We start from the raw sequence: 56,359 nt of genomic DNA on the forward strand, positions 1-56,359 counted from the left end.
GAGACCTCGACGAGCCGGGCCATGCCGTAGGCCGGGCCGGTGCCGGCCGGCTGGTCCTCCCGGGTGAGGATCCACTCGGTCTCGAAGCCCATGCGCAGCTCGATACCGTGCTCGGCGAGGGCGCGGTCGGCCTGGCGGCGGGCGAACTGCCGCTGGCAGGCCGGGTAGGCGGCGCGGCTCTGCTCGTACCGGTCGGCCGGCGCCCAGGCCCAGCCGGGCTGGGCGGCCAGCACGGTGAGCCGGTCCAGGTCGGGCACCAGCCGCAGGTCGCCGGCGGGGCCGCCGATGTGGGGGCTGGTGGTCATGGAGTCGTCGACGAGGTAGACGTCGAAGACGGGTGACATGCCGACGCCGCGCCGCACGGCCTCGCCGAGCCGGCCGGTGGGCACGGTCTTGACCCGGGTGATGCCCGCGTTGTCCACCCAGGTGAGCGCGATGCCGTGCACGCCGGCCGCGGTGAGCCGCGCCATGGCCTGCTGAGTCGGTTCCATGCGCGCCCAGCCTGCCCCCGGCCCGACCCCCGCGCAACCGCGCGGGAGAGCTCGCGCCGGCGCACGGTCACCCGTTCCGACCTGCGCACCGACGGTTCGCGCCCCTTCGGTTCAGCCGCCGACGGGCACGGCCGGCTCGTCGCTCTCGCGCGGCTGCGCCGCGGCCGGGCCGCCGCGCAGCGGGACCTCCTTGACGAAGAAGGCGGCGGCGAGGGCGATCACCGCGATGGCCGCGGCGACGAGGAACGCCACATGGGTGCCGGAGGCCACCGCGATCCGGTAGGTCTCCGCGATCGGGTCGGGCAGCGCGGCCAGGCCGTCCGCGTCGAGCTGGGCCGTCTGGTCGATGGCGCCGACACCGGCCGCCCCCTGGCGTTCGGCCATGACCTCCCGGACGCGGTCGGTGAAGAGGGCGCCCATGATCGCCACGCCGAAGGAACTGCCCAGAGTGCGGAAGAGGGTGGTGGTGGAGGAGGCGACGCCCATGTCCTTGAGCTCCACGCTGTTCTGCGCGACCAGCATGGTGATCTGCATCAGGAAGCCCATGCCCGCGCCGAGGATCGCCATGAAGATCCCGGAGGTCAGCCGGTCGGTGCCGGTGTCCATCCGCGACAGCAGATAGAGGCCGACCACCATCAGCGCGCCGCCCAGCAGCGGGTAGAGCTTGTAGCGGCCGGTGCGGGTGGTGGCCCGGCCCGCGATGAACGAGACCAGCATCATGGCCAGCAGCATCGGCAGCAGGAGCAGGCCCGAGTTGGTGGCGGAGGCGGACTGCACGGACTGCTGGAACAGCGGCAGGTAGAGGGTGCCGCCGAACATCACGAAGCCGGTGATGAAGCCGATCACCGACATCAGCGTGAAGTTGCGGCTGCGGAAGATGTGCAGGGGCATAAGCGGCTCGGCGGCCCGGGTCTGGGACCAGATGAACGCGGCCAGCGCGGCGGCGCCCAGCGCGCTCAGCCCGAGGATCCGCGCGGAGCCCCAGGCGTACTCGGTGCCGCCCCAGGTGGTGACGAGCACGATCGAGGTGATGCCGACGGTCAGCAGGGCGGCGCCCGGGTAGTCGATGCGCCCCGTCGCCTCCTTCTTCGGCAGATGCAGCACGGCGGTGACCATGGCGAGCGCGACGATGCCGAGCGGCAGGTTGATGTAGAAGGTCCAGCGCCAGCCGAGGTGGTCGGTGATGACGCCGCCGACCGCCGGGCCGCCGATCATGGCCAGCGCCATGACGGCGGCCATCATGCCCTGGTAGCGGCCGCGTTCCCGCGGCGGTATGAGGTCGCCGATGATGGCCATCACGCCGACCATCAGGCCGCCCGCGCCCAGGCCCTGGATCACGCGGAAGCCGATGAGCTGGCCCATGTCCTGGGCCACCCCGGACAGCGCGGAGCCGATCAGGAAGATGACGATGGAGGTCAGGAACGAGCCCTTCCTGCCATACATGTCGCCGACCTTGCCCCAGATGGGCGTGCTCGCGGCGGTGGCCAGCGTATAGGCGGTGACCACCCAGGACAGGTGCTCGACGCCGCCCAGCTCGCCGACGATCGTGGGCATCGCGGTGCCGATGATCATGTTGTCCAGCATCGCCAGCATGATGGCGATCAGCAGTGCCATCAGCACCACGCGGACACTGCGGGGACGCGGCCCCTCGGTGGTGGTGTGGGACACGTCCCCACTCTCCTGTCTTACTTGCCGCCCGGCTAGTTGAGTACCCTGGTGACAGTAGGAGAGTCACTAGCCGGTCGTCAAGTAAGTAAAGGGCAAAGAGCACGTGAGGAGCCCGATGAACAGCACGCGCAGGCCGCGCCGGTCGGACACCCGCCAGCGCATCCAGGACGTCGCCCTGGAGCTGTTCGCCGAGCAGGGCTACGACAAGACGTCGCTGCGCGAGATCGCCGAGCGGCTGGGCGTCACCAAGGCCGCGCTCTACTACCACTTCCGGACCAAGGAGGACATCCTCATCGGCCTCTACGAGGATCTGACGCGGCCGATGGACGAGTTGATCGCCTGGGCCCGCGAGCAGCCCGCGACGCTGGAGACGAAGAAGGAGATCCTGCGCCGGTACGGCGATCAACTGCGGGACTCCGCGCCGATGTTCCGCTTCTTCCAGGAGAACCAGGCCGCGCTGCGCGAGCTCACGATCGGCGTGGACGTCAAGGCCCGGATGGTGACCATGGGCGAGCTCATGCAGGGCGAGAACCCGAGCCTCGCCGACCGGATGCGCTGCCTGAGCGCACTGTTCATCATGCACGCGGGCGTGTTCTCGCTGCGGCACGTGGAGGCCGACCCGGAGGACAAGCGCCGGGCCGCCCTGGAGGTCGCCATCGAGCTGGTGGCCGCCGCCCACACGGAGCCGCCGCACTGACGGACATATTCCGCCCCGGACCGCTCACTTCCGATCACCCGGCATCCCCGTCGCATTGAGAGTCTTGACGAGTGAGCTATCAAGTTTGATGATCTCCTCAGCATCGATTGCCGCAGTTCTCAGCGACATTGCGCCGCCCGACGTGGCGCACCTCAGGGGGAGCGCCCGTGACGACCGACGTCGATGTCCCCGTTCTCATCGCCGGCGGCGGCGCCGCCGGGCTGACCGCCGCCCTGCTGCTCGGCCGCATGGGCATCAAGTCCCTGCTGGTCAGCGCCCTGCCGACCACCTCACAACTGCCCAAGGCCCATGTCCTCAACCAGCGCACGATGGAGATCCTGCGCGATGTCGGCCTGGCCGACGCCGTGTACGCCGCCTCCACCCCCGCCGAGCAGATGGCGTACTCGGGCTGGTACGTCGGGCTGGCGGGCGACGGGCCCGACCACGGGCGCCGCGTCGCCCTGCTGGAGTCCTGGGGCGCGGGCGGCCGTTCCCCGGAGTGGCAGGCGGCCAGCCCCGAACGGCAGGCGAACCTCCCGCAGTTGCGCCTGGAGCCCCTCCTGGTGGCCCGCGCCGAGGAGTTGGCGCCCGGCACGATCCGTTTCCACCACGAGCTGACCGGCTTCGACCAGGACTCCGACGGCGTCACCGCCGAGGTCACCGACCACGGCACCGGCGGCTCCTACCGGGTCCGGGCCCGTTATCTGCTGGGCTGCGACGGGGGGCGCACGATCGGGCCCGCGCTGGGCATCGCGCGCGAGGGCGTGCGGGACATGGCGCGCATGGTGTCGTTCCATCTCGCCGGCGATCTCTCGCGCTGGGCGCGTGACCCCGAGGTGCTGATCCGCTGGCTGTGGCTGCCGGACCTGGGCGCCGCCGGTGTCCTGGTGCCGCTGGGCCCGGACCACTGGGGGCCCCGGTCCGAGGAGTGGGTCTTCCATCTGCACTACGCCGCAGACGACGACCGCGCGCTGGACGACGCCGCCACGCTCGCCGATCTGCGCACCGGGCTGGGCCCGGCCGCCGACGCCCTCACGGTGCGCGGGATGTCGCGCTGGTCGCTGGAGGGCCTGGTCGCCGACCGGTTCCGGGCCGGCCGCGTCCTCCTGGCCGGTGACGCGGTCCACCGCCACCCGCCCACCGGCGGCCTCGGCCTCACCTCCGCGATCCACGACGCGCAGAACCTAGCCTGGAAGCTGGCCGCCGTGCTGCGCGGCCACGCCGGGGAGGCGCTGCTCGACAGCTACGAGACGGAACGCCGCCCGGTCGCCGCCGCGGGCGTCGAGCGGGCGCTGGCCAGCGCCCGCAACCAACTGGCGATCACCGCCCACTTCCGCGGCGGCCCCGGCGCGACCCCGGCGGACCACTGGCGGCGCGCCCGCCGGCTGTGGAGCGACGACCCGGCCGACCGCGAGGCGCGCCGGGCGTTCCTGCGGACCGTGGCCGCGCAGTCCATGGAATTCAACGAGCTGGGCGTGGAGTTCGGCTACATCTACGCCGCCGGCGCCCTCGTGGCCGACGCGACGCCCGAGCCGCCCAACCCCGACCCGGTGCGCATACATCAGCCGGCCGCGCGCCCCGGCCACCCGCTGCCGCACGCCTGGCTGACCGACCCGGACGGCGAACGGCTGCCCGTCGCGCGGCTGGTCGAGCCAGGCGGCTTCCTGCTGATCGCGGGCGAGGACGGCGCGGCGTGGTGCGAGGCGGCGGAGAAGATCGCCGCGCGCACCGGGCTGCCGCTGCGCGCGGTCCGCATCGGCCATCTGTCCGGGGACTATCTCGACTCCCGTTCCACCTGGACCCGTTGGCGCGGCCACGAGCCCTCCGGCGCGGTGCTGGTCCGCCCCGACCGTTTCATCGCCTGGCGCGCCCCGGCCGCCGGCCGCGATCCGGAGACCCTGCTGGCCGCGGTGATGGACACGCTGCTCGCCCGCTGAGCGCCGGGAACCGGTGCGGGATGATGGTGTGCATGCCAGAACAGACCACCCAGCCGGCCCTCAACCGATTCGCCCGGCGCCGGGCGGTCACCCGGCAGGCGCTGATCGGCGCGGCCCGGCGGATCCTGGCCGAACGCGGCACCGGGGACGTCAGCATCCAGGAGATCGCGGACCGGGCGGACGTCGGCTTCGGCTCGTTCTACAACCACTTCTCCTCCAAGGCCGAGCTGTTCTCCGCGGCGGTGGGCGAGGCGCTGGAGGACTACGGGCACGAGCTGGACGCGGTCGCCGGCGGCCTCGGCGACCCGGCGGAGAAGTTCGCCGCGAGCGTCCGGCTGACCATGGCCATGGTCCAGTCGCGGCCGGAGCTGATGCGGGTGCTGCGCAACAGCGGCCTGGATCACGTGCATTCGGGCCGGGGGCTGGGACCGCGCGCGCTGCGCGACATCGAGGAGGGGGTGGCCGCCGGGCGGTTCACCGTGGACGACCCGGTGGTCGCGCTGTCCGCCGCGAGCGGCGCGCTGCTGGGCCTGGTGGATCTGCGGCTGCGCGAACCGGCCGGCGCGGCGCCGGGCGACGGCGAGCGGATGGCGGAGCTGGTGCTGCGGATGCTGGGCGTGCCGGTGGCCGAGGCCCGGGAGATCGCCACCCGGCCGCTGGCGTCGCCCGCGCGCGGCTAGTCCGGCCCGCGGCTATCCCCGGTCCCGGGCGACAGGGACAGGGTCAGACCGTATTTGACCGTTTCGTAGGCGGGCAGCGTTTCGTAACGGGCCACCTTGCCGACCGTGACGAACAGGCGGCGGGACATCTCCCGGTTCGCCGCGAGGTCCGCGGTGACCAGGTGGACCACGTAGTCCCACTGGCCGGCGATGGCGTAGCACTGCTGCACGGCCGGCTCCGCGCGCAGCAGCGCCCGGAACGCCTCGTGCGTGTCCGGGTCGTCGTCCCCGAGCGCCACCAGTACGACGGCCGTCAACCCGATGCCCACGGCGGCCGGTTCGACCACGGCGACCTCGCCGCGGATCACCCCGGCGGCGCGCAGCCGGGCGAGCCGCCGCTGCACGGCGGACGGCGACAGCCCGACCGCGTCGCCGAGCTCGTGCAGCGGCCGGGCGGCGTCGGCCTGCACGAGGCCGAGCAGCAGGTGATCGATCTCGTCGAGGGTGACGGGTCTCTTCGGCACGCAAAAATCTTGCGCCAGGGCGGGAAAATCCTCAATCGCGGCCACCGGCCTCCCCTCTAGCGTGGAGCCGCGGACGTCCCCGCGAACACCCCAGCGACATCCGGCACTTCGGGAGCACCCCCATGACCGACCTCGACCTCGACCTGGACCTCGACCGCATCGCGCGGGCGGCGGAGGTCATCGACCCCGTCTTCCTCAACAGCCCCCAGTACGCCGACGAGCGGCTCTGTGCGCGGCTCGGCCGGCGGGTGCTGGTCAAGCCGGAGACGCTGAACCCGCTGCGCAGCTTCAAGGGGCGCGGCGCCGACTTCCTCGTCGGCGGCCTGCCGCCCGGCAGCACGGTGGTGTGCGGCTCCTCCGGCGGGAACTTCGGCCAGGCCGTCGCCTACGCCGCGCGGCGGCACGGCCTGGCCGCCGATGTCTTCGTCCCGGCCGACGCCTCGCCGGTCAAGACCGACCGGATGACGGCCCTGGGCGCGCGCGTCCACCGGGTCGCCGAGCCGCCGAAGGAGCGGGCGGCGGCCCACGCCGCCGCGGACCCCGGCCGCGTCTTCGTGGTGGACGGCCGGGACGCGGCGATCGCCGAGGGCGCGGGCACGATCGGCATCGAACTGCTGCGCGGCGAGCCATTCGACACGGTGGTGCTGCCGCTCGGCGACGGCGCGCTGATCACGGGCGTGGCCCGGTGGCTCAAGGCGCACGCGCCAGGGGTGCGGGTCGTGGGCGCGGCCTCCGCGGCGGCCCCCGCGCTGGCGGAGAGCTGGCGGTCCGGGGAGGTGCGGACGGTCGAGCGGCGCAGCGCGTTCGCCGCGGGCATCTCCATCACCCGCCCCGAACCGGAGGCCGTGTGCCGCACCCGCGCCCTGGTGGACGACGTCGTGCTGGTCGAGGACGCCGAGCTGGTGGCCGCGATGCACCTGGCGGCCGACACCCTCGGGCTGCTGCCCGAGCCGGCGGGCGCCGCGGGCCTGGCGGCGATCGCCGCCCGGGACATCCCCGGCGCCACCGTGGCCACCGTGCTGACCGGTGCGAACGCCGACCTCGCCCTGTTCGGCGGCGTCTGGTCCACCGGTCCGGCCGCCGCCACGGCATAACCGGGGGCCGGGCGGGGCCGGTTCAGCCGCCGAACGCCGCCGCGTTCTCCCGCGCCCACTGGGCGAACGTCCGGGCCGGCCGGCCGGTGACCCGTTCCACCGTGGGCAGCACGGTGGCACCGGCGGCCGGCGGGTCGGTGCGCATGGCGAGGAAGAACTCGATGTCCGGCTCCGACCAGCCCTCCGCGCGCCACCGCGCCACGATCTCGTCCCTGGTCAGTTCGACATAGCGCACCTCGCGGCCCAGCGCCTCGCCGATGGCGCGCACCTTCTCGGGGTGTGTCAGCGCCTCGGGCCCGGTCAGCCAGTACTCCGCCCCGGCGTGGCCGTCCGTGGTCAGCGCGGTCGCCGCGACCGCCGCGATGTCGGCCTCGTGGACCAGGGCGCTGCGCGCCTCGGGGAACGCGTCGCGCACCACGCCCTCGGTCCTGACCGACTCCGCCCACTCCAGGACGTTCGACATGAACTCCACCGGCGCCAGCTCGGTCCACTCAAGACCGCTGGCCACCACCGCCTCCTCCAGTGGGCCTCGGGTCACATCGCCGCGGAGCACGGTCACCTTCCGCACCCCGGCGCCGACGGCCAGGTCGACGATCTCCGCGCCGTTGGCCAGCGGTGCGAAGTCGGCCGCGTCGAAGCCGATCAGATGCGCGGCCCCGACGCCCTCGAAGGCCGCCGCCAGGCTCGCCGTGTCGGCCAGGTCGCCCGCCACCGCCTCGGCACCCGCGGGCAGGTTCGCCTTCGCCGGATCGCGGGTGAGAGCCCGGACCCGGTGCCCGGCGGCCAGAAGCTGTTCGACCAGAGGGCGGCCCACGTTTCCGGTGGCTCCGGTGACAAGAATGGTCGTCTGAGGTGCTGTTTCGCTCATGCCGGGGAACGTTAGGAGTGATCGCGGTCAGGTCCTGTCCGCGAGGGGCGCGAGGATGGGCGCATGCTGGAAACGTCCGCCCGACTGCTGCGCCTCCTGGCGCTGCTGCGCACGCCCCGGGAGTGGGCCGGCCGGGAGCTGGCCGACCGCCTCGGCGTCAGCCCCCGGACGGTGCGCCGCGACATCGACAAGCTGCGGCTCCTCGGCTATCCGGTGTCCGCGATGGGCGGCGTCGGCGGCGGCTACCGGCTGGCCTCGGGCGGCTCGCTGCCGCCGCTGCCGCTGGACGACGACGAGGCGGTCGCGGTGGCCGTCGGGCTGCGCACGGCCGCCGCGGGCGCGGTCGCCGGGATCGCCGAGACCGCGCAACGGGCGCTGGCCAAGCTGGACGAGGCGCTGCCCGCGCGGCTGCGCCACCAGGTCGAGACGCTGGGCTCGGCGCTGGTCGCCCTGCCCGCGCCCGGCCCGACGGTCGAGCCCGCGACGCTGACCGCGATCGCCTCGGCCGTGCGCCGCGCCGAACGGCTCCGGTTCGACTACCCGGGCCGCGACGGCGCCCCGGCGGTCCGGGACGTCGAGCCCTACCGGCTGGTCAGCGACGGGCGCCGGTGGTACCTCTTCGCCTGGGACACCGGGCGGGCCGGCTGGCGGACGTTCCGCGTCGACAGGCTCGTGCCGCGCGTCCCGACCGGCCCGCGGTTCGCGCCCCGGCCGCTGCCCGCCGAAGACCTGGCCGCCCACCTGACACGGGAGATGACCACCGGCCGGCACCGCCACCGGGCGGTGCTCACGATGCACGCCCCGGCGCGGGAGGTGGCGGACGAGGTGCCGCCCACGCTCGGCGTGGTGGAGCCACGGGACGAGCACACCTGCACCCTGCGGATCGGCTCCGACAGCCTGGACCATCTGGCCGTCTGGGTCGCCGCGTTCGGCTTCGAGTTCGACATAGTCGAACCACCCGAACTGATCGCGCACCTGCGCACTCTGACGGCCCGCCTGCACCGGGCCACGGCCCGCGCCACCGCGTGACGGCCGGGTGGGGGCCGCTCATGCCGGGGCCGGGGACCCCACTCGTTCATGGCCCGGGAACGGCCGGGCCGCGGCCAGTTCGGGGTAGTCGGTGTAGCCGGTCGCGCCGCCGACGTACATCAGGTACCGGTCGCGCACGGGGTTGAGCGGGGCGCCCAGGCGCAGCCGCGTCACCGAGTCGGGGTTGGCCAGGAACGCCCGGCCGAGCGAGATCAGGTCGGCTCCGGCCGCCAGCAGCCGTTCGCCCTCGTGCCGGCCGCCGTCGGCGGGGAGCGGGCCCGGCCAGGGCAGCGCGGGGTTGGCGATCAGCGTGCCGGGCCAGGCGTGCCGGATCGCCCGGAGGAGGGGCTGGTCCGGGTCGGCGGACACGACGTGCAGATAAGTGAGTTGGCGGTCGGCCAGGGCGGGCACGAGCGCGCGGTAGATGTCCTCGGTGTCGCCCTCCTCGATGCCGTTCACGCCGACGCCGGGCGAGATCCGCACGCCGACCCGCTCGGGGCCGATCACCTCGGCGACGGCGGCCACCACCTCCAGCACGAACCGGACGCGCCCTTCGACCGGGCCGCCGTAGCCGTCGGTGCGGTGGTTGGTGCCCCGCGCCAGGAACTGGTGGAGGAGGTAGCCGTTGGCGGCGTGCACCTCCACCCCGGCGAAGCCGGCGGCGACGGCGTTGCGGGCGGCGGCGGCGAAGTCGGCCACGGTGGCGTCGATGTCGGCGGGCGTCATCTCCCGTGGCACGACGGTGGGTTGGTGCCCGCCGGGGGTGAAGATCGTGCCGGGCGGCGCGACGGGCGAGGGCGCGAGGGGCGTCAGCCCGCTGGTGTCGGGGTGGCCGACCCGGCCCCCGTGCTGCACCTGAAGGAACATCCGGCCCCCGGCGGCGCGCACCGCGTCGGTGACGCGCCGCCAGCCGGCCAGTGCTCCGGGCCGTGAATGGCGGTGATGTTGGGGTAGGTCCGGCCCACGACGCTGGGGGTGGCGGCCTCGGCGATGATCAGGCCGGCGGAGGCGCGTTGCGCGTAGTACGTGGCCATGAGCGGTTCCGGCCACTGACGGGCTGAGCGACCCCGGCGCGTCCTGCCGCAAGCGGTCGCTTGCAATAGTTAGCACGGTGCGGCACCCTGGGGAGCATGGCTACGCTCGGTGTCGGCAACCTCGGCGAGTTCCTGCGGGAGCAGCGCCGGCAGGCGCAGTTGTCCCTGCGGCAGTTGGCCGAGGCGGCCGGGGTGTCGAATCCGTACCTCAGCCAGATCGAGCGCGGGCTGCGCAAGCCCAGCGCGGAGATTCTCCAGCAGATCGCCAAGGGACTGCGGATCTCCGCCGAGACGCTGTATGTGCAGGCCGGGATCCTCGACGAGCGCGCGCAGGACGCCGCCGCCGACGGGACCCGGCCGCCGGGGGTGCGGGAGGCCGTTCTCGCCGACCCGGGCCTCACCGAGCAGCAGAAGCAGGCGCTGCTCCAGATCTATGACTCGTTCCGCAAGGAGAACCCCTGATGGCCCTCACCGATGACCTGCGCAAGACCCTGACCAACACGAACGCGCTCTACGTCGCCGCCGGCACCGCCGACCTCGCCGCGCAGAAGATCCGCGAGCTGCCCGCCACGTTCGACCGGCTGCGCGCCGAGGCCCCCGAGCGGCTGCCGAAGCTGCGCGAGCAGGCGCAGAGCGTGGCGCTCCAGGGCGTCGGCATAGCGCTGGAGTACGCGGTCAAGGCCCGCGAGGCGTACGACGGGCTCGCCGAGCGCGGCAAGACCGTGGTCGACCGCCGCCGCGGCACCGACGGGGAGGCGCCCGAGGTGACCGTCGAGCGCGCGGGCCCCACGCCCGTCACCGAGCCCGTGACCGAGCCGGAGGAGTCGGCGGCGGAGGCGGCCGAGGCCGGTGAGGCCGCGGAGGCCGCGGAGGCCGCGGAGGCGGACGCCCCCAAGCCGCGGGCCCGCAAGACCGCGCCCCGGCGCTCCGCGCCGAAGAAGACGCCCCCGCAGGCGTGAGCGCTCCCGACGCCCGGGGCCCGCGAGCATTACGCGCGCGGGCCCCGGGCCGGTAGCGTGGGAAGAGACGTCATCGTACGGACTTGGTGGTGGTTGGTGTGTTTGCGGACCGATTCTTCGGCTCAGTGATGGATTTCATCTTCCTGGGCCTGCTGATCCTGAGCGTCTACGCCCTGGTGAACGCGGCCCTCCAGCGCGAGGACGCGTATCGCGCGGCCGACAAGCAGACCAAGCCGTTCTGGCTGATCATCCTCGGCGTCACCGTGGCGGTGCAGCTCCTGCTCCCCATGCTGCTGCTGGTGCTGGCGGGCACGGTCGCGACCATCGTCTACCTGGTGGACGTCCACCCGGCCATCAAGTCGGTCACCGGCGGTGGCCGCGGCGGGCGCGGCGGCTGGAGCAGCAGCGACGGCCCCTACGGCCCGTACAACGGCAACCGCTAGGCGTTCGGCGCACCCGGGCACCGAGTCCGGTCGGCAGGGGGTTAGCCGTGGCCGGATTCTGCCCTTAGCATCATCGGGACACCCCGCTGATGAACGCCAGAGGAACTCCAGTGCGCTTTCGCCTGACGCCCCGGGAGACCAGCTTCTACGAACTGTTCGCCACCGCCGCCGACAACGTTCTCAGTGGCTCGAAACTGCTGATGGAGCTCCTTGGTGCCGATCCCGCTACGCGCGTGGAAATCGCCGACCGGATGCGGGCCGCGGAGCACGCCGGGGACGACGCGACGCACGCCATCTTCCACCAGCTCAACTCCTCCTTCATCACCCCCTTCGACCGGGAGGACATCTACCGCCTCGCCGCCCGCCTCGACGACATCATGGACTTCATGGAGGAGGCCGTCGACCTCGTCGTCCTGTACGAGATCGACGAGCTGCCCAAGGGTGTCGACCAGCAGATCGAGGTGCTCGGCCGGGCCGCCGAGCTGACCGCGGAGGCCATGCCCAGGCTGCGCACCATGCGCGACCTCAACGAGTACTGGATCGAGGTCAACCGGCTGGAGAACCAGGCCGACCAGATCCACCGCCGGCTGCTGGCCCACCTCTTCAACGGCACCTACGAGGCCATCGAGGTCATGAAGCTCAAGCAGATCGTGGACGTGCTGGAAGAGGCGGCGGACGCCTTCGAGGCCGTGGCCAACACGGTGGAGACCATCGTGGTCAAGGAGTCCTGAGCCAGAAGTGGACACGCTCGGCCTCATCGTCGTCGTCGGCGCGGCGCTGTTCTTCACCTACACCAACGGATTCCACGACTCCGCCAACGCCATCGCCACCTCCATCTCCACCCGGGCGCTGACCCCCCGGGTGGCGCTCGCCATGGCCGCGTTCATGAACCTGGCCGGCGCGTTCCTCGGGCAGGGCGTGGCGGAGACCATCAGTGAGGGGCTGATCGACGCGCCGACCGGCCGGGAGGGCATGATCATGCTCTTCGCGGCGCTCATCGGCGCGATCACCTGGAACCTGGTGTCCTGGTATCTGGGCCTGCCCGCGTCCTCCTCGCACGCGCTGCTGGGCGGCCTGGTCGGCGCGGCGCTGGCCGGCACCTCCACCGTGTACTGGGAGGGGGTGCTGACGAAGATCATCCTGCCGATGGTTCTCTCCCCCGTCATCGGCCTGATCCTCGGCTATCTGGTGATGATCGCCATCCTGTGGCTGTTCCGGCGGGCCAATCCGCACCGCGCCCAGCGCGGGTTCCGCATGGCGCAGACCGTCTCCGCCGCCGGGATGGCCCTGGGCCACGGGCTCCAGGACGCGCAGAAGACCATGGGCGTGGTGGTGATGGCCCTGGTCATCGCCGACGTGGAGGACCCGGGCGGCGGCATCCCGGTGTGGGTGAAGATCGTCTGCGCCGTGACCCTGTCGCTGGGCACCTACGCGGGCGGCTGGCGCATCATGCGGACGCTGGGCCGCCGCATCATCGAGCTGGACCCGCCGCGCGGCTTCGCCGCCGAGACGACGGCCGCCTCCGTGCTGTACGCGGCGTCGTACATCTTCTACGCGCCCATCTCCACCACGCACCTCATCACCGCCGCGATCATGGGCTCGGGCGCCACCCGCCGGGTGAGCGCGGTGCGCTGGCAGGTGGCGCAGAACATCGTGGCGGGCTGGTTCATCACGATGCCCGCGGCGGCGGCCGTGGCCGCGCTGAGCTACTTCGTGGTCAGTCTCCCGTTCGGCTAGGCCCCGTCCGGTCGAACGCCACACCGGTTCACAAACCCCTCACCCATCCCGCTCGCCGTCCCCCGGTCGCCTTCGCCGCCCGCGGACAGGATTTCTGAGGGGGGTTGGACGACTCCCCCTGCCAACACCTGTCACCAGGGGAACAGTTGATGAGAAAACTCAGAAAATCGCGCATATCGCGCGCCGCCGCGGCGGTCGCCGCGACCGCCGTCGCCGCGGCGCTCACCGCGGGCGCGAGCGCCCCCGCCGCCGCCGGGCCGGGGGACGCGGCCGGCGGAGCCCGCGCGGACGGCGCCCGGTCCCTCACGCTGATCACCGGCGACCGCGTCGTGCTGGACGCCGCGGGCGAGGTCACCGGCCTGATCCGCGCGCCCGGCCGGGAGTCCGTGCCCGTCCGGGTGCTCACCAGCGGCGAGGACACCCATGTGATCCCGGGAGATGTGCTGCCGCTGCTGGAGAACGGCACGCTGGACCGCCGTCTGTTCAACGTCACCGAGCTCGGCCGGGCGGAGTACCAGGCCGTCGACGGGCTCCCGATCATCGTCACCTACGAAGGCGAGCAGGCCCCCACGGTGCTCGCCGACGAGACGGCCACCACCGCCCTCGACGCCATCAACGGCGAGGCGCTGACCGTGGCCGGCGACGACATCCCCGAGGTCTGGGACTCGCTCACCCGGCCCGCCGAGGGCGACCGGACGCTGGCCGCCAGCCCCGGCATCGCCGCCATCGCCCTGGACGGCATCGCCACCAAGACGCTCGCCGAAAGCGTGCCGCAGATCGGCGCGCCCGAGGCGTGGGAGGCCGGCTACGACGGCGAGGGCACCACCATCGCCGTGCTGGACACCGGCATCGACGCCGACCACCCCGACCTGGCCGGCCAGGTCATCGCCGAGCAGAACTTCTCCGAGGCCGCCGACGCCGACGACCACGACGGCCACGGCACCCACGTCGCCTCCACCGCCGCGGGCACCGGCGCGCACTCCGGCGGCACCTACACCGGCGTCGCGCCCGGCGCCGAGCTGCTGAACGGCAAGGTCCTGGACGACGCCGGCTCGGGCTTCGAGTCGGACATCATCGAGGGCATGGAGTGGGCCGTCGCGCAGGGCGCCGACGTGGTCAGCATGAGCCTGGGCGGCTTCGCCACCGCGGAGATCGACCCGATGGAGGAGGCGGTCAACACCCTCTCCGCCGAGTCCGACACGCTCTTCGTCATCGCCGCGGGCAACAACGGCCCCGGCGCCGCCACCATCGCCAGCCCGGGCACCGCCGACGCGGCGCTCACCCTGGGCGCGGTGGACAAGTCCGACGGCCTCGCCGACTTCTCCTCCATCGGCCCGCGCGCCCGCGACGGCGCCGTCAAGCCCGATGTCACCGCGCCCGGCGTGGACATCGCCGCGGCCGGGGCCGAGGGCGCGGCCATCTGGGACTACGGCACGCCGGTGGCCGACGGCTATGTCGCCATCTCCGGCACCTCGATGGCCACCCCGCACGCCGCGGGCGCCGCCGCGCTCGTCGCCCAGGCCCACCCCGACTGGACCGGCGAGCAGATCAAGGCCGCGCTGACCGGCTCGGCCGTCGCCGGCGACGGCTACACCGCGTTCCAGCAGGGCGCCGGCCGCATCGACGTGCCCGCCGCCATCGCCCAGACGGTGACCGCCGAGCCGGTCTCGCTCAGCTTCGGCACGGTCGCCTATCCGCACGAGGACGCGGAGCCCGTCACCCGGGATCTCACCTACGCGAACTCCGGCGACCAGGACGTCACCCTCCAGCTCACCGCCGCCGGCACCGACCCCGAGGGCAACCCGGCCCCCGAGGGCATGTTCGCCCTCAGCGCCACCGAGGTCACCGTGCCCGCCGGCGGCACCGCCACCGTGCAGGCCACCGCCGACACCACCCCGGGCGGCGAACTGTACGGCGCGTACAGCCTCTATGTGACCGCGACCGGCGACGACAGTCAGGTGGTCTCCACCGCCGGTGCCGTGGAGCGCGAGGAGGAGAAGTTCGAGCTCACCGTCGAGGCCACCGGCCGCGACGGCGCGCCGGCCGCCGACTGGTGGGCCACGGTGATCGACCTGGAGACGTTCGAGTTCCACGACGTCTTCGGCGAGGGCGGCACCGGCACGGTCCGGCTGCCCGAGGGCGAGTACCAGGTGGACACCAGCGTCTTCACCCCGGACGACGCGGGCGAAACCGCCGGCGTCGACTGGCTGGTGCGGCCCCATGTGACGCTGACCGAACCGGTCACGGTCGCCGCCGACGCCACCGAGGCGTCCGAGATCACCATGACCATGCCCGACGAGGCGGCCACCCAGAGCGATCTGACGGTCGGCTACCAGCTCGCGCGGGGCGGCCAGATCTCGTTCGACTCGGCGTGGAGCGCGGGCGGCCTCACCGAGGGCTTCCGCACCGCGCAGCTCGGCGAGCCCGGCGCCGACTGGGGCATCTCCGGCTACGCGGGCACCACCTGGACCGCGGACGGCGTCGAGTACCACGGCGCCCACGCCCAGGAGGGGTCGTTCTACACCGGCCTGACCGACCACACCGAGGCCGCCGACCTGGCGCGCGTCACCACGCGGGAGGGCGCCTCGCTGCCCGGCCTGACCGGGGTGCTCTTCACCGCGTCCTCGCTGGTGTCCTGGGCCTCCGCCGAGGAGCACGAACTGCCGCGCACCTCCGAGGTGTACGTGGACGCAGCGGGCGGCGAGTGGCTCCAGGACTTCATGCAGACCGACCCGGACGTGTTCGCCACCGCGGGCGCCACCTCCGAGTACACCGCGTACGAGGCGGGCAGCGAGCACACCTCGACGTTCAACGTCGGCGTGTTCGGGCCGCTGCTCGGCCAGGACGACGGCCTGTACCGGCTGGGCGACACCCTCTACGGCTCGGTGAACCCGTTCTCGGACGGCGCCGGGCACGTGGGCTTCAGCGTCTACGACAGCGCGAGCACCACGCTGTACCGGAACGGCGAGGAGCTGGCGAGCGCCGACGACGTGCTGGACCAGGTGGAGTTCGAACTGCCGGCCGAGGAGGCGACGTACGAACTCGTCACCACCGTCTCCCGGGACCCGGCGGGGGCGCCGCCCACCGCGTCGGTCAGCACGGAGATCACCGCCTCCTACACCTTCACCTCGGCGGCCGGCCCCGAGGACGGCCCGGTGCCGGTCCCGGTCAGCGTGGTCCGGTTCACCCCGGAACTGGCGCTGGACAGCACCGGCCCGGCGGGCGAGACGGTGAGCGTCCCGGTCACCGTGCAGGGCGCGGCGGCCGACGGGAACGCGGCCTCCCTCACCGTCTCCGTCTCCTACGACGGCGGCGAGACCTGGACCGAGGTCCCGGTCGAGGGTGACGCGGTCCAGGTCACCAACCCGGCGGCGGGCGGCTCGGTCTCGTTCCGCGCCGAGGTCGAGGACGCCGGGGGCAACACCGCCACCCAGACGATCATCGACGCCTACCGCACCGCCTGACGGCACCGCCCCACCGGAGTCGTCGAACGGCCCGCTCCCCGGAAGCACCCGGGGGGCGGGCCGTTGCGTTTGTGCGACGGAATCCGGTGCCTACGTCCACGCCTAACTCACCATCGGTGCGGGGTAGTTCACAGACGACACACCGGATGTCCATGGCACCGCACGCAACGGTCATGCCGCGGACAACAATTCCGAGGGGGACAGTTGAGAAAGATCCGGAAGAGCCCGTGGGCGACCGCCGTGGTCGCCGCCGCGGCGCTGACCACGGGGTTAGCGGCGCCGGCCACCGCGCGGGACGACGCGTCGGCCGGCCCCGAGGCCCGCGGCGCCGAGCGCACGCCCGTATCGCTCATCACGGGCGACATGGTGGTGCTCGGCCAGGGGGGACAGGTCGCGAGCGTCATCGCGGCCGAGGGCCGGGAGTCCGTCCCGACCCGGACCGCGACCATCGGCGGCGCCGTCCACGTCTTCCCCGTGGACACCCTGCCGCTGATCGCGGACGGCACCCTGGACCGCGACCTGTTCAACGTCAGTGAGCTGAGCCGCCCGCAGTACCGGGCCGCCGACGGCCTGCCGCTCATCGTCACCTACGAGGAGGACCGGCCCCGGGCGCTGAGCGCCACCCCCACCGGCACCCCGCTGGAGGCCATCAACGGCGAGGCCCTGACCGTGGACCGGAGCGAGGCCGCTGACGTGTGGGCGTCGCTGACCGAACCGGCCTCCGGCGAACGGACGCTCGCCGCCGCGCCGGGCATCGCCACCATCGCGCTGGACGGCCTGGTGGAGAAGGCGCTGGCCGACAGCGTGCCGGGGATCGGCGCCCCCGAGGTCTGGGACGCCGGCCACGACGGCACCGGCACCACCATCGCCGTCCTGGACACCGGCATCGACGCCGACCACCCCGACCTGGCCGGCCAGGTCATCGCCGAACGGAACTTCTCCGACGCCGCCGACGCCGAGGACCGAGACGGCCACGGCACCCACGTCGCCTCCACCGCCGCCGGGAACGGCGAGGCGCCCGGCGTCGCGCCCGGCGCCGGGCTGCTCAACGGCAAGGTGCTGGACGACGACGGCTACGGCTGGGACTCCGGCATCATCGAGGGCATGCAGTGGGCCGTCGAGCAGGGCGCCGACGTCGTCAACCTGAGCCTGGGCGGCTCGGAGAGCGACGAGATCGACCCGCTGGAGGAGGCCGTCAACACCCTCTCCGCCGAGTCCGACACGCTCTTCGTCATCGCCGCGGGCAACAACGGCCCCGGCCGCGGCACGCTGGACTCCCCGGGCACCGCCGACGCCGCGCTGACCCTGGGCGCCGTCGACAAGTCCGACGCCCTGGCCGACTTCTCCTCCACCGGCCCGCGCCGCCGGGACGGCGCGGTCAAGCCCGATGTCACCGCCCCCGGCGTGGACATCACCGCCGCCACGCCCGGCGGCGGTCACGCCACGCTCTCCGGCACCTCCATGGCCACCCCGCACGCGGCCGGCGCCGCCGCCCTGCTCGCCCAGGCCCACCCGGACTGGACCGGCGAGCAGATCAAGGCCGCGCTCATCGCGTCCGCGCGGCCGAGCGCGGACAACACCCCGTACCAGCAGGGCACCGGCCGCATCGACGTGCCCGCCGCCAGTGAGCAGACGGTCATCGCCGAGTCCGGCTCGCTGGCCTTCGGCACGGCCGCCTGGCCGCACGAGGACGACGAACCGCTCACCGAGGACCTGACCTACACCAACCTCGGCGACACCGACGTCACCCTGGAGCTCTCGGTGGCCACCGGCACCGGCCCCGACGGCGGCCCGGCGCCCGACGGCATGTTCACGCTCGGCGCGACGGAGGTCACCGTGCCCGCCGGCGGCACCGCCACCGTGCCGGTCACCGCCGACACCCGCCCGGGCGGCGACGTCCACGGCGGCTACGCCGCGGTCGTCACCGCCTTCGCCGACTGGGGGCACCTCCCAGGCCCCCAAGGGCCTGGGGGAGGGGAGACCGTCCGCACCGCCGCCGGGGTGGAGCGCGAGGCGCAGATGGCGAACCTGACCGTGGGGGCCACCGACCGCGCCGGCGCCCCGACCGAGGACTGGTACACCTTCGCCTACGACCTGGAGACGCTGGACATCTACTTCCTGGCCCCCGGCCAGGAGACCGCCCGGCTCCCGGTGGGCGACTACTGGCTGGACACCACGATCGAGACCTGGGGGGAGACCGGCGAGACGCCGGCCGCCGCCGACTGGCTGGTCCAGCCCGGGCTGTCCCTCACCGAGGACACCACCGTCACGTTCGACGCCGCCGACGCCGAGCCGATCACCATGACCATGCCGGACGGCGCGGGCGAGCAGACCTCCTTGTCCGTGAGCGCGGACCTGACCGACGAGGACGGCGGGGGCCTGAGCATCAGCTTCGGCGGCGACTTCCCGGACGGCCTGGGCACCGCGCAGGTCGGCGGCACCCGCCCCGGCTGGCAGATCACCGGCGCCGCCGCCACCACCTGGGAGCGGGAGGGTGCCCAGTACCACTCCGCCCACGTCCAGGAGGGCGCGTTCTACACCGGGCTGACCCACCACACCGCCGCGGACGAGTTGGCGCGCGTCACCACCTATGCCGGCTCCTCGGTGCCCGGCGCCACGGGCCACCTGTACGCCTTCCCCGATGTCCCGGTCGGCGCCGCCGCGAGCGTGATCGAGCTGCCGCGGCGCACGCAGGTGTACCTGGCGACGGACGTCGCGTGGATCCAGGAGCTCGTGCAGGTCGCCGACGACGGGGAGTGGGTGACCGACTACTGGACCGGCTTCCGGACCTTCGAGGCCGGCCGGAGCTATGAACGGCGGCTCAACGTCGGCGTCTTCGGCCCGAACCTGGACGAGTGGCACGGGGTCTTCCGCTCGGAGAACCTGATCTACGGCGGGACCAGCCCGTTCACCGACGGCGCCGGGAACTACTCCTACAGCGCCTACGACAGCGCGACGACCACGCTCTACCGCGATGGGCAGGAGTACGCGTCGGTCGACGTGATGCTGGACGAGGCCGAGTTCGAGGTGCCGGCCGACGAGGCCGAGTACGAGCTGGTCTCCACCGTCACCCGCGGCGCGCCGGTGGCCACGGTGAGCACCGAGGTCACCACGTCGTACACGTTCACCTCGGCCGCGGCGGGCGCGCAGGAGGTCCAACTGCCGGCCAGCGCCGTGCGCTTCGGCCCGAACCTCACCATGGCGAGCACGTCCCCGGCGGGCCGGAGCGTCATCGTCCCGATCACCGTGCAGGGCTCGGCGGCCGGCGGGAACCACGACAGCCTGACCGTCTCCGTCTCCTTCGACGGCGGCGAGACCTGGACCAGGACGCCCATCACCGACTACAGGATCCGCGTCACCAACCCGGCCGCGGGCGGCACCGTGTCGTTCCGCGCCGAGATCACGGACGCGGAGGGCAACACCTCGACCCAGACCATCATCGACGCCTACCGCACCGCCTGATCCGCCCTCGGGCCGCCTCGTTCAATCGCAGCGGCGGTCAGCCGAAGCGGCCCGAGATGTAGTCCTCGGTGGCCGGCACGGAGGGGTTCGAGAAGATCTTCTCCGTGCTGTCCACCTCGATCAGCCGGCCCGGCTCGCCGATGGCCGCGAGGTTGAAGAACGCGGTGCGGTCCGAAACGCGGGCCGCCTGCTGCATGTTGTGCGTCACGATCACGATCGTGTACTGGGCCTTCATCTGGTCGATCAGGTCCTCGACCGCCAGGGTCGAGATCGGGTCCAGCGCCGAGCACGGCTCGTCCATCAGCAGCACCTCGGGCTCCACGGCGGTGGCCCGCGCGATGCACAGCCGCTGCTGCTGACCGCCGGACAGGCCGGAACCGGGCTTGTCCAGCCGGTCCTTGACCTCGTTCCACAGGTTGGCGCCGCGCAGGTTCTTCTCGACGACGTCGTCGAGCTGCGACTTGCGGAGCCTGGTGCCGTTCAGCTTCAGCCCGGCCGCCACGTTGTCGTAGATGGACATGGTGGGGAACGGGTTGGGCCGCTGGAAGACCATGCCGACCGTGCGGCGCACCGAGACGGGGTCGACGCCCGGCCCGTACAGATCCTCGTTGTCCAGCAGCACCTTGCCCTCGACCCGGCCACCGGGGGTGACCTCGTGCATGCGGTTCAGGGTGCGCAGGAAGGTGGACTTGCCGCAGCCGGACGGGCCGATGAACGCGGTCACCGACCGGGGCTCCACATGCAGCGTGATGCCCTCGATCGCCTTGTGGGAGCCGTAGTACGCGGTCAGTCCCTGGACGTCGATGCGCTTGGCCATGATGGCTTCTCTTCCTTCTTCTCTCGCCGGCTCGTCAGCGTCCGGTCTTGGGGGACTTCCAGCGCGCGATCGCGCGGGCCCCCAGATTCAGCAGCATGACGAAGACGATCAGCACCAGGGCCGCGGCCCAGGCCCGGTCGTACGCCTGCTCGGTGCCGTATCCCCACTGCTCGTAGACGTACAGCGGCAGGGAGGACTGGGCGCCCTCGAAAACGTTGCCGTTGATCATGTGGTTGCCGAAGACCAGCAGGATGATCGGGGCGGTCTCGCCGGCGATGCGGGCCAGGGCCAGCATGACGCCGGTGGTGATCCCGCCGATCGCGGTCGGCAGCACCACCTTGAGGATCGTGCGCCACTTCGGCACACCCATCGCCAAGGATGCCTCGCGCAGCTCGTTCGGGACCAGCTTCAGCATCTCCTCGGTGGAGCGGACGACGATCGGCATCATCAGGATGGACAGCGCCATGGCGCCGGCGAAGCCCGAGTACCCGAAGTCGAGCATCATGATCCACAGGCTGAGGATGAACAGGCCGGCGACGATGGAGGGGATGCCGGTCATCACGTCCACGAAGAAGGTGATGGCCTTGGCCAGCCGGCCGGTGCCGTACTCGACGAGATAGACGGCGGTGAGCAGGCCGAGCGGCAGCGCGATCAGGGAGGCGATCAGCACCTGCTCCGCCGTGCCGAGGATGGCGTGGTAAATGCCGCCGCCCTCCTGCCAGCTCAGCACGCCGTTCATCGAGTGGGTGAGGAAGTACCAGTCCACGCCCGGCAGTCCGCGGCTGACCGTCTCCCAGACGAGGGAGGCCAGCGGCACCACGGCCACGACGAAGCAGGCCCACACCAGGATGGCGGCGAGCCGGTCCACGGCGTACCGGCGGCCCTCGACGGCGGCGGCCAGCCAGAAGGTGGCGGAGACGAAGACCAGCGCGGCGATCAGTCCCCACTGCGCGCGGCTGTCCAGATCGGCGACCAGCCCGGCGCCGACGCCGATGGCGAGTGAGCCGATGCCCAGCGCGGCCATCGACCAGCGCGGCAGCCGCGGCCGGCGCAGCCCGGTGCGCGGCACGGGAGGCGGGGCGGTCTCGGAGGCGGCGGTGGTCCTGCCGGTCATGCGCGGGCTCCCGAGTACTCCTTGCGCCGGGCGATGATCAGCCGCGCGGCGCCGTTGACGACCAGGGTGAGGAGGAAGAGGACCAGGCCGGAGGCGATGAGCGCGTCCCGGCCCATCGAGCCGGCCTCCTTGAACTGGCTGGCGATGTTCTGCGCGAACGTGCCGCCGCCGGACTCCAGCAGGCTGGCGTTGATCAGGAAGCTCGGGGAGAGCACGGTGGCCACCGCCATGGTCTCGCCGAGCGCCCGGCCGAGGCCCAGCATCGAGGCGCTGATCACGCCGGAGCGGCCGAACGGCAGCACGGTCATGGTGATGACCTCCCAGCGGGTGGCGCCCAGCGCGAGCGCCGCCTCCTGGTTGGCCGCGGGGGTCTGCCGGAACACCTCGCGGGTGACGCTGGTGATGATCGGCAGGATCATCACGGCCAGCAGGATGCCGACGGTCATCAGCGAACGGGCGGGGGTGCCGTCGTAGGCGAACACGCCGGTCCAGCCGAGGACCTCGTCCAGCCAGTCGTACAGCCCGGTGAGGTGCGGCACGAGGTAGAGGGCGCCCCACAGGCCGTAGATGATGCTGGGCACGGCGGCCAGCAGGTCGATGAGGTAGCTGATGGGGGTGGCGATCCGGCGCGGGGCGTAGTGGGAGATGAACAGCGCGATGCCCACCGCGACCGGCACGGCCAGCACCATGGCGATGACCGAGCTGACGACCGTGCCGAAGAGCAGCACGGCGATGCCGAAGTAGGGCGGGTCCGCGTTGGCGTCCCAGGCGAAGGTGGTGAGGAAGTTCCCCTCGTTCGCCCGGATGGCGATGACCGCGCGGATCGCGAGGAACACGGCGATCGCCGCCATGATCACCAGCATGGCGATGCCGGATCCCCTGGACAGATTGCTGAACACCCGGTCGCCCAGGCGCGTGGTGCTCTTCGTGGTAGCCGACATGAATGGTCCCGGTCCTCAGTCCATCGCGTCGATGCGGTCCCGCACCCGCTGGATGATGTCGTCGGAAATCGGCGCGTAGTCGATCTCGCGCAGCGCCCGCTGGCCGTCCTCGCCGGCCGTATAGGCGAGGAACGCCCTGGTCAGCCCGAGGGTCGCGGGGTCGTTCCCGCGGTCGCAGGCGATCTCGTACGTGACCAGGACGATGGGGTAGACGCCCTCCTCGCGGGTGGCGTAGTCCAGCTCCAGCGCGAGGTCGCCCTCCTCGCCGACGATGTCGGCCTGCGCGATCGCGTTGGACGAGTTCTCCACGGTGGCCCGCACGGGCTCGCTGGCGCCGGTGTCGATGGCGACGGTGTCGATCTCGTTCTGGTGGGCGTAGGAGAGCTCGAAGTAGGAGATGGCGCCCTCGTTCTGCTGCACCATGCCGACCAGGCCGGAGGAGCCGTCGGCGGACTGGCCGCCCTTGCCGCGCCAGGCCTTGTCCGGCTCGTAGGGCCAGGCGTCGGGGGCGGAGGCGTGCAGATACGAGGTGAAGTTGTCGGTGGTGCCCGAGCCGTCGGAACGGTGGAAGGGGGTGATCGGGATGGCCGGCAGGTCCGCGTCCGGGTTGAGCTCGGCGATGGCCGGGTCGTTCCAGCGGCGGATGTCGGAGTCGAAGATCCGGGCCAGGGTCGTGGCGTCCAGGACGAGGTCGTCCACCCCGGGCAGGTTGTAGGCGACGGCGATGGGCCCGGCGACCATGGGCAGGTGCATGGCCCGGCCGCCGTCCCGGCAGACCCCGCGGGACTCGTCGATCTCGGACTCGGTCAGCAGGGAGTCCGACCCGGCGAACGCGGTGGTGCCCTGGAGGAACTCCTGGACGCCCGCGCCCGAGCCCGTCGGCTTGTAGTTGATCTGACTGTCTTCACAATTGGCCTGGTAGGTGTTCACCCAGACCTCCATCGCATTGGCCTGTGCGCTGGAGCCCGACGCGAGCAGGGTCCCGCCCGGGCCGCATCGAAGACCCTCCACCGAGAAGTCCACGGCCCCCGGAAGACCGGAGTTGTCATCGGTACCACACGCGGTGAGGAGGACCAGGGCGCCGGAGGCCAGCACCGCGCCGAGGCGTAGCTTCACCGTCATTCCGTCCTTCCCCTCACCGTTCTCCTCTGAACGTAGGTTGAACAGGTGAAGTGATCGACCGACCTAAGTGAATAGAAAATGAACCACACCGGGCGGTCAGGTTGCCCAAAGGCTGCACGATACTGCCTGGTCCGCCGTCCATTCGTTACGCTATACCCATCAGGGGTATAAGCGGCCGAAAAGTCATGGGAGGACCGAGATGTCCACAGTGGAGACCGTAGCGTCCGCGGACGCCTCACCGGCGAGCGGCGGGCCGCACGGCTACAGCAAGGACAAGGACTCCCACCTCAAGCGGCTGCGCCGGATCGAGGGACAGATCCGCGGCCTCCAGCGCATGGTCGAGGAGGACGTCTACTGCATCGACATACTGACGCAGGTCTCCGCCTCCACCAAGGCGCTCCAGTCCTTCGCCCTCCAGTTGCTGGAGGAGCACCTGCGGCACTGCGTCGCGCACGCCGCCGAGGAGGGCGGGCCCGAGATCGACGCCAAGGTCGAGGAGGCCACGGCCGCCATCGCGCGGCTGCTCCGCACCTGAGGGCTACGCCACGGCCCCGGCGTACACCTCGCCCGCGCTCGGCAGCCTCACCTCCACCGGCGCCCCGAAGTCGAAGAGCACCACGGTCGAGGCGACGTCGATGCCCTCCGCCTCGTCGTTCGCGAAGCTGAACTCGTGCCGGACCTTGCGCAGCAGCCCCTGATCGTCGAGGTACGCGTCGAACGGCACTTCCGTCCGCGTGAAGCCGTCCACCGCCGCCAGAAGCTGGTCCCGGGACTGCTCGGAGGCGGCCGCCGCGGCATCGCCGATGTCGGTCACGCCCCGGAAGTGCCGCAGCGTCTCGCCGTTCACCTCGGCCTCGCCCAGATCGCTGGCGGTCACCACGCCCCGCAGCAGCTCGGCCGCGGTGATCGGGTCGGTGGCGCCGCCGGTGACCAGATTGCCGTCGGGCAGCGTGGTGATGTCGATCCGCAGCCACTTGTCGGCGGGCACGCCGGCGCCCCGGTTCTTCATGTAGAGGCGGCCGGGCACGAACACCTCGGTGACCGGCTTGCCCTCCGGCAGCGTCACCCGCAGCTCGCCCGTGCGCTCGCCGTAGTCGAAGCCGCCGAGGCCCCGCAGCGTGATTCGGGTGCCGCCGGAGGCCATCTGCATCGCGGTGCGCGCCCGGGAACTGCCGGACTCGGCGAGCCGGTCGGCGGCCCGCCGGATCACCTCCCGGGCGTCGCCCTCGGCCGCGGCCCCCGTGCCGGAACAGCCCGTGGTGGCCAGCAGGGCCGCGAGCAGTCCGGCGGCGCAGGCGACAGCCGCGGGTGCGATTCCGTTCCCGCGCTCGCGCCGCCACACCGCCATGGTCTGCCGACACCCCCAACACCGTCTTCTCCGACTCCCACCGCCTAACGAGATCCCGGGGAGGCCGTTACGGTGAGAGGGTGCACGACCCGGGTGAAGAACAGCCGCCTGCCCAGCCGGTCCACGCCGTGACGCTCACCGAGCGCGGCCCCTTCATCGCCCCCTGTTGCACCTGCGGCTGGTACGGCCCGGCCCGCCGCTCCCGCCCGCTGGCCCGCACGGAGGCCGCGGCGCACGTGACGGAGCACCGCTGAGACCGGAAGCCCGCTACGCCGCCAGCCCCCGGGCGGCAGTCGGGCCCGGGTGCTCCAGCTCCGCGTCGTTCACCGCGTTCGTCCGCCGCTCCCCCGGCTGCGGGGCGCGCGGGCGCGCGAGCCAGCCCAGCGCGCGGGTCCGCGCGGCGAAGCGGACCGGTGGCGTCAGCGAGGCCATCGCGAGCGGCGCCAGGAGCAGCGCCACCGCCATGCCCAGCGCGAAGCCGCCGATGACGTCGCTCGGGTAGTGAACGCCGAGGAACACGCGCGCGAAGCCCTGGAAGAGCGCCAGCGCGAACGCGACCACGCCGAGCGTCCGGTGCACCAGGAAGAGCCCCACGGCCACGGCCATGGCAACGCTCGCGTGATCGCTGACGAACGAGTACCCGTCCTTGCCCTCCACCAGCACGTTCACCTCGGGGTGGTCGACGAACGGGCGGGGCCGGGCCACGAAGTCGCGGATCGGCGCGTTCACGAGGTAGGCGACGCCCGCGGCCAGGCCGGCCCAGGCCGTTCCGGCGACGGCGGTGACGGCGTCGGCACGGCGGCGCACGAGGAACCACGCGCCGACGATCAGCAGGACGAGGGCGAACAGGATGCCGTGCTCGCCGAGGAAGGTGACGGCGCTCTCGGCCCAGCCGGGCATGCGGTCGGCGAGACCGTTGATGTCGTAGAGGACGTCCAGCTCGACCTCTGGATTGTCGAGGCTATCGAGTCCAGCCATGTGCCGTTGCGGCCCCTTCATGCTGTGGGGGGACCCCGCCGGGACTCGGCAGGGAGGAGGAGCCCCTGTTCCGGTACAGGTAACGCCAAGTACATCCCCCGGAGTGCCGACGTCCATCGAATGACGGCCGCAGCGTTATCGAACAGCAACGCATCGCCACCGCTCGACGGGGAACCATTACCCATGGCTTCACCCGCTGCGACGAGGCGCCGCTAGGACGTGGGGCGGGTGGCCCCAAAGTAATCCGGGGAATCGATCGGATCGAACCGGATCACGGCTCCGGTGTACGGGGCGTCAATCATGTAACCGCCGCCGACGTAGAGGCCGACGTGGTGGATGCTCCGTGGATCTTCAAGATCATACGCGAAGAACACCAGGTCACCGGGGAGCAGCTCGTCCCGGTCCGGGTGCGGGCCGGCGTTCCACTGGTCGTTGGCGACGCGCGGCAGCTCGATCCCCACGGACTCGTACGCTGCCTTCGTCAGCCCCGAGCAGTCGAACCGGCCGTCCTCCTCGGGCGTTCCGTCGCCGCCCCACAGATACGGCGTGCCGAGCTGCTCCTGCGCGAAGTGCACGGCGCCCGCCGCCTGTTCGAGCGGCGGCAGCGGCTCCTCCCCGACCGGCGCGGCGAAGCTCGCCTCCGCCTCGCGGATGATGCGCACGTAGTTCTGCGTCTCCTCGTACGGCGGCACGCCGTTGTACTGGATCACCGCGTAGGGACCGGCGTTGTAGGCGGCCAGCATGTTGTCCACCGGGTCCCCGGGGACGTCCTCGACATACCCGGCGAGCGCGCAGTCGTAGGAGGCGGCGGACGGGATGGCGTCCTGCGGGTCCCACACGTTGGCCTCGCCGTCGCCGTTGGCGTCGATCCCATGGGTGGCCCACGTGCTGGGGATGAACTGCGCTATGCCCTGGGCGTTCGCGGGCGAGGTGCGGTCGGTGAGGAAGCCGCTCTCCTGGTTCAACTGGGCGGCCAGCAGCGAGGGGCTGAGGGTGTCGCAGAGGTTCCCCCAGCGCTGGACGAGGTCCTCGTACTCGGGCGGCACCGTGTCCCGCGCGAGCTGGCCGGCCCCGCCCCGGTCGCCGCCCAGACCGCCCAGCAGCCCGGCGGCGGCGCCGTAGACGCCGATGACGAGGAGCGCCATGAAGCACACCACGCCCCCGAAGCCGAGGCCAACCGCCCACAGGATCCGCCGCATACCCCAACCCTTCCCACTTCCCGGCGACTTGTCGCTCCTCCGCGCCGTCGGCCCGTCACACGCATAGTAGGGCGCCGCCCCCGCACCGGGCTCGGACTTCGGCCACCGGCCGGGCGGCGGCATGAACTGCCTTGTTACTGGCCCCCGCTGACCCCCCGACGGATCTCTGGCAGCGCGGCCCGGGCTGGCCCAGGGTGCCGGGGAAAGCGTTTGGGAGCGCTCCCAAAACCGTCGGTTCCCTGCACACCGGAGTGGAGAAGACCATGAGCCGCCCCCGCATCGCGAGTCGTTCGCGGCGTATGTCCCTGCTCGGCGCGTTCGCCCTGGCCCTCGTGACCGCCGCGACCTCGACGGCGGCCGGCGCCCCCGCGCCCGGCCGGTCCCCGGACACCTGCCGTCCCGGCTCCGCGCTGCTGTTCTGCGAGGACTTCGAGGATCTGCCGCGCGGCGGCGCGGCCAGCCTGGACTGGGGCATCGACACGGAGCCTGGAAGCGGACGCGGGTCACGGGGGCGTGCGGGGTGGAGTCCCAACGGCAGCCGTCGCCGTCCTTGGGGAAGACCACCGTGTCGAACCGCCCCACTCCCCGGAAGCGGGGGTATCCGGGCCTGTCCCCCGCCTTGACCCGGCGGAAGAACGAGGCGAACGCCCTGTCCAGCCGACGGAGCGTGGCCTGCTGACTGGAGAACGACCAGCGGCCCTGACGCTCGCCGTCGAAGGCGCGGATGTCCTTGAGCTGCGCGGACTGCTGCCCGTAGCGGATGATGGTCTGTGAGGTGTGGCGATAGGCATCACGGCGTTCCTGCAACGCACCGTTGTAAAGCGAGCAGTGATCGCGCAGCATATCGGCGAGGGCCTGGTCCTGGCGGACGGTGGGCCGCATGAGGAACTTGTACGCCCGAATCATCCAACCCACCCCCCTTTCCGGTCCGGATGAACACGGATCGTAACTTTACTGGCACCCATGGTGTTCGTCATCAAGTGCAAGAGAGCGGGTCCCCGGCTGCTGGCGGAGGATCAGCGGCTGGTCGGACACCACCGGTTGGCGGCCGTGCGCGGCCATCTGCTGGAGCGGGCCGGGGAGCCGGCGGCGGCCGAGGCCTACCGGCAGGCCGCGAGCGGGACGTTGAGCGTGCCCGAACAGCGATATCTCCAGCTCAGGGCGGCCCGCTGCGACCGCTGAACCGCTGCGCGCGGGATCCAAACTCACGCGCAGTCCTCGTGTGTCTGCGCGGCGTGGCACAATCCGAGAGAGCGCCGTTAGCAGCCAGTTGGGTGGTGAGTTCGGTGGACGAGGAACAGTCAGACGACATCAACAACATCATTGGTGGCATCGCCCCTGATTGGGGACCGTTCGCCGCGGTCGGGAATCAGGCTCGGACGATGGTTCAGGTGATCATGGCGATGGCCATCCTCATCTGCCTGGGCATCGCGATCTGGGGAGCGGCCAAGCAGCGAATCGGATCCACGGCCATGCGCGACTCGTTCAGCGCCGAGCAGGGCAAGGGCCTGATCGTCGCCGGGCTGACCGGCGTCTTCATCATCGGTTCGCTGGGCACGCTGTTCACCATCATCTACGGCATGTCCATCTAGGGTCGGCGGATGCGGGGTTGGCGCGTGACGCGTCGGGTGGCGGCGGTCGCGGTGCTGGGTGTGCTGGCCGCCGGCTGTCAGGTCGGCCCCGCGGCGGACCGGGCCGAGCGGGAGGCGGACGCCTCCACCGACGGCTCGCCGGAGGAGGATCTGCCCGGCGGGAACGGGTCGGACGATCCCGCACGGCCCGGCGATCCGACCGAAGAGCCGGCCCCGGGACCCACGCCCGCCCCCGCGACGGGCGGCGCGACGGACACCGGCACCCGGATCGACGGGCTGGGCGCCGCCTGTTGCGTGGCCGCGCTGCCGGACAGCGAGGACATGCTCGTCGGGTCCGGCGACACCATCTCGCTCCTCGACGCGGACGGGGACGGCTCGTTGACGCCGCTCGGCCAACTGCCCGGGGAACTGCTGGGGCTGGCCGTGCCCGGGCGGGCGACCGGCAGCTATGTCAGCGTCTATGTCTTCTACGCGGGCCCGGACGGCGGGCAGATCGCCAGCTATCCCTTCTTCCCCAACCAGGACTGGGCGCCCTGGGGTGAGAGTCCCACGATCCTGCTCGACGAGCCCGTCCCCCTGTCCGGCACCGGCACCCGCGACGGCGGCGCGCTCGCCTTCGGGCCGGACGGTGCCCTGTACGCGGGCACCGGCGACGCCGGGGACCCGGCGGCGGCGGAGGATCCCGAGTCGTGGAACGGGAAGATCCTCCGCGTCGACCCCAACGGCAGCGATCCGCCCGTCATCCACTCCACCGGCCCCTACACCGACATCCGCGGCCTCGCCTGGGACGAGGACCGGATGTGGGCCGTCGACGCGGGCGCGGACGGCGGCGCCCGGCTGTTCTCCGTGACGCCCGGAGGCGCGCCGATCGAGGTGGAGATGACCGGAGCGGCCGAGGTGACCCCGGCGGGTCTCGCCGCCAGCGAGGGTTCGCTGTGGCTGCCCGCCGCCGACAGCGGGGAGTTGTGGCGCATCCCGCTCAACGGCAGCAACGGACTGGTCGCCGACCCACAGTCGGTGCTGGACCTCGGCGAGCCGCGCGGCATCCTGCCCACCGCCGGAAGCTCCGACCTGTGGGCGCTGGCCGGCGGGAGCCTGCGGCGGCTCAGCGTGGACTAGCCCGTAGATTGGCCCGCATGTTCGACGACTCTCCGCGCCAGCCGCCGGCCGCGCTGCCCACCCTCCGTGCCGCCGCAAGCGCCGCCGGGTTCACCATGTCGAGCGAGGAGCGCACCGGCGCCCTGCTCGCCACGCTCGCCGCCGCCCGTCCCGGGGGCCGGGTCCTGGAGCTCGGCACCGGCGTCGGCGAGGGCACCGCGTGGCTGCTGACCGGCCTGCCGTCGGACGGCGAGCTGGTCACGGTCGAGCTGAGCGACGCCCACCAGGCCGTCGCCCGCGCCGAGTTGGGCGACGACCCGCGCGTCTCGTTCGTCACCGGCGACGGCGGCGCATGGCTGGAGGAGTACGCGGGCGCGCCGTTCGACTTGGTCTTCGCGGACACCTGGCCGGGGAAGTTCACGCATCTGGACCGGGCGCTGGCCCTGGTGGCGCCGGGCGGCATCTATCTGATCGACGACCTGTCCCCGCTGCCCGAGTGGCCCGAGGAGCACCGGTCCGCGGTCGACGCCCTGCTGGCCGGCCTGGAGAACCGGCCCGGCTTCCGCACGGTACGGCTGAGTTGGGCCGGAGGGCTGCTCATGGCCGTCCGCACCGCGGCCTGACGGCGCGCGGCGCGCGGCGCGCCACAGGAGTTCAATACGCCGTCCACAACCGGGCCTCATGACCGGTGGCCCCCGGCCCCCGGACGTGGATGTCTCCGGTGTCCGGCTGCTCCGTCTGGTGGTCTCCGACGCCAATGGCAGCAGCTCCCACGACCACACCTCCTGGGCCGCCGCCCGCCTCTTGCCCTGACGAGTAGCGTGGGAGTGGCCGAGCGAGCCACCGCGTCAGCGAACGTCGGTGAACGAGGAGAACGAGGAGGAGGACGGCGGGCATGCCCCAGATCAACGCGGATCGACTGGACTGGATCCGGGCCGAGGTCGAGGACGGCGCCGACGAGCACTGCTTCGAGGTCGCCGCCGGGGACGGGGACCTGATCCACATCCGGCAGACGGACGAGCCCGACAAGATCGTCACCACCACCCGCGCGAAATGGCATGCCTTCGTTCTCGGCGTGCAGAACAACGAGTTCGACCACTTCGTCGAGGACGTCCACCGGTGATCCCCGTCGTCGACCTGCGCCCCTGGCGCGATGGCGACCCGGCCGACCGGGCCGCCATCGCGGCGGCCGTGGACCGGGCGCTGTCCACGGCCGGGTTCCTGCTGATCGCCGGGCACGACGTGGATCCGGACCTGCGCTCGCGCATCCGGTGCGCCGCGCGGCGGTTCTTCCGGCTGCCCGAGGACGCCAAACGGCCGTACGCGGTGCGCGTCGGCGGGCGCGGCTGGCTCGGGCCCGGGGCGGAGGCCAACTCCTACGCGGAGGGGACGCCCTCGCCGCCCGATCTGAAGGAGTCCTGGTCGTTCGCGGCCGAGGAGCCCACCGGCGACGCGGTGGTGGACGGCGAGTGGTTCCTGCCGAACGTCTGGCCCGCCGAGGTGCCGCAGTTGCGGACGCTGGTCACCGACTATCTGGAGCGGATGCGGGCGCTGTCCGACGAGGTGCTGGAGCTGCTGGCCGCCGCGCTGGGCGGGCCCGCCGACCTGTTCACCCGGCACACCCGCCACCCCACCTGGGGTTTCAACATCAACTGGTATCCGGCCCGGGAGGCGACCGGCGAGCCGCAGCCGGGGCAGTTCCGGATCGGCCCGCACACGGACTTCGGCACGATCACCGTGCTGGACCGGCAGAACGGCCGGGGCGGGCTCCAGGTCTTCACCGACCGCTGGGAGGACGCGCCCTACGACCCGGCCGCGCTCACCGTCAACATCGGGGATCTGATGGCCCGTTGGACCGGCGACCGCTGGCGGTCCGGGCGGCACCGGGTGCTGCCGCCCCCGGCGGAGGACCCGGCCGAGGAGCTGATGTCCCTGGTGTACTTCTACGAGTGCGACCCGGGCACGGTCGTCACGTCGCTGCCCGCGCCGGTGGGCCGCGTGCGGTACGAGCCGTTCGACAGCCATGGCTATCTGCGGGAGAAGCTGAACGCGATCGCCCTCGACGGCTGAGGTAAGGCTTGGCCGAAGCGCCGGTCAGACGCCCAGGCCGCGCACCACCAGATCGGCCAGCGCGAAGACGAACAGGCTGATGCCGACGAAGCCGTTGACGGTGAAGAAGGCGCGGTTCACCCGGCTGAGGTCGCCGGGTTTGACGATGCTGTGCTCGTAGCCGAACGCGCCCGCGACGACCGCGAGCCCCAGCCACAGCAGCGGGCCGCCGTCCGTGGCCGCCGCGTACCAGGCGAACAGGCCGAGCGTGACCGCGTGACAGGCGCGCGCGCCGTACAGCGCGCCGGCGATGCCGAAGCGCGCCGGGACGGAACGGACGCCGCCGGACCGGTCGGCGGCCACGTCCTGGCACGCGTAGATGAGGTCGAAGCCGCCGATCCACAGGCCGACGGCGAGGCCGAGGACGGCCGCGTCCCAGGACCAGGCGCCGGTCACCGCGAGCCAGCCGCCGATGGGGCCCATGGCCTGGGCGAGGCCGAGGATGGCGTGCGGAAAGTCGGTGAACCGCTTGCCGTAGGGGTAGACGACCATGGGCACCACGGCGACCGGGGCCAGGGCGAGGCAGAGCGGATTGAGCAGCGCGGCGGCGGCGAGGAAGACGGCCAGCGCGATGAGCGCGCCGGTCCAGGCCGCGCGCGCGGAAACGGCCCCGGTGACCAGCTCGCGGCCGGCGGTGCGCGGGTTGCGGGCGTCGATCTCGCGGTCGATGATCCGGTTGGCGGCCATGGCGAACGTCCGCAGGCCGACCATGGCGACGGTGACGAGCAGCAGCGTCCACCAGTCGACCGTCTCGTCGTCCAGGAACATCGCGGTGAGCGAGGCGATGTAGGCGAAGGGCAGCGCGAAGACCGAGTGCTCGATCATCACCAGCCGCAGGAAGGCGCGGACCCGGCCCGGCTCGGGTGTCGGAGCGAGCGCCGAGGCCGCCGCGGTCACAGCCCGTACTCCTTCCAGCGGCGGGTGACGCGTTCGGCGATGTCCGGGTCGGAGACGACCATCCGCGGCCAGCCGCCGTCCCGCGTGTAGCCCTCCTCGGGCCATTTCGCCGTGGCGTCGATGCCGGCCTTGCCGCCCCAGAACTGCTGGTACGAGGCATGGTCGAGATGATCCACCGGCCCCTCGGTGAGCAGCAGGTCGCGGGCGTAGTCCACGTTCCCCAGGGCCCGCCAGGCGACCTCGTGCAGGTTGTGCACGTCGCAGTCGGCGTCGACGACGATGATCAGCTTGGTCAGCGACATCATGTGGGCGCCCCAGACCGCCGACATCACTTTCTGGGCGTGCTTGGGGTACTTCTTGTCGATCGACAGGATCGCGCAGTTGTGGAAGCCGCCGGCCTCGGGGAGGTGGTAGTCCACGATGTCCGGGATGATGATCTTGAGGAGCGGGAGAAAGAACCGCTCGGTGGCGCGCCCCAGCGGCCCGTCCTCGGTGGGCGGGCGGCCGACGACGATCGACTGGAACAGCGGCCGTTTCCGCGTGGTCACGCAGTCGATGGTGAGCGCGGGGAACGGCTCCTGCGGCGTGTAGAAGCCCGTGTGGTCGCCGAACGGGCCCTCCGGCAGCATGCGGCCGGGCTCCAGCCAGCCCTCCAGCACGACCTCGGCGTTGGCCGGGACCTGGAGCGGAACGGTTTTGCAGTCGACGAGCTCGACGCGCTTGCCCTGGAGGAAGCCGGCGAAGAGGTACTCGTCGATGTCGGCGGGCAGCGGCGCGGTGGAGGCGTAGGTGACGGCCGGCGGGCAGCCGAACGCGATGGCGACCGGCAGCCGCTCGCCGCGCCGGGCGGCGACCTGGTAGTGGTTGCGGCTGTCCTTGTGGATCTGCCAGTGCATGCCGATGGTGCGTTTGTCGTGGCGCTGCAATCGGTACAGGCCGAGGTTGCGCACCCCGGTTTCCGGGTCCTTGGTGTGCGTGAGGCCGAGATTGAAGAACGAGCCGCCGTCCTCGGGCCAGGTGAAGAGCGCCGGCAGCCGGTCGAGGTCGACCTCGTCGCCCTCCTGAACGATCTCCTGCACCGGCGCGTGTTTGACCTTCTTCGGCGGCACATGGGTCATCGCGCCGAGTTTGGCGAAGGCTTCGCGCATTCCCACGAATCCCTGGGGCAACTCCGGTTTCAGCAAGCCGCCGATCTTCTCGCTGATCTCGTCGTAGGAGCCGAGGCCCAGCGCCTTGAGCAGGCGGCGGTCGGTGCCGAAGACGTTCATCGCGAGCGGCAGATCGGAACCCCGGACGTTTTCGAAGAGGAGGGCGGGACCGCCGGCCTTGTTGACCCGGTCGGTGATTTCCCCCACTTCCAGATGGGGATCGACCTCGGCTTTGACCCGCTTGAGGTCGCCATCCCGTTCCAGGGCCTTCAGCAGGGACCGGAGGTCGTCGTAAGCCATGCCGCTCAGTATTGCCGACGCATTACCCTGGCCATTGTCAGGGGGTCTCGCGACGGGCCCCGGAGCGTTGAGTCCAGGGGGACTACCATGCTGAGGGTGCTGCTGATTCTGGTACCGCTGGCGCTGACCATCTACGCCCTGGTGGACTGCATCAGCTCCAAGGATGAGGACGTCCGCCATCTGCCGAAGCTGGTGTGGATTCTGCTGATCGTGCTTGCCTGGGTGGTCGGGCCGCTGGCCTGGATCTTCGTGGGCCGCAAGCGCGGTGTGCCCGGTCGTGGCGGCGTGGGCCGCCGGGGCTCGGGCGGCTGGGTCGCCCCCGATGACAACCCCGAGTTCCTGCGTTCGCTCGGCGAGGAGCGGACCCGCGAGGCGAACGAGCGGGACAAGGAACTCCTGGAGAGCTGGGAGGAAGACCTACGCCGCCGCGAGGAGGAAATGCGCCAGCGCGACGGCGACGAGGAGAACCCTCCCGGTGGCAAGGACCGCTGACCCCTACGGACACCTGACGACCAACCCTGACAGCGAACGAAGCCCCGCCCGCGCCGGACACCGGCACGGCGGGGCTTTCGTCGCCTGTGGTCCCGTGGTCACGCGGTCGTGGATCACACGCCGCCGTAGGAGTGCAGGCTGTCGAAGAAGATGTTGACCCCGTAGTAGTTGATCACGAAGCAGACGAAGCCGGCGATCGCCAGATAGGCGGCCTTGCGGCCCTTCCAGCCGACGGTGGCGCGGGCGTGCAGGTAGCAGGCGTAGGCGACCCAGGTGATGAACGCCCAGACCTCCTTGGGGTCCCAGCCCCAGTAGCGGCCCCAGGCGTTCTCCGCCCAGATGGCGCCGGCGATGATCGTGAACGTCCACACCGGGAAGACGGCCGCGTTGATCCGGTAGGCGAACTTGTCCAGGGTCACGGACGAGGGCAGCCGTTCCATGACCGAGGCGGTCAGCGTGCGGGCGGTGCCGCCGGCCGCGATCTTGGCCTCGTAGCGGTCGCGGAAGAGGAACAGCACGCTGGAGATCGCGCCCACGTAGAACAGCCCGCCGCAGATGATGGCCAGCGGGACGTGGATCCACATCCAGATCGAGTCGAGCGCGGGCACGAGCTGGGCGCTCTCGGTGTAGAGCACGGTGACCGCGAGGCCGAGGTCGAGCAGCACGGTGGTGACCAGCGGCAGGCCGAGCCAGCGGACGTTCTTCTTGGCGAGCAGGAAGCCGAGGAAGGCGCCGACGACCACCATGGAGAACGCGGTGGAGAACTCGTACATGTTGCCCCACGGCCCGCGCTCCACGGACAGCGCCCGGGTGGCGACGCCGCCGAGGTGCATCAGGAACGCCAGGACGGTCAGCGAGACGGCGATCCGCCCGTATGTGTCGCCCTGGACGTCGCCGCCCGCCGCGCCCGGGCCGTCGGGGACCGCGTCCCGGGCCGGGGAGGAGGACCGGGTGACGACGCGGGGGCGGTCCAGCACGGACGTCGCGCCGGCCTTGCGGACGGTGATCGCCGGCGCCTGGGCGGGCACCGCGGCCCCGGCCTCGCCGTCGGCCTCGCGCGTGAGCGCGGCGGCGGTGCGGGCCACCTTGCTGCGGCTGCCGAAGATCCACTCGGCGGTGTAGGCGAGGAACGCGAGGGCGTAGACGGCCATCGACGAATAGATCAGCATGTTGCTGAGATCGGCGAGGCCCTCGTCGGCGGCGAGAATCATGGGCGTGCTCCTTCCGCGGCTGCGGACTCAGCGGTTTCGGCGGGGCGAGCGGGATCGTTCGGGGCTTCGGTGCCGTCGGCGGACTCGTCCTCCGCCGGGTCCTCGTCGGACTCGTCGGCGCTGTCCTCGTCGGTGTCCGGCTCGGGCAGCATCGGCGCGTGCCGGGTCAGCGCGGCGGCCAGCGCCGCCAGCTCCTCGGGGATCTTCGCCGATTCGTTGCGGCCCAAAGAGGCCATCTCGACGACCGTGCTGCCGTCGTCCCCCCGGTGGACCCGCACCCACACCCGGCGGCGCTGGAGCAGCAGCGAGGCGGCCAGGCCCAGCACGGCGGCCATCGAGCTGACCAGCGCCCAGTCGTTGCCGGCCTTGGTGGTGATCTGGAAGCTGGCCCACTGGTCGAGGCGCTCGAAGGTGATCGTGCCGCGGCCGTCGGGCAGCTCCAGGGACTGGCCGGGCACCAGGTTGAACCGGAGCAGGTCGCCGTTCTCGTCCCTGAGCTGCTCCATGTTGTCGGTGTCGAGCTGGTAGACGTTCTGCGGGATGCCGGAGTTGACGCCGAGGTCGCCGTGGAAGGCGTTGAGCGTGAGCACCGGCAGGTCGGGCTCGGGGAACGTGGAGTGCGGGCCGCGGACCTCGTCGATGTTGTAGGTGGGGCTGAAGAAGCCCTGGAAGCCGAGCTGATCGGGCCGGCCCTGGGGGTCGAGGTAGTCGCTGACCTTGATCACGCCGGTGGAGGTGAGCGCGGAGTCCTGCGGCAGGAACGGCACCGGCCCGCTGAACGCCACCTGCCCCTGGCCGTCGGTGACGGTGATGACCGGGGCGTAGCCGTGGCCGAGGAGGCGGACCTTGGAGTCGCCGACGTGCAGCGGGTCGTTGACCTCGATGGTGGTGTCCGTCTCGTTGCCCTCGGCGTCCCAGTAGGTGACGTCCGCGCGGAACTCGGTGGGCGTGGCGAGGTCGATCTCCTCCCGGGAGAAGTCCGCGTGGAACTCGTTGAGCCGGAAGCCGAACGGCTCCAGCTCGTCCACGTCGAAGAGGGTGCCGGACTCGTAGTCGTCGTACTGCGTGAGGGTGTTGGAGAAGCCCTCGCCCTGGACGACGAGCTTGCCGCCCTCGGAGTAGTAGAGCCGGCCGGCGGCGAACGCGACGAGCATCACGATCAGCGCCAGGTGGAAGACCAGGTTGCCCGCCTCGCGCAGATAGCCCTTCTCGGCGGCGATGTGCGCGCCGCCGGGGGCGTCGTCGCGACGGTCGGTGCGGAAGCGCCGCCGCGCCAGCAGCGTCCGCGCGGCGTCCAGGACCTCGTCGGGCGCGGCGTCGGTGCGCCAGGTGGTGTGGGCGGGCATCCGGGTCAGCCGGCGCGGGGCGCGCGGCGGCCGGCCGCGCAACTGCCCGATGAACTGCCAGCTCCGCGGCACGATGCAGCCGATGAGCGAGACGAACAGCAGGATGTAGATCGCGGAGAACCACACCGACGAATAGACGTCGAAAAGCTGGAACCGGTCGTAGAACCGCGACAGGTCCGGGTTGTTGGCGCGGAAGTCCTGGGCGAGCGTGGCGTCGACGTCGTCCTGCGGGATCAGCGAGCCGGGGATCGAGGCCAGCGCGAGCAGGAACAGCAGGATCAGCGCGACGCGCATGGAGGTCAACTGCCGCCAGAACCAGCGCGCCCAGCCAACGATCTCGCGGCCAAGCCAGGCGAGCGCGCCCAGCGCGCCGGGGTCGCGGGTACCGCCGAACGAGCCGCCGCCCGCGGGCCCCGGCCCGGATTCGGCGCTCTCCTCGACGGGCGCGGTGGAGAGCCCGGCGGCCGCGGTCGCCTCGTCCGCGCTCTCATCGGTGCGCGTCGTCGTCGTGCTGTCGTCGGTCATGGCTTCTCAGATCCAAACGGTGAAGTCGCTGGACCAGACCTGCATCTCGTACACGACATCGGCCCACAGACCGGTGACGAGCAGCAGCCCGGTGGTGATGAGCATGACGCCGCCCAGCCGCATCACCCACACATAGTGCCGCTTGACCCAGGCGAACGCGCCCAGGGTCCGCCGGAAGGCGAGTGCGGCGATGATGAACGGCAGGCCCAGACCCAGGCAGTAGACGAGGGTCAGCAGGGCGCCGCGGCCGGCGGTGGCCTCGCTGAAGGCGAGGAACTGGACGGCGGCCAGGGTCGGTCCGACGCAGGGAATCCAGCCGATGCCGAAGACGAGCCCCAGCATGGGCGCCCCCGCCAGGCCGACGGCGGGCCGCAGGTGGAAGCGGATCTCGCGCTGGGTCAGCCGGGGCAGCAGCCCGGTGAACGCCAGACCGAGCAGGATCGTGAGCGCGCCGAAGACCCGGTTGAGGACGTCCTGGTGCTCCAGGAACTCGGCGCCTATGCCGCCGAAGAAGGCGCCGGTGGTGACGAAGACGGTGGAGAAGCCGAGCACGAAGAGCAGGGCGCCGAGGAACATCCGGCCCCGCCGGGCGTCCTGGAGATCGGCGCCGCCGACGCCGGTCACATAGGAGAGGTAGCCCGGCACGAGCGGCAGCACACACGGGGAGAAGAACGACACGAGGCCGCCGAAGAGCGCCACCGGCAGGGCCGCCAGCAGGGCCCCGCTCAGGATCGTCTCGTTGTACTCCACCGTCGGCTCACCCCTCGGCGATCACGGGGTCGAGCGCGTCACGCAACTGTTCCTCGGACAGGGGCGTCAGCGCGCGGGCGGCGATGCGGCCCTCGCGGTCGATGATCAGCGTGGAAGGGATGGCCTGCGGGTTGAGGCTCCCGCGGGGGAACTCCAGCAGCAGCCGCCCGTCGGGGTCGTACAGGCTCGGGTAGGGAACGCCGTGGGTGCGCTCGAACGAGGCGGCGTTGTCGCGGGACCGGTCCCGGGTGTTGATCCCGAGGAACTGCACGTCCTGCTCCGCGGTGGCCTCCGCGACCCGGACGAAGTCGTCGGCCTCGGCGATGCACGGCGGGCACCAGGAGCCCCAGATGTTGATCACGACGACCTGGCCGCGGTAGTCGGAGAGCGCCACCTGTTCGCCGTCGACGGTCTCGCCGGACAGGTCGGGGGCCTGGTCGCGCTCCCCGGCGGCGACCTGGGTCACCTCACCCGTGCCCTGCACGATGTTGGTGTCGCCGCCGGAGGGGCCCGCCTGGTCGCCGGAGCACGCCGTGAGCACCAGGGCCCCGGTCACGGCCCCGGCCAGGGCCAGCTGGATAGCCCGGAACTGGATCATGTGAAAAGTTTCCCATGCGCCCCCGGACGATCTTCGACGCCCCCCTTGTCCGGGAATGGCTGGCTGGTCAGGCCCCGTATCCCCGGGCTCCCTTCACGGGCCGCGCGCCGGCCCGCAGATGCGCCGGCACCAGGTCCAGGGCCGGCTCGGTGTAGGTGATGGACACGAGGTCGTCACCCGCGAAGGCGAAGCTGGTCAACGAGGCGAGCGTGCACTGCCGCTTCCGGGGGTCGTGCCACAGGCGGCGGCCCTCCACGAAGCTGCGCAGCGTCCAGATCGGCAACTGGTGGCTGACGCACACCGCCTCGTGGCCGCGCGCGGCGTCGCGGGCCGCGTCGAGCGCGTTCCGCATGCGCAGGGCCTGCTCCGCGTAGGGCTCGCCCCAGGAGGGGCGGAACGGGTTGCGCAGCAGTGGCCAGTTGGCGGGCCGCCGCAGCGCGCCGTCGCCCACGCCGAACGTCTTGCCCTGGAAGTCGTTGGCCGCCTCGATCAGCCGCGGGTCGGTCGCCACCTCCAGCCCGTGCGACTCCCCGATGGGCGCGGCGGTCTCCTGCGCCCGCTCCAGCGGGGACGCCACGACATGGGTGATGTCCCGCCCGGCGAGGTGCTCCGCGACCCGCTCGGCCATCCGCCGCCCCAGCTCGGAGAGGTGGAAGCCGGGCAGCCGCCCATAGAGGATCCCCGCGGTGTTGGCCACCTCGCCGTGCCGCATCACGTGCACGATCGTCCGCTCGCCGTCGCTCATATGTCCCTGCCCGCCGTTTCCGTGGTGCCGCCGCCGGTCATTCCCTGTCTCCCTCGGCCTCGGCCGCGGCCCGGGCGGCGGCCGGCAGCGCGGCGGCGATCCTCTCCAGCGCCGCCTCGTCGTGCGCGGTCGAGACGAACCACGCCTCGAACGCCGACGGCGGCAGATGGACCCCGCCCGCCAGCATGGCGTGGAAGAACGCGGTGAACCGGTGGGTGTCCTGCGCCTTGGCGGACGCGAAGTCGGTGACCGGCCGGTCCGTGAAGAAGACCGAGAACATGTTGCCCGCGGCGGACACGGTGTGCGGCACGCCCTCCTTGGCCAGCGCCTGCCCGACCATGCCGCGCAGTTCGGCCGAGGCGGCGTCCAGGCGCGCGTACGCCGCGTCGTCCAGCAGCCGCAACTGGGCGAGGCCGGCGGCGGTGGCCACCGGGTTCCCGGACAGGGTGCCGGCCTGGTAGACCGGCCCGGCCGGGGCCAGTTGCGCCATCACATCCGCGCGCCCGCCGAAGGCCGCGGCCGGGAAGCCGCCGCCCATCACCTTGCCGAACGTCAGCAGGTCGGGCGTCACGCCCTCGATGCCGTACCAGCCCTGCCGGCTGACGCGGAAGCCCGTCATCACCTCGTCGGAGATGAGCAGCGCGCCGTTCGCCGCGCACAGGTCCGCAAGCCCCTGGCTGAACCCCTCGGCCGGCGGCACGACGCCCATGTTGCCCGGCGCGGCCTCGGTGATCACACAGGCGATCTCGCCGGGGTGCGCCTCGAACGCCGCCCGCACGGCGGCCAGGTCGTTGTAGGGCAGCACGACCGTGTCACCGGCCTGCGCCCCGGTCACGCCCGGGGTGTCCGGCAGCGCGAACGTCGCGACGCCGGAGCCGGCCGCGGCCAGCAGCGCGTCCACGTGCCCGTGGTAGCAGCCGGCGAACTTGATGACCTTGGCGCGGCCGGTGAAGCCCCGGGCCAGCCGGATCGCCGACATGGTCGCCTCGGTGCCGGAGGACACGAGCCGCACCTGCGCCACCGGCGGGATCCGCGCCACGATCTCCTCGGCCAGCTCGACCTCGCCAGGCGTCGGGGTGCCGAACGAGGTGCCGCGCGCCGCCGCCGCGTGCACCGCCTCCAGGACGGCGGGGTGCGCGTGGCCGAGGATCATCGGTCCCCAGGAACACACGAGATCCACATACTCCCGGCCGTCCGCGTCCGTCAGATACGGGCCGGAACCGGACACCATGAAACGGGGCGTACCGCCCACGGCACCGAAGGCGCGCACCGGTGAGTTCACGCCGCCCGGGGTGACGCGGGCGGCGCGGGCGAAGAGCGTCTGGGAGACTGTGGCTTCATAGGATTGAGTCACGCGGTCCATGGTGACATTCAGCCCCTTACAGCTCGGTGTCAGGGCGTTTCGCAGCCGTCTGGCGGGGGAGGTGTCTGAAACGATGATCGGGTTGCGCGGCGGGGGTCGCGAATAGTCAGGTGGTGACATGCAGCGCGGTGGCGAAGTCGGCGAGGGACCCGGGGGCCTCGGACCGGAGCCCGCGCCACGCGCGCGTTCTCGCAGGGGGCGGCACCGTCGGAAGACGGAGAACGGCGATCTCGAGTTCCGTGGCCGAGGCGGACGAATGGCCGTGACGTATAAGTACTTTGGGGCGCCCGACGGCGCCACCGCGGCCCGCGTTCCGCTGTCGATGCGGCCCGAGGAGCTGGGCGGCGACGAGCTGGGCCAGGGGATGTTCACCCGCATCAAGCCGGAGACCATGGCGGCCATGGTGCTCACCGGTATCGAGGGCATACCGCTGCACCGCGTGCCCCCGCTGGAGCTCGTCGTGCTGCACCCCGACTACGCCGTCGTGAAATTGCCCACAACGGTCGTCGACCCGCTGCGCGGCATCGGCGAGGAGACGGTCGGCGCGGCCGCGTTCATCTGGTCCACGGTGCCCGACCGCAGCGGCCCCAGCGACGCGTTCGGCGTGTACAAGCTCCTCAACGAGTGGCAGGACTTCTCCCGCCGCCTCCATGAGGCCGGGCACCAGCCGTACTGTCTCGTCTGGCCCTGACGCGCGGCACATTTCCCCCATAACGCCCGTACTTCCGTCCGGAGCGGACGCGCGGCGGATCTCTGGGGTAGACATGGTCCTGTTGACCGCGAGTGCTGCCGAGGACCAGGAGGGGACGCGTGCTGCGCACGATGGCCGTGAGGTGCGCCGTGCTGGCTGCCGCGGCGGTGTGCGGGCTGGCCGCCTGCGCGCCCGGCTTGGGCGGCACCGACGACCCGGCGGGCACCGGCCCGCCGGGGGACTCGGCGGACACGGCCCAGACCGGCAGGTACTCGGGTCTGCCCGAGCCCTGCGGCTCGGTGAACGGCGAGACGCTGCGCGAGCTGCTGCCCGACGGCGACCCCGAGACCTACGCGGGCGAGCCGATGGAGACGTACGACACAGGCCGCCGGTCCGGCTGTGACTGGAGCAACACCGGCGACACCGACAGCCAGCAGTTGTCCGTCGACTTCCTGCGGGTGATTTCCTACGACCCGGCCGTCAGCGACGACGACCAGGCCCAGCTCGACTTCCAGGAGCGCGCCACCGAGGCGGGGATCCCGGCCGCCGGCACCGAGCCGGCCATTCCGCCGGCCGAGGACGCGCTGGACTCCCGGGCACTGGAGGGGCTCGGCGACGGGGCGTTCATCGACGACGTGCTGACCGAGACCGGCCAGGGCGACCGCCGGAACGTCACCGTGACGTTCCGCAATGCGAACGTCATCGTCACGGTGACCTACACCGTCTCGACCACCCTGACGGACGCCCCGCCGGACAGCGCGCGCCTCCAGCAACGGGCCCAGACCGTCGCGCAGCAGCTCGCGGGTGCCCTGGACGAGTAGGGTCGAACGGGACCGAGCGCGCCGCCCGGTCGGCGGCGGCCCCCCGGCGTACCGTGGCCTGGCAACATTCACCGGTAACTGGAGCGAAGAAACCATGACCCGTACCGCCTCGCGAAGGACCTCGCGATTCGCCGTGCGCGCGGTGGCCCTCGCCGCGCTGCCCGCGCTGCTCGTCGCCGGCTGCACCTCCTCGGGCTCCGGCGAGGACACCGCGGACGACGAGCCGCGCCAGTCGAGCGAGCCGACGCCCGAGCCGGTGCGGTTCGCCGAGCTGCCCGAGGTGTGCTCGACGATCGGCGAGGGGACCATCGGCGAGCTGGTCCCCGAGGCCGACCCCGCGGCGGGCGAGACGCTCAGCTCCACCGACACCGCCGCCTCCGGCGCCTGCCTGTGGAGCGGGCTGGAGGAGTACCAGTTCCGCTCGCTGACCGTGGCGCTGCGCCGCTTCGACTCCGACCTGACGCTGGGCACCGGCGACGAGCGCGCCGACGAGTACCTGCGGCAGATGGCCGAGGAGATCACCGGGGACGACGCCAACCAGGACGTGGAGTCCGCCGAGCTGGCCGAGACCGGCGAGTCGGCCCTCTCGCTGGCCTACACCGTGGTCAAGGAGTCCGAGGAGGACGGCGAACAGGAGTACCGCCAGCAGCGCGTCGTCGCCCGCCTCGCCAACGTCGTGATCACCGTGGACTATTCGGGCGCCGGCTTCGAGGGCGACGACATGCCCGGTGCCGACACCGTCAAGGAGGCCGCGGAGACGGCCGCCCGCGAGGCGGTGGCGGCGGTGGACGCGTCGGCCGAGGCCACCGGCGAGCAGGGCGGCACCGAGAAGGAAGAGGCCGACGACAACCTTCAGGGAAACGACGCCTGACGACGGCTCGCCCATTCCCGGATGATAGGGACTCAGCGCGTACATGACCTGACCGGTGTGCCACTCTTGGGCCCGCGAGAGCATTCTCAGACGAGCCCGGGAGGGACCGCGCGTGGCCGCGATCAAGCTGACACGCTCACACCGCATACTGGTCGGCATCGTGCTGACCGGCGCCGTCGTCATCGCCGCCATCGGCTTCGCCGGCTCCTACGCCGCCGTCCGCGAGCTGGCCGAGGAGAAGGACTTCGGCGAGTTCGCGCCGTTCTTCCCCATCGGGATCGACGCGGGCATCGTCGTCCTCCTCGCCCTGGACCTGCTGCTCACCTGGCTGCGCATCCCGTTCCCGCTGCTGCGGCAGAGCGCCTGGCTGCTGACGGCCGCCACCATCGCGTTCAACGGCGCCTCCGCGTGGGGCGATCCGCTGGCCGTGAGCATGCACGGGATCATCCCGGTGCTGTTCGTGATCACCGTGGAGGCCGCCCGGCACGCGATCGGCCGGGTCGCCGACATCACGGCGGACAAGCACATGGAGGGGGTGCGGATGTGGCGCTGGTTCCTCTCGCCCCTCCCCACCTTCCGGCTGTGGCGGCGCATGAAGCTGTGGGAGCTGCGGTCCTACGAGGAGGTCATCGGCATGGAACGCGACCGCCTCGTCTACCAGGCCCGGCTGCGCGCCGACTACGGCCGCGGCTGGCGCCGCAAGGCGCCCGTCGAGGCCCGGATGCCGCTCAAACTCGCCCGCTACGGCGTCCCGTTGCGCGAGACCGCGCCGGCCGGCCTGGCGGCGGCACACGGCCCGGAGGCGGCCCGGGCGCTGCCCCCGTCGGCCGGACTAGCCGACGGTCGGCCCGCGGCCCCCGCCCCCCGGCGCACGGCCGCCGAGACCCCCGCCGAGGCGCCGGCCCCGGAGCCGCGGCCCGAACACGCGGCCGAGCCCTGGCCCGACGGCGCCGCCCCGCCCGCCTGGTTCACGGCGGCCCAGGCCCAGGGTCAGGCCCAGGAGCCGTACCAGGACCCCTACCAAGACCCGTACCAGGACCGGCCGGACGACCGGAACGCCCCCGACGAACGGCCCCGGCCGGAGCCGGTGGCCTGGCCGGAGGACCAGGCGTACGCGTGGCCCGTCGAGGCGCCGGACCCCTGGGAGCCGGAGGCCCCCGCCGCGCCCCAGCCCCCGGCGGAGACCACCCCGCAGGTGACCGTGCCGGTCGGCCCCGGCGGCCGGCGCCGGGCCCTGGGGAACGCGCCCTCCGGCGGCTACCCCACCGCGCCCCGCGTCGCGGAACAGCAGCAGCTCCTGGTCGAACCGGCCGACGCCCAGCCGGAGTTGGTCGGACTGCCGGAGGGCGTCGCGCCCGGCGACGCGTTCTACGCCGCCTACCGCGAATACATAATGGAGGAAGGCGCCCACCCCAACGCGCGCCAGCTCTCCCGCTTCCTGCACGCGCGCTACGGCACCACCGACACGGACGGCTCGCTGCTGAGCGAGCAGTACCTGCGCGAGTTCACCCGGGGCTTCCGGGAGCGCTTCAACGCCGAGATGGGCACCGGCGGTTAGGGCCTGCCCCCGGGATCACTCCCCGCCGAGCAGCTTCCGCACCCGGTCGGCGCCCACCGCCAGCAGCAGCGTCGGCAGCCGGGGACCCGTGTCACCGCCCACCAGCAGCCGGTACAGCAGAGCGAAGAACGCGCGCTGCGCCACCTTCAGCTCCGGCGTCGGCTTGGCGTCCGGCGCCAGCCCCGCCCGGATCTTCGGCACCCCGTAGACCAGGGTCGTCAGCCCGTCCAGCGACCAGTGCTCGTCCAGGCCCTCGCGCAGCAGCCGCAGCGACTCGCGCTGCTCGTCGTCCAGCGAGGCCAGCAGCTCCGCGTCCGGCTCCGGCCGCACCCGGGTCCGCTGCTCCGCGGGCACCTGCGTCTCCACCCAGCGCGCCGCCCGGTCCAGCCGCGGCCGCGTCTCGTCCAGCGAACCGATCGGCCGCTCCGGGTCGAGATCGCTCAGGATCCGCAGCGTCTGCTCCTCGTCCCCGGTGGTGATGTCCACCACGGAGGCCAGCATCCGGTACGGCAGCGGGCGCGGCGTGGCCGGCAGCTCCCCGGACGCGGTGCGCGCGGCCCGGCTGTGCGCGGCGGCGTCGGCCGGCTGCGCCGTGCCGTCGGCCACCCGGCGGCCCAGCGCGTCCCACTCGTCGTAGGTGCGCTGGATCTCGCCGTCGAAGGCGATCTTGAACGACTGGTTGGGCCGGCGCCGCGCGTACAGCCAGCGCAGCACGGGCGCCTCCATGATCTCCAGCGCGTCGGCCGCGATCGGCACCCCGCCCTTGGAGCTGGACATCTTCGCCATACCGCTGATGCCGACGAACGCGTACATCGGGCCGATCGGCTGCTTGCCGCCGAAGATCTCCGAAACGAGCTGCCCGCCCACGACCCACGAGGAGCCGGGCGAGTGGTGGTCCACGCCGGACGGCTCGAAGATCACGCCCTCGTACGCCCAGCGCATCGGCCAGTCGACCTTCCAGACCAGCTTGCCCCGGTTGTGCTCGGACAGCTTCACGGTCTCACCGTGGCCGCACTCGCACACATAGGCCAGCTCGGTCGTGTCGTCGTCGTACGACGTGACCGTGGTGAAGTCCCGCCCGCACACCGAGCAGTACGGCTTGTACGGGTAGTACCCGGCGCCGCCCGCGCTGCCGTCGTCCTCGCTGGCCGCGCCCGAACCCTCCACGGCGGCGGCCTCCGCCTCGTCGGCCACCTCCTCGGGCGACGGGCTCTCGGCGGCCTGCTTGGTTCGGTACCGGTCCAGCACGGCGTCGATCCGCCGGCGCTCGCGCATCGCGAACAGGATCTGCTCGCGGTAGGCGCCCGACGTGTACTGCTCGGTCTGGCTGATCGCGCGCACCTCGATGCCCAGCTCGGCCAGCGCGGCGACCATCGGCGCCTTGAAGTGCTCGGCCCAGGTGGCGTACGGGCTGCCGGACGGCGCGGGAACGGCCGTCAGCGGCTTGCCGATGTGCTCGTTCCACGCGGGGTCGATGCCGGCCGGGACCTTGCGGAAGCGGTCGTAGTCGTCCCAGGACAGCAGGTGCTCGCACGGGATGCCACGCCGCTTGATCTCGTCGGCCACCAGGTGCGGCACCATCACCTCGCGCAGATTGCCCAGGTGGATGGGCCCGGACGGACTGAGGCCCGAGGCGCAGACAACAGGTTTGCCGGGGGCGCGGCGCTCCGCCTCGGCGATGACCTCGTCGGCGAGTCGGGAGACCCAGTCGGTCTCCGGGCTGGTTGGAGCCACGGTTCGGCACTTCCTTCGCGTGATGGCTGTCGGGCCCATTGTCCCATCCCAGCCCAGCCATTTTTCCATCAAGGCCCAGCCGCCGTTCCCTTCGGGAAATGGCTCGCGGCCCCGTGGGATACTGGCCGTTATGACCGCCGTCCCGTCCCTCAGCACCTCTGTGCACCGTCAGCTCGCCGCCGCGCTCGCCGCCGCGCTGCCCGAATCGGCCGACGCCGATCCGCTGCTGCGCCGAAGCGACCGGGCGGATTTCCAGGCCAACGGGCTGCTGGCGCTGGCGAAGCGCCTCAAGGGGAATCCGCGGGAGCTGGCGGGCCGCGTGGTGTCCGAGGTGACGCGGGGCGAGCTGATCAGCGACATCGCGGTCTCGGGCCCGGGCTTCCTCAACATCACGGTCTCCGACGCCGCCATCGTGAACGCCCTGGCGGCGCGCGCGGCCGACGACCGGCTCGGGGTGCCGTACGCCGAGCGGCCCGGCACGTTGATCATCGAGTACTCCCAGCCGAACGTGGCCAAGGAGATGCACGTCGGCCATCTGCGGTCCACGGTGATCGGCGACGCGCTCGTGCGGATCATGGAGTTCCGCGGCGAGAAGGTCATCCGGCGGAACCACATCGGCGACTGGGGCACCCAGTTCGGGATGCTCATCCAGTATCTGATCGAGCACCCGCACGAGTTGGACCACGAGGGCCGGGGCGACACCGAGAGCGGCACCGCCGCCATGTCCCGGCTCGGCCGGCTCTACCGGGCCTCCCGCGCCGTCTTCGACTCCGACCCGGAGTTCAAGGACCGCGCCCGGCGGCGGGTGGTGGACCTCCAGGCGGGCGAGCCGGTGACGCTCGACCTGTGGCAGAAGATCGTCGACGAGTCGAAGATCTACTTCAACGCGGTCTACCAGCGCCTCGGGGTGCTGCTGACCGACGAGGACGTCGTCGGCGAGTCCGCGTACAACGACGATCTGCCCACGCTCGCCCGGGAGTTGGAGGAGTCGGGCGTCGCGGTGCGGTCGGACGGCGCGCTGTGCGTGTTCTTCGACGACATCAAGGGCCCCGACGACAAGCCGGTACCGCTGATCGTGCAGAAGGCGGACGGCGGCTTCGGCTACGCGGCCACCGACCTCGCCGCCATCCGGAACCGGATCGGCACCCTGCACGCCGACGGCATGCTCTACATCGTGGACGCCCGGCAGGCGCTGCACTTCCGGATGGTCTTCGAGACGGCCCGGCGGGCCGGCTGGCTGCCCGAGGGGGTCGCGCACCACCTGCCGTTCGGCACCGTGCTGGGCAAGGACGGCAAGCCGTTCAAGACCCGGTCGGGCGAGACCGTGCGGCTGATGGACCTGCTGGACGAGGCCGTCGAGCGCGCCGCCGCCGTGGTCGCCGAGAAGACGCCGGAGCTGACCGCCGAAGAGGTCGCCGAGCGGTCCGTCGACGTGGGCATCGGCGCGGTGAAGTACGCGGACCTGTCCACCTCCCGCACCAAGGACTACATCTTCGACCTGGACCGGATGGTGTCCCTCACGGGCAACACCAGCGTCTACCTCCAGTACGCCTACGCCCGTATCCAGTCGATCCTGCGGCGGGCGCCCGAGGGCGCGGTGGCCGCCGCGCACGCGGAGCTGCCGCTGGCGCCGGCCGAGCGGGCGCTCGGGCTGCACCTGGACGGCTTCGCCGAGACGCTCCAGGACGTCGCCGAGACCTATGAGCCGCACAAGCTCGCCGCGTATCTGTACGCGCTGGCCTCGTACTTCGCCACGTTCTACGAGCAGTGCCCGGTGCTGAAGGCGCCCGACGCGGCCACCGTGGCGAATCGTCTCTTCTTCTGCGAGCTGACCGCGCGCACCCTGAGCCAGGGCATGGCCCTGCTCGGGATCCGCACGCCCGAGCGCCTCTAGGCTCCGTCCGGTCAGGTCACCAGGCCGGCGGCCGGAATCGGTCGCCGGCCTCGCTCTCCGCCGCGCGGCGGCGCCTCGGGCGCCGTCGGCTCACACGCCCGTCGGCGCGTTCCGCACGGCACGCGCCAGCTCACGCGCCGGGGCACGGCGGTACGCGCTGTCCGTGCCGCGGTCGCGGGTGGGGTGCACCCGGTTGGTCAGCAGCACCAGCAGCACCCCGGCCGCCGGGTCGGCGACCAGGCTGGTCCCGGTGTACCCCGCGTGCCCGAACGCCGTCGGCGACGCCAACTCCCCCATCCAGCCCGGCTGGTCGAGCTGCCAGCCCAGCCCGCGCGCCGCGTCCCGGCCGAGGTCCCCGTTGTGGTTGGTGAGCATCTCCCGCACCCACCGCTCGCCCAGCACCGTTACGCCGCCGTACCGCCCGCCGTTCAGCATCATCTGGCCCAGCACGGCCAGGTCGGCCGCCGTGGAGAAGATTCCGGCGTGCCCGGCGACGCCGCCCAGGTGGTACGCGTTCTCGTCGTGCACCGTGCCGCGCACCACGCCGCGGCCGGTCCACGGCTGGTACTCGGTGGCCGCGATCCGGGGCAGCAGCCCGGCCGGCGGCCGGTACCCGGTGTCCGCCAGGCCCAGCGGGCCGGTGATCAACTCGCCGACCAACTCGTCCAGTTGCCGCCCGGCAGCCGCCTCGCACGCCGCCCCGACGGCGATCAGCCCGAGGTCCGAGTAGCGATAGCCGGGCGGCCCCGGCGGCTGCGCGGCGACGGCCGCCAGCCGGGCCGCCCGGTCCGGAAAGGGACCGAGGTCCATCTCCGGTGCGAAGCCCCCCGTGTGGGTGAGCAGCCGCCGCACGGCGACGGGCGGGAAGCCCGCCAGATAACGGGACACCGGCGCGTCCAGGTCCAGCACACCGCGCTCGGCCAGGCACACCGCGACCACCGCGGTGAACACCTTGGACAGCGACGCCAGATCGAAGACCGTGTCCGGGCGCATCGGCACCCGCGCCTCCTCCGGCAGCTCCACCACGCGCCCGTCGCGCGCGCCGTAGCGCACCGCCAGGCCGCGCGCCTCGTGCGCCACCACCACGCCGTGCCGCGCCGCGAGCAGCACGAAGCCCGGGCAGGACGGCTCGGGCCCGCCGAGGAACGGCTCCACGGCCGGCACCAGGCGAGCGACGCCGTCGGCGGCCAGGCCCGCCTCGGCCGGGGTGCCGTGGCGCAGCGTCATGTGGTGCGGTGCACCTTGGTGTTGGACGCCTGGGCGCGCGGCCGGACGACGAGCAGGTCCACGTTCACATGCGGGGGCCGGGTGACCGCCCAGGTGATCGTGTCCGCGATGTCGTCGGCGGTCAGCGGCTCGGCCACGCCCTGGTACACCTTGGCCGCCTTCGCCGCGTCGCCCCGGAAGCGGGTGAGGGAGAACTCGTCGGTGCGGACCATGCCCGGCGCGATCTCGATGACGCGGACCGGCTCGGCGACGATCTCCAGCCGCAGCGTCTCGGCGAGGACGTGCGCGCCGTGCTTGGCGGCCACATAGCCCGCGCCGCCCTCGTAGGTGCCGTGCCCGGCGGTCGAGGACACCACCAGCACGGTGCCCGCGCCGGAGGCGATCAGCGCGGGCAGCAGGGCCTGCGTCATGTGCAGCACGCCCAGCACGTTCACCTCGTACATGGCCGACCAGTCGCCCGGGTCGGCCGAGGCGACGCTGTCCAGGCCGAACGCGCCGCCCGCGTTGTTGATCAGCACGTCGCACCGGTCCAGGGCGGCGGCGAACGCGTCCACGGCCGCCCGGTCCGTCACGTCCAGCGGGTGCGCCTCCGCCTCGTACCCGGCCTTGGTCAGCTCCTCGGCCAGCGCCTCGACGCGCTCGGCGCGGCGGGCGGTCAGCACCACGCGGTGGCCGGCGGCGGCCAGGTGCCGCGCGGTGGCGGCGCCGATGCCGCTGCTGGCTCCGGTGATGACGGCGGTGGGGGTGGTCACGTGCGCCTCCTGCGTCGCTTGCCGATCGGGCCGATCTCAGCCCTCGCGTGGCACATACATGATGACCCCGACGCCGATCAGGCAGATCAGCGCCCCGGCCACATCCCAGCGATCCGGGCGGAAGCCGTCCGCGACCATCGCCCAGGCCAGCGAACCGGCCACGAACACCCCGCCGTACGCGGCGAGGATCCGGCCGAACGCGGCGTCCGGCTGAAGCGTCGCCACCAGTCCGTAGACGCCGAGCGCCACCATCCCGGCGCCGACCCACAGCCAGCCGCGGTGCTCGCGCACGCCCTGCCACACCAGCCAGGCCCCGCCGATCTCGCACAGCGCGGCCAGCACGAACAGCGCGACGGAACGCGCGACCGTCAAGCCCGCTCCCGCAGCCGCTGCGCGAACTCGGTGGCCCAGTAGGTGAGAACGAGATCGGCACCGGCCCGTTTGAACGCGGTCAGCGTCTCGTCGATCGCCCGCTCCCGGTCCAGCCAGCCCCGCTCGGCGGCGGCCTCGACCATCGCGTACTCGCCGGAGATCTGGTACGCGGCCACCGGCACCGGCGAGGCGTCCGCGACCTGGCGCAGGATGTCGAGATAGGGCAGGCCCGGCTTGACCATCACCATGTCCGCGCCCTCGGCGACGTCGAGCGCCAGCTCGCGCAGCGCCTCCCGCGCGTTGGGCGGGTCCTGCTGGTAGGTCTTGCGGTCGCCCTTCAGCGAGGAGTTGACCGCCTCGCGGAACGGGCCGAAGAACGTGGAGGAGTACTTCACCGTGTAGGCCAGCAGCGCCACGTCCTGGTGACCGGCCGCGTCCAGCGCCCGCCGGATGTGCCGGATCTGGCCGTCCATCATGCCGCTGGGGCCCAGCACATGGGCGCCCGCCTCGGCCTGCACGACGGCCATCTCCGCGTACCGCTCCAGCGTCGCGTCGTTGTCCACCGCGCCGCGCTCGTCCAGCACCCCGCAGTGCCCGTGGTCGGTGACCTCGTCCAGGCACACGTCGGACATCACCACGAGCGCGTCGCCGACCTCGGCGCGCACCGCGCGCAGCGCGACCTGGAGGATGCCGTCGGGGTCGGTCCCGGGCGAGCCGATCGCGTCCTTCTTGCCGTCCTCGGGCACCCCGAACAGCTTGATCCCGCTCACGCCCGCCGCGGCCGCCTCGGCGGCGGCCTTGCGCAGCGAGTCCAGCGAGTGCTGCACGACACCCGGCATCGAAGACAGCGGCACCGGCTCGGCGATGCCCTCCCTGACGAACGCCGGCAGGATCAGGTCCGCCGGATGCAGCCGGTGCTCGGCCACCATCCGCCGCATGGCGGGGGTGGTGCGCAGCCGCCTCGGCCGGACCTCGGGAAAGCTCCCGTACTCGCTCACGATGCCTCTTCGCCTCTTCTCCCTTGTCGGGGCTCCCTGGCCGGGGCGGCGCCCGCCGCCGTCAGGGCGTGCGGGCCCGACGGCGCTGCGGGCGCTTCTCGCTCGGCCGCTTCAGCACCTCGCCGGCCTCCAGGGCCGCCGCGCGGCGGTCCGCGCCGAACTCGGCCAGCGCCTCGGCCAGCTTGTGCACCGACGGCTCGGGAGCCATGACGTCCACCCGCAGGCCGTGCTCCTCCGCCGTGCGGGCGGTGGCCGGGCCGATGCAGGCGATCACCGTGACATTGTGCGGCTTGCCCGCGATGCCCACCAAGTTCCGCACGGTGGAGGACGAGGTGAACAGCACGGCGTCGAAGCCGCCGCCCTTGATCGCCTCCCGGGTCGCCGCCGGCGGCGGCGAGGCGCGCACCGTGCGGTAGGCGGTGACGTCGTCGACCTCCCAGCCCAGCTCGACCAGCCCGGCCACCAGCGTCTCGGTCGCGATGTCCGCGCGCGGCAGGAACACCCGGTCGATCGGGTCGAACACCGGGTCGTAGGGCGGCCAGTCCTCCAGCAGCCCGGCGGCCGACTGCTCGCCGCTGGGCACCAGGTCCGGCCGCACGCCGAACTTCAGCAGCGCCCGGGCCGTCTGCTCGCCCACGGCCGCCACCTTGATCCCGGCGAACGCCCGCGCGTCCAGCCCGTACTCCTCGAACTTCTCCCGGATGGCCCGCACCGCGTTGACCGAGGTGAACGCGATCCACTCGTACCGCCCGGTGACCAGGCCCTTGACCGCCCGGTCCATCTGCTGCGGGGTGCGCGGCGGCTCCACAGCGATGGTCGGCACCTCGCTGGGCACCGCGCCGTAGGAGCGCAACTGCTCGGACAGCGAGGCCGCCTGCTCCTTGGTCCGCGGCACCAGCACCTTCCAGCCGAACAGCGGCTTCGACTCGAACCACGCCAACTGCTCCCGCTGCGCGGGCGCGCTGCGCTCGCCGACGACCGCTATGACCGGCCGGTCGCCCTCCGGCGAGGGCAGCACCTTGGCGGACTTCAGGGTGCGCTCGACCGTGCCGAGCGTGGCCGTCCAGGTCCGCTGGCGGGTCGTGGTGCCGCCGACGGTGACCGACAGCGGGGTGTCCGGCTTGCGGCCGGCGGCGATCAGCCGGGCGGCCGTCACCCCGACCGCCTCCAGCGACGTGCTGACCACGACCGTCGCGTCGCTGGCGCCGACCTCGGTCCAGCAACGCTCGTCGGCGGTCGGCCCGTTGACGAACCGCACGTCGCCGCCCTCCGGGTCGCGCAGCGGCACCCCGGCGTAGGCGGCCACACCGACCGCGTTCGCGATGCCGGGAACCACCTCGAAGGTGATGCCCTCGGCGGCCAGCGCCAGCATGTCGGAGGTGGCGTCGGCGTCCATGCCGGGGTCACCGGCGACCGCACGCACCACCCGCTTGCCGCTGCGCGCGGCCCGCATGACAAGATCGGCGACATCGCCGGCCCCGGGGGGCGCGCCGGACGCCTCGCCGTCCGCGCTCTGCAACGGGGTGGACGTGCCCGGCCTGACATGGGCGCGCACCACGTCGAACGCCTCGACGTCGGCGACGAGCACATCGGCCTGCGCCAGAACGTCGACGGCGCGCAACGTCAGCAGACCCGGGTCGCCGGGTCCGGCACCGAGGAAGGTGACGTGTCCGTGAACAGTGCCGGACGGCTGTGCGCGTGCGGCGTGAGTGGTACGTGCGGTGGTGGGGCTCAATGTGCTCGCTCCCCCATCAGACCGGCCGCGCCCTTGGCGAGCATCTCATCGGCGAGCTCGCGGCCGATGGCCGCCGCCTCGTCGGCGGTCCCCGGTACGGGGCCGGTGGTGGACAGCTGCACCAGCGTGGAGCCGTCGGGGGTGCCGACGGCGCCGCGCAGGCGCATTTCGGTGACGGTCTGCCCGTCGGCCAGCAGGTCGGCGAACGCGCCCACCGGGGCGCTGCAGCCGGCCTCCAAGGCGGCGAGCAGAGTGCGCTCGGCGGTCACGGCGACCCGGGTGTGCGGGGCGTCGAGCTCGCCGAGCTCCGCGGCGAGGGCCACGTTTGACGCGGCGCACTCGATCGCGAGCGCCCCCTGGCCGGGGGCGGGCAAGACGATGTCCGGGTCGAGGAAATCGGTGATCTCCCCTTCCCGGCCGATGCGGTGCAATCCTGCGGAGGCGAGCACGACCGCGTCGAGCTCGCCATCGCGGACGTACCCGATCCGGGTGTCGACATTCCCCCTGATCGGTACCGTTTCGATCTCGCAGCCGAGCGCGCGCGCCCAGGCGTTGAGCTGCGCCATCCGGCGCGGTGAGCCGGTGCCCACGCGGGCCCGCCCCGGCACCACGGCGAGCTGCTCGAATGTCAGCCCGTCGCGCGCGACCAGCGCGTCCCGGGGATCGGCGCGCCGTGGCACGGCGGCCAGGGCCAGATCCGGTGGCTGCGCGGTCGGCAGGTCCTTCAGCGAGTGCACGGCGAAATCGATCTCACCGGCGAGCAGCGCGTCGCGCAGCGCGGAGACGAACACCCCCGTGCCGCCGATCCGCGCCAGGTTCTCCCGGGAGACGTCCCCGTAGGTGGTGATCTCGACCAGCTCGACCGGGCGCCCGGTCAGCCGGCCGACCTGCTCGGCGACGCCCCGTGACTGCGCCAAGGCGAGCTGGCTGCGCCGCGTTCCGAGCCGCAGGGGATTCATGAACGCTCCTGTTCCGGGTTGCTGACGGCGATGGCCGTCAGCGGGTCGAGATCGAAAAGCTGCCGGAGGGCGGCGGCGTAGTGGTCGCCGCCGGGCTCGCCGGCCAGCTCCTTGACGCGCACGGTCGGCGCGTGCAGGAGCTTGTCCACGACGCGCCGCACGGTCCGGGTGATCTCGGCCCGTTCCTTCTCGCCGAGGTCCGGGAGCCGCCCGTGCAGCCTCGCCAGCTCGGCGGCGACGACGTCCGAGGCCATGGCCCGCAGCGCCACCACGGTGGGCGTGATGTGCGCGGCCCGGCGGGCGGCGCCCAGCGCCGCCGTCTCCTCGGCCACGATACGGCGCACCGCGTCGACGTCGGCGGCCATGGGCGCGTCGGCGGAGGCAGCGGCCAGCGACTCGATGTCCACCAGCCGGACCCCGGTCAGCCGGTGCACGGCGGCGTCCACGTCCCGGGGCATGGCCAGGTCCAGCACGGCCAGCTCGGGTCCGCGCCGCTCCTTCAGGGCGTGCGCGACGGCCTCCGCCGTCAGCACCAGGCCGGTCGCGCCGGTGCAGGACACGACGACGTCGGCCAGCGCCAGCTCGGCGGCCACGGAGATCGCGTTGATCGGCACGGCGCGGGCCCGCAGGCCGTCCCCCGCGAACGAGGCGGCCAGCCGTTCGGCACGCTCCAGCGTCCGGTTGACGATCACCAGTTCGGCCACACCGGTCCGGGCCAGGGTCGTGGCGGCCAGCGAGGACATCGACCCCGCGCCGATCACCAGCGCGCGCCTGCCGCGCACCCAGCCGACCACGTCGCCGCCCGGCGCGAGCTGCTCCAGGCCGAAGGTGACCAACGACTGCCCGGCCCGGTCGATCCCGGTCTCGCTGTGCGCCCGCTTGCCGACCCGCAGCGCCTGCTGGAACAGCTCGTTCAGCAGCCGCCCGGCGGTGTGCTCGTCCTGCGCGTGCGCCAGCGCCGCCTTGATCTGGCCGAGGATCTGCCCCT

Annotated in this window: 53 protein-coding genes and 2 pseudogenes (2 of these 55 cut by a window edge); 27 read left to right on the top strand and 28 right to left on the bottom strand. The window is 72.5% G+C overall.

What is annotated here, in order from left to right; translation table 11 throughout:
* Both RM590_RS12260 and RM590_RS12265 read right to left on the bottom strand, forming a co-directional pair.
* Positions 1–491: the 5' end (the start) of a type I glutamate--ammonia ligase gene (locus RM590_RS12260; RefSeq protein WP_311704507.1), read on the bottom strand. It extends 832 nt beyond the left edge of the window; only the first 491 of its 1,323 coding nucleotides appear in the window; the start codon lies at positions 489–491; the stop codon falls past the left edge of the window.
* Positions 492–602: 111 nt separating this feature from the next.
* Positions 603–2,105, bottom strand: coding sequence for an MDR family MFS transporter (locus RM590_RS12265; RefSeq protein ID WP_311704582.1), 1,503 nt, complete (start codon positions 2,103–2,105; stop codon positions 603–605).
* A gap of 169 nt (positions 2,106–2,274) precedes the next feature.
* Here RM590_RS12265 and RM590_RS12270 point away from each other — a divergent pair, with 169 nt between their 5' ends.
* The 3 genes from RM590_RS12270 (at position 2,275) to RM590_RS12280 (ending at position 5,473) form a co-directional block, all read left to right on the top strand.
* Positions 2,275–2,856, top strand: coding sequence for a TetR/AcrR family transcriptional regulator (locus tag RM590_RS12270; RefSeq protein ID WP_311704508.1), 582 nt, complete (start codon positions 2,275–2,277; stop codon positions 2,854–2,856).
* 167 nt (positions 2,857–3,023) lie between these two features.
* Positions 3,024–4,793: an FAD-dependent monooxygenase gene (locus RM590_RS12275; protein WP_311704509.1), complete on the top strand. Its 1,770-nt coding sequence runs from the start codon at positions 3,024–3,026 to the stop codon at positions 4,791–4,793.
* Positions 4,794–4,825: 32 nt separating this feature from the next.
* Positions 4,826–5,473 (top strand): TetR/AcrR family transcriptional regulator, encoded by a 648-nt coding sequence (locus RM590_RS12280; protein WP_311704510.1) that lies wholly within the window; start codon positions 4,826–4,828, stop codon positions 5,471–5,473.
* Here the strand turns inward: RM590_RS12280 and RM590_RS12285 are convergent.
* Entirely contained in the window at positions 5,470–5,976 is a 507-nt protein-coding gene (locus tag RM590_RS12285; protein WP_311704511.1) for an Lrp/AsnC family transcriptional regulator, read from the bottom strand. The genes RM590_RS12280 and RM590_RS12285 overlap by 4 nt on opposite strands.
* A gap of 122 nt (positions 5,977–6,098) precedes the next feature.
* Between RM590_RS12285 and RM590_RS12290 the strand changes: the two genes are divergently transcribed.
* Positions 6,099–7,070 carry a threonine ammonia-lyase gene (locus tag RM590_RS12290; RefSeq protein ID WP_311704512.1) on the top strand — a complete coding sequence of 324 codons (972 nt, stop codon included), beginning with the start codon at positions 6,099–6,101 and terminating at the stop codon, positions 7,068–7,070.
* A 22-nt stretch (positions 7,071–7,092) separates the two neighbouring features.
* Here RM590_RS12290 and RM590_RS12295 read toward each other — a convergent pair whose 3' ends face one another.
* Positions 7,093–7,938 (bottom strand): NmrA family NAD(P)-binding protein, encoded by an 846-nt coding sequence (locus RM590_RS12295; RefSeq protein ID WP_311704513.1) that lies wholly within the window; start codon positions 7,936–7,938, stop codon positions 7,093–7,095.
* 63 nt (positions 7,939–8,001) lie between these two features.
* Here RM590_RS12295 and RM590_RS12300 point away from each other — a divergent pair, with 63 nt between their 5' ends.
* Positions 8,002–8,967: a helix-turn-helix transcriptional regulator gene (locus tag RM590_RS12300; protein WP_311704514.1), complete on the top strand. Its 966-nt coding sequence runs from the start codon at positions 8,002–8,004 to the stop codon at positions 8,965–8,967.
* An 18-nt stretch (positions 8,968–8,985) separates the two neighbouring features.
* Here RM590_RS12300 and RM590_RS12305 read toward each other — a convergent pair.
* Positions 8,986–10,001: pseudogene (locus tag RM590_RS12305) on the bottom strand (oxidoreductase).
* Between the two features lie 96 nt (positions 10,002–10,097).
* On the opposite strand from RM590_RS12305, the gene RM590_RS12310 reads away from it, so the two are divergent.
* From RM590_RS12310 to RM590_RS12340, 7 genes are all read left to right on the top strand, one after another.
* On the top strand, positions 10,098–10,463 hold the full coding sequence (locus RM590_RS12310; protein WP_311704515.1) for a helix-turn-helix domain-containing protein: 366 nt from the start codon (positions 10,098–10,100) through the stop codon (positions 10,461–10,463).
* Positions 10,463–10,960 (top strand): hypothetical protein, encoded by a 498-nt coding sequence (locus RM590_RS12315; RefSeq protein ID WP_311704516.1) that lies wholly within the window; start codon positions 10,463–10,465, stop codon positions 10,958–10,960. Before RM590_RS12310 ends, RM590_RS12315 begins: the two co-directional genes overlap by 1 nt.
* A 128-nt stretch (positions 10,961–11,088) precedes the next feature.
* The gene (locus RM590_RS12320) at positions 11,089–11,403 is read left to right on the top strand and encodes a DUF2516 family protein (RefSeq protein ID WP_311704517.1); all 315 of its coding nucleotides are present in this window, start codon (positions 11,089–11,091) and stop codon (positions 11,401–11,403) included.
* Positions 11,404–11,513: 110 nt separating this feature from the next.
* The gene (locus RM590_RS12325) at positions 11,514–12,134 is read left to right on the top strand and encodes a DUF47 domain-containing protein (RefSeq protein WP_311704518.1); all 621 of its coding nucleotides are present in this window, start codon (positions 11,514–11,516) and stop codon (positions 12,132–12,134) included.
* Between the two features lie 7 nt (positions 12,135–12,141).
* A complete protein-coding gene (locus RM590_RS12330; protein ID WP_311704519.1) occupies positions 12,142–13,140 on the top strand; it encodes an inorganic phosphate transporter in 999 nt (332 codons plus the stop codon).
* 149 nt (positions 13,141–13,289) lie between these two features.
* Entirely contained in the window at positions 13,290–16,604 is a 3,315-nt protein-coding gene (locus RM590_RS12335) for a S8 family serine peptidase (RefSeq protein WP_311704520.1), read from the top strand.
* Positions 16,605–16,808: 204 nt separating this feature from the next.
* Complete coding sequence (locus RM590_RS12340) at positions 16,809–20,066, top strand: S8 family serine peptidase (RefSeq protein WP_311704521.1); 3,258 nt, start codon at positions 16,809–16,811, stop codon at positions 20,064–20,066.
* A 37-nt stretch (positions 20,067–20,103) separates the two neighbouring features.
* Here the strand turns inward: RM590_RS12340 and pstB are convergent, their stop codons facing one another.
* From pstB to pstS, 4 genes are read right to left on the bottom strand one after another with little or no spacing between them, the layout of a single operon-like run.
* Positions 20,104–20,883: a phosphate ABC transporter ATP-binding protein PstB gene (pstB, locus tag RM590_RS12345; RefSeq protein WP_311704522.1), complete on the bottom strand. Its 780-nt coding sequence runs from the start codon at positions 20,881–20,883 to the stop codon at positions 20,104–20,106.
* A 34-nt stretch (positions 20,884–20,917) separates the two neighbouring features.
* Positions 20,918–21,997 carry a phosphate ABC transporter permease PstA gene (gene pstA / locus RM590_RS12350; RefSeq protein ID WP_311704523.1) on the bottom strand — a complete coding sequence of 360 codons (1,080 nt, stop codon included), beginning with the start codon at positions 21,995–21,997 and terminating at the stop codon, positions 20,918–20,920.
* Entirely contained in the window at positions 21,994–22,938 is a 945-nt protein-coding gene (pstC, locus tag RM590_RS12355) for a phosphate ABC transporter permease subunit PstC (protein ID WP_311704524.1), read from the bottom strand. Before pstC ends, pstA begins: the two co-directional genes overlap by 4 nt.
* A gap of 15 nt (positions 22,939–22,953) precedes the next feature.
* Positions 22,954–24,060 carry a phosphate ABC transporter substrate-binding protein PstS gene (pstS, locus tag RM590_RS12360; protein WP_311704525.1) on the bottom strand — a complete coding sequence of 369 codons (1,107 nt, stop codon included), beginning with the start codon at positions 24,058–24,060 and terminating at the stop codon, positions 22,954–22,956.
* 199 nt (positions 24,061–24,259) lie between these two features.
* Here pstS and RM590_RS12365 point away from each other — a divergent pair, with 199 nt between their 5' ends.
* A complete protein-coding gene (locus tag RM590_RS12365; RefSeq protein WP_311704526.1) occupies positions 24,260–24,595 on the top strand; it encodes a metal-sensitive transcriptional regulator in 336 nt (111 codons plus the stop codon).
* A 3-nt stretch (positions 24,596–24,598) separates the two neighbouring features.
* Here the strand turns inward: RM590_RS12365 and RM590_RS12370 are convergent, their stop codons facing one another.
* Positions 24,599–25,408 carry a hypothetical protein gene (locus RM590_RS12370; protein ID WP_311704527.1) on the bottom strand — a complete coding sequence of 270 codons (810 nt, stop codon included), beginning with the start codon at positions 25,406–25,408 and terminating at the stop codon, positions 24,599–24,601.
* 80 nt (positions 25,409–25,488) lie between these two features.
* Here RM590_RS12370 and RM590_RS12375 point away from each other — a divergent pair, with 80 nt between their 5' ends.
* Positions 25,489–25,662: a hypothetical protein gene (locus RM590_RS12375; RefSeq protein ID WP_311704528.1), complete on the top strand. Its 174-nt coding sequence runs from the start codon at positions 25,489–25,491 to the stop codon at positions 25,660–25,662.
* 13 nt (positions 25,663–25,675) lie between these two features.
* Here the strand turns inward: RM590_RS12375 and RM590_RS12380 are convergent, their stop codons facing one another.
* Positions 25,676–26,386, bottom strand: a complete 711-nt coding sequence (locus RM590_RS12380) for a phosphatase PAP2 family protein (protein WP_311704529.1) — start codon at positions 26,384–26,386, stop codon at positions 25,676–25,678.
* A gap of 212 nt (positions 26,387–26,598) precedes the next feature.
* On the bottom strand, positions 26,599–27,585 hold the full coding sequence (locus tag RM590_RS12385) for a C40 family peptidase (protein ID WP_311704530.1): 987 nt from the start codon (positions 27,583–27,585) through the stop codon (positions 26,599–26,601).
* 993 nt (positions 27,586–28,578) lie between these two features.
* Here RM590_RS12385 and RM590_RS12390 point away from each other — a divergent pair.
* The 7 genes and pseudogenes from RM590_RS12390 to RM590_RS12420 form a co-directional block, all read left to right on the top strand.
* Positions 28,579–28,767: pseudogene (locus RM590_RS12390) on the top strand (RNA polymerase sigma factor); the annotation flags it as partial.
* Positions 28,768–28,871: 104 nt separating this feature from the next.
* Complete coding sequence (locus RM590_RS12395) at positions 28,872–29,177, top strand: hypothetical protein (RefSeq protein WP_311704531.1); 306 nt, start codon at positions 28,872–28,874, stop codon at positions 29,175–29,177.
* A 24-nt stretch (positions 29,178–29,201) separates the two neighbouring features.
* Entirely contained in the window at positions 29,202–30,296 is a 1,095-nt protein-coding gene (locus tag RM590_RS12400; protein ID WP_311704532.1) for a PQQ-dependent sugar dehydrogenase, read from the top strand.
* Between the two features lie 17 nt (positions 30,297–30,313).
* Positions 30,314–30,898, top strand: a complete 585-nt coding sequence (locus tag RM590_RS12405; protein WP_311704533.1) for an O-methyltransferase — start codon at positions 30,314–30,316, stop codon at positions 30,896–30,898.
* 58 nt (positions 30,899–30,956) lie between these two features.
* Entirely contained in the window at positions 30,957–31,088 is a 132-nt protein-coding gene (locus tag RM590_RS12410) for an NPCBM/NEW2 domain-containing protein (protein ID WP_311704534.1), read from the top strand.
* Between the two features lie 82 nt (positions 31,089–31,170).
* Complete coding sequence (locus tag RM590_RS12415; RefSeq protein WP_311704535.1) at positions 31,171–31,398, top strand: DUF397 domain-containing protein; 228 nt, start codon at positions 31,171–31,173, stop codon at positions 31,396–31,398.
* On the top strand, positions 31,395–32,345 hold the full coding sequence (locus RM590_RS12420) for an isopenicillin N synthase family dioxygenase (RefSeq protein WP_311704536.1): 951 nt from the start codon (positions 31,395–31,397) through the stop codon (positions 32,343–32,345). The genes RM590_RS12415 and RM590_RS12420 overlap by 4 nt, the downstream gene beginning before the upstream one ends.
* 24 nt (positions 32,346–32,369) lie before the next feature.
* On the opposite strand, the gene mqnP is transcribed toward RM590_RS12420, so the two are convergent.
* Positions 32,370–33,281, bottom strand: a complete 912-nt coding sequence (gene mqnP / locus RM590_RS12425; protein WP_311704537.1) for a menaquinone biosynthesis prenyltransferase MqnP — start codon at positions 33,279–33,281, stop codon at positions 32,370–32,372.
* Positions 33,278–34,729: a menaquinone biosynthesis decarboxylase gene (locus RM590_RS12430; RefSeq protein WP_311704538.1), complete on the bottom strand. Its 1,452-nt coding sequence runs from the start codon at positions 34,727–34,729 to the stop codon at positions 33,278–33,280. The genes mqnP and RM590_RS12430 overlap by 4 nt, the downstream gene beginning before the upstream one ends.
* Before the next feature lie 87 nt (positions 34,730–34,816).
* Between RM590_RS12430 and RM590_RS12435 the strand changes: the two genes are divergently transcribed.
* On the top strand, positions 34,817–35,221 hold the full coding sequence (locus tag RM590_RS12435) for a PLD nuclease N-terminal domain-containing protein (RefSeq protein WP_311704539.1): 405 nt from the start codon (positions 34,817–34,819) through the stop codon (positions 35,219–35,221).
* 113 nt (positions 35,222–35,334) lie between these two features.
* Here the strand turns inward: RM590_RS12435 and ccsB are convergent, their stop codons facing one another.
* The 6 genes from ccsB to hemL all read right to left on the bottom strand — a co-directional run bounded on the left by ccsB (position 35,335) and on the right by hemL (position 41,759).
* Positions 35,335–36,432, bottom strand: coding sequence for a c-type cytochrome biogenesis protein CcsB (gene ccsB / locus RM590_RS12440; protein ID WP_311704540.1), 1,098 nt, complete (start codon positions 36,430–36,432; stop codon positions 35,335–35,337).
* Complete coding sequence (gene resB / locus RM590_RS12445; protein ID WP_311704541.1) at positions 36,429–38,303, bottom strand: cytochrome c biogenesis protein ResB; 1,875 nt, start codon at positions 38,301–38,303, stop codon at positions 36,429–36,431. The genes ccsB and resB overlap by 4 nt, the downstream gene beginning before the upstream one ends.
* Before the next feature lie 6 nt (positions 38,304–38,309).
* The gene (locus RM590_RS12450) at positions 38,310–39,053 is read right to left on the bottom strand and encodes a cytochrome c biogenesis CcdA family protein (protein ID WP_311704542.1); all 744 of its coding nucleotides are present in this window, start codon (positions 39,051–39,053) and stop codon (positions 38,310–38,312) included.
* A 7-nt stretch (positions 39,054–39,060) separates the two neighbouring features.
* Complete coding sequence (locus tag RM590_RS12455) at positions 39,061–39,651, bottom strand: TlpA family protein disulfide reductase (protein WP_311704543.1); 591 nt, start codon at positions 39,649–39,651, stop codon at positions 39,061–39,063.
* A gap of 67 nt (positions 39,652–39,718) precedes the next feature.
* On the bottom strand, positions 39,719–40,396 hold the full coding sequence (locus RM590_RS12460; protein WP_311704544.1) for a histidine phosphatase family protein: 678 nt from the start codon (positions 40,394–40,396) through the stop codon (positions 39,719–39,721).
* 37 nt (positions 40,397–40,433) lie between these two features.
* Complete coding sequence (hemL, locus tag RM590_RS12465) at positions 40,434–41,759, bottom strand: glutamate-1-semialdehyde 2,1-aminomutase (protein ID WP_311704545.1); 1,326 nt, start codon at positions 41,757–41,759, stop codon at positions 40,434–40,436.
* 118 nt (positions 41,760–41,877) lie between these two features.
* On the opposite strand from hemL, the gene RM590_RS12470 reads away from it, so the two are divergent.
* The 4 genes from RM590_RS12470 (at position 41,878) to RM590_RS12485 (ending at position 45,700) form a co-directional block, all read left to right on the top strand.
* A complete protein-coding gene (locus RM590_RS12470) occupies positions 41,878–42,450 on the top strand; it encodes a hypothetical protein (protein WP_311704546.1) in 573 nt (190 codons plus the stop codon).
* A 119-nt stretch (positions 42,451–42,569) separates the two neighbouring features.
* Positions 42,570–43,271 carry a DUF3558 domain-containing protein gene (locus RM590_RS12475; protein ID WP_311704547.1) on the top strand — a complete coding sequence of 234 codons (702 nt, stop codon included), beginning with the start codon at positions 42,570–42,572 and terminating at the stop codon, positions 43,269–43,271.
* A 94-nt stretch (positions 43,272–43,365) separates the two neighbouring features.
* Positions 43,366–44,142, top strand: coding sequence for a DUF3558 domain-containing protein (locus tag RM590_RS12480; RefSeq protein WP_311704548.1), 777 nt, complete (start codon positions 43,366–43,368; stop codon positions 44,140–44,142).
* A gap of 112 nt (positions 44,143–44,254) precedes the next feature.
* A complete protein-coding gene (locus RM590_RS12485; RefSeq protein WP_311704549.1) occupies positions 44,255–45,700 on the top strand; it encodes a DUF2637 domain-containing protein in 1,446 nt (481 codons plus the stop codon).
* A 15-nt stretch (positions 45,701–45,715) separates the two neighbouring features.
* Here RM590_RS12485 and lysS read toward each other — a convergent pair whose 3' ends face one another.
* Positions 45,716–47,434, bottom strand: a complete 1,719-nt coding sequence (gene lysS, locus RM590_RS12490; RefSeq protein WP_311704550.1) for a lysine--tRNA ligase — start codon at positions 47,432–47,434, stop codon at positions 45,716–45,718.
* Between the two features lie 130 nt (positions 47,435–47,564).
* On the opposite strand from lysS, the gene argS reads away from it, so the two are divergent.
* Positions 47,565–49,328 carry an arginine--tRNA ligase gene (gene argS, locus RM590_RS12495; RefSeq protein WP_311704551.1) on the top strand — a complete coding sequence of 588 codons (1,764 nt, stop codon included), beginning with the start codon at positions 47,565–47,567 and terminating at the stop codon, positions 49,326–49,328.
* 90 nt (positions 49,329–49,418) lie between these two features.
* Here argS and RM590_RS12500 read toward each other — a convergent pair whose 3' ends face one another.
* The 7 genes from RM590_RS12500 to RM590_RS12530 all read right to left on the bottom strand — a co-directional run.
* Positions 49,419–50,555, bottom strand: a complete 1,137-nt coding sequence (locus RM590_RS12500; protein ID WP_311704552.1) for a serine hydrolase domain-containing protein — start codon at positions 50,553–50,555, stop codon at positions 49,419–49,421.
* On the bottom strand, positions 50,552–51,307 hold the full coding sequence (locus RM590_RS12505; protein ID WP_311704553.1) for an SDR family NAD(P)-dependent oxidoreductase: 756 nt from the start codon (positions 51,305–51,307) through the stop codon (positions 50,552–50,554). Before RM590_RS12505 ends, RM590_RS12500 begins: the two co-directional genes overlap by 4 nt.
* 36 nt (positions 51,308–51,343) lie before the next feature.
* Positions 51,344–51,679, bottom strand: a complete 336-nt coding sequence (locus RM590_RS12510; protein WP_311704554.1) for a YnfA family protein — start codon at positions 51,677–51,679, stop codon at positions 51,344–51,346.
* The gene (hemB, locus tag RM590_RS12515; RefSeq protein ID WP_311704555.1) at positions 51,676–52,677 is read right to left on the bottom strand and encodes a porphobilinogen synthase; all 1,002 of its coding nucleotides are present in this window, start codon (positions 52,675–52,677) and stop codon (positions 51,676–51,678) included. The genes RM590_RS12510 and hemB overlap by 4 nt, the downstream gene beginning before the upstream one ends.
* A 61-nt stretch (positions 52,678–52,738) precedes the next feature.
* A complete protein-coding gene (locus RM590_RS12520) occupies positions 52,739–54,412 on the bottom strand; it encodes a bifunctional uroporphyrinogen-III C-methyltransferase/uroporphyrinogen-III synthase (RefSeq protein WP_311704556.1) in 1,674 nt (557 codons plus the stop codon).
* Positions 54,409–55,371 (bottom strand): hydroxymethylbilane synthase, encoded by a 963-nt coding sequence (gene hemC, locus RM590_RS12525; RefSeq protein WP_311704557.1) that lies wholly within the window; start codon positions 55,369–55,371, stop codon positions 54,409–54,411. Before hemC ends, RM590_RS12520 begins: the two co-directional genes overlap by 4 nt.
* Positions 55,368–56,359 carry the 3' portion of a glutamyl-tRNA reductase gene (locus tag RM590_RS12530; RefSeq protein WP_311704558.1) on the bottom strand. It continues 361 nt past the right edge of the window, so the window shows 992 of its 1,353 coding nt (coding positions 362–1,353); the start codon falls outside the window, past its right edge — the gene reads right to left on this strand; it ends in the stop codon at positions 55,368–55,370. Before RM590_RS12530 ends, hemC begins: the two co-directional genes overlap by 4 nt.

Source organism: Streptomyces litchfieldiae, assembly GCF_031845365.1.
Classification (GTDB): Bacteria; Actinomycetota; Actinomycetes; order Streptomycetales; family Streptomycetaceae; genus Streptomyces; species Streptomyces litchfieldiae.

What these genes read in the sequence shown, in the direction of transcription:
- RM590_RS12265 (WP_311704582.1), bottom strand. Translation starts at nt 2,105, where the DNA reads ATGGCACTGCTGATCGCCATCATGCTGGCGATGCTGGACAACATGATC.
- RM590_RS12270 (WP_311704508.1), top strand. Translation starts at nt 2,275, where the DNA reads ATGAACAGCACGCGCAGGCCGCGCCGGTCGGACACCCGCCAGCGCATC.
- RM590_RS12280 (WP_311704510.1), top strand. Translation starts at nt 4,826, where the DNA reads ATGCCAGAACAGACCACCCAGCCGGCCCTCAACCGATTCGCCCGGCGC.
- RM590_RS12290 (WP_311704512.1), top strand. Translation starts at nt 6,099, where the DNA reads ATGACCGACCTCGACCTCGACCTGGACCTCGACCGCATCGCGCGGGCG.
- RM590_RS12295 (WP_311704513.1), bottom strand. Translation starts at nt 7,938, where the DNA reads ATGAGCGAAACAGCACCTCAGACGACCATTCTTGTCACCGGAGCCACC.
- RM590_RS12300 (WP_311704514.1), top strand. Translation starts at nt 8,002, where the DNA reads ATGCTGGAAACGTCCGCCCGACTGCTGCGCCTCCTGGCGCTGCTGCGC.
- RM590_RS12310 (WP_311704515.1), top strand. Translation starts at nt 10,098, where the DNA reads ATGGCTACGCTCGGTGTCGGCAACCTCGGCGAGTTCCTGCGGGAGCAG.
- RM590_RS12315 (WP_311704516.1), top strand. Translation starts at nt 10,463, where the DNA reads ATGGCCCTCACCGATGACCTGCGCAAGACCCTGACCAACACGAACGCG.
- RM590_RS12320 (WP_311704517.1), top strand. Translation starts at nt 11,089, where the DNA reads ATGGATTTCATCTTCCTGGGCCTGCTGATCCTGAGCGTCTACGCCCTG.
- RM590_RS12335 (WP_311704520.1), top strand. Translation starts at nt 13,290, where the DNA reads ATGAGAAAACTCAGAAAATCGCGCATATCGCGCGCCGCCGCGGCGGTC.
- pstB (WP_311704522.1), bottom strand. Translation starts at nt 20,883, where the DNA reads ATGGCCAAGCGCATCGACGTCCAGGGACTGACCGCGTACTACGGCTCC.
- pstA (WP_311704523.1), bottom strand. Translation starts at nt 21,997, where the DNA reads ATGACCGGCAGGACCACCGCCGCCTCCGAGACCGCCCCGCCTCCCGTG.
- pstC (WP_311704524.1), bottom strand. Translation starts at nt 22,938, where the DNA reads ATGTCGGCTACCACGAAGAGCACCACGCGCCTGGGCGACCGGGTGTTC.
- pstS (WP_311704525.1), bottom strand. Translation starts at nt 24,060, where the DNA reads ATGACGGTGAAGCTACGCCTCGGCGCGGTGCTGGCCTCCGGCGCCCTG.
- RM590_RS12365 (WP_311704526.1), top strand. Translation starts at nt 24,260, where the DNA reads ATGTCCACAGTGGAGACCGTAGCGTCCGCGGACGCCTCACCGGCGAGC.
- RM590_RS12370 (WP_311704527.1), bottom strand. Translation starts at nt 25,408, where the DNA reads ATGGCGGTGTGGCGGCGCGAGCGCGGGAACGGAATCGCACCCGCGGCT.
- RM590_RS12380 (WP_311704529.1), bottom strand. Translation starts at nt 26,386, where the DNA reads ATGGCTGGACTCGATAGCCTCGACAATCCAGAGGTCGAGCTGGACGTC.
- RM590_RS12385 (WP_311704530.1), bottom strand. Translation starts at nt 27,585, where the DNA reads ATGCGGCGGATCCTGTGGGCGGTTGGCCTCGGCTTCGGGGGCGTGGTG.
- RM590_RS12405 (WP_311704533.1), top strand. Translation starts at nt 30,314, where the DNA reads ATGTTCGACGACTCTCCGCGCCAGCCGCCGGCCGCGCTGCCCACCCTC.
- RM590_RS12410 (WP_311704534.1), top strand. Translation starts at nt 30,957, where the DNA reads ATGACCGGTGGCCCCCGGCCCCCGGACGTGGATGTCTCCGGTGTCCGG.
- RM590_RS12415 (WP_311704535.1), top strand. Translation starts at nt 31,171, where the DNA reads ATGCCCCAGATCAACGCGGATCGACTGGACTGGATCCGGGCCGAGGTC.
- RM590_RS12430 (WP_311704538.1), bottom strand. Translation starts at nt 34,729, where the DNA reads ATGGCTTACGACGACCTCCGGTCCCTGCTGAAGGCCCTGGAACGGGAT.
- RM590_RS12435 (WP_311704539.1), top strand. Translation starts at nt 34,817, where the DNA reads ATGCTGAGGGTGCTGCTGATTCTGGTACCGCTGGCGCTGACCATCTAC.
- ccsB (WP_311704540.1), bottom strand. Translation starts at nt 36,432, where the DNA reads ATGATTCTCGCCGCCGACGAGGGCCTCGCCGATCTCAGCAACATGCTG.
- resB (WP_311704541.1), bottom strand. Translation starts at nt 38,303, where the DNA reads ATGACCGACGACAGCACGACGACGACGCGCACCGATGAGAGCGCGGAC.
- RM590_RS12455 (WP_311704543.1), bottom strand. Translation starts at nt 39,651, where the DNA reads ATGATCCAGTTCCGGGCTATCCAGCTGGCCCTGGCCGGGGCCGTGACC.
- RM590_RS12460 (WP_311704544.1), bottom strand. Translation starts at nt 40,396, where the DNA reads ATGAGCGACGGCGAGCGGACGATCGTGCACGTGATGCGGCACGGCGAG.
- hemL (WP_311704545.1), bottom strand. Translation starts at nt 41,759, where the DNA reads ATGGACCGCGTGACTCAATCCTATGAAGCCACAGTCTCCCAGACGCTC.
- RM590_RS12470 (WP_311704546.1), top strand. Translation starts at nt 41,878, where the DNA reads ATGCAGCGCGGTGGCGAAGTCGGCGAGGGACCCGGGGGCCTCGGACCG.
- RM590_RS12480 (WP_311704548.1), top strand. Translation starts at nt 43,366, where the DNA reads ATGACCCGTACCGCCTCGCGAAGGACCTCGCGATTCGCCGTGCGCGCG.
- argS (WP_311704551.1), top strand. Translation starts at nt 47,565, where the DNA reads ATGACCGCCGTCCCGTCCCTCAGCACCTCTGTGCACCGTCAGCTCGCC.
- RM590_RS12500 (WP_311704552.1), bottom strand. Translation starts at nt 50,555, where the DNA reads ATGACGCTGCGCCACGGCACCCCGGCCGAGGCGGGCCTGGCCGCCGAC.
- hemC (WP_311704557.1), bottom strand. Translation starts at nt 55,371, where the DNA reads ATGAATCCCCTGCGGCTCGGAACGCGGCGCAGCCAGCTCGCCTTGGCG.